We start from the raw sequence: 57,671 nt of genomic DNA, 5'->3' as shown, positions 1-57,671 counted from the left end.
CCTCTATTGTTTTGATGCAAATGACTAAAACATTGCACCCTCCAGGCGGAGCAACCGCTTTGATTGCAATAGCTGGTTCTGAAAAAATTAAAAATCTTGGCTATTGGTATGTACTTTCTCCTGTTTTGAGCGGTGTACTTATTTTGCTTGTCGTCGCTTTGGTTTTTAACAACATGGCCCACAGCAGACTATATCCAAATCATAAAAAATACCATCAATTCAGAAAAAGAGTCGTTACCATCTTCAAAAATAAAACTGACGAGTAAAAAACAATGAAAATGGTATTCTTCGAATGAAAATTCTAATTTGCGAATACCATTTTAATTTAACTTCCCGACTTGGGTGAACTTCCAATTACCACCATTCTTAAATGAATGCATACACAAAAATCTTATCAACAAATCGAAAATCTGAAATCTAAATCTAAAAATTAAATTTTACCTTTGAGCTTTCAATAAAAACAAAGATTATGGTTTATAAATTTAGAGTGATTCTAGACGCGGAAGAAGATGTTTTTAGAGACATTGCAATACTTGAAGACGATACTTTAGAAGATTTGCACAATGCTATTTTCAATTCCTTCGGATTTGACGGAATGGAAGTGGCTTCATTTTATACTTGCGATGAAACTTGGAATCAGGAAGATGAAATCTCTCTTTTTGATACCGGTGATGTTCCAGGTGAGCAAAAAATCATGAGCGATTACCAATTATCAGATATTTTAGATAAGGAAAACACTAAAATCCTCTATGTTTATGATTTCATCAACATGTGGACTTTCCTTGTAGAGTTGGCTGCTGTAGAAGATCAACTTGCTGGAAATACGTATCCAGAAACCATTTTTTCTCACGGTGAAATGCCTGATGAAGCCATGGAAAAAAACTTTGAATCAGATAATGCCGATGACTACAATAATGAATTTGAAGATGGACTAGACGAAGATGATTTAGACATGTTTGAAGGCGATGATAGTTTTGAAGACTACGGGTTTGAGGAGAACTGGAATTAAAGCATTATACAATTAAGAATCAAGAGCCAAGATAAAAGACCTTTTTGCTGTCTTTCATCTTGGTTCTTTTATCTAAAAAAATAAAAAACATGATCAATTTATATAATACACACATCGAAAATTTATCAATTCACAGAGTTGGTAATAAAAGTAGAAACGAGGCTATTTTTTTATCGGAGCAACCTTTTAATCTGAATGATGAGATTGTGCCTTTGATGAAAGAATTTTTCTTTAAACCATTTAGAGAAAAAGAAGAAAACTATTTTCAGTTTGCACATGAAATCGATTTGGATTACAACGATATGTTCAAATACGCGACAGAGATTTTTGAGAATCCAAGTAATATTCACGAAACTTCTAAAAAAATAACACAGCATTTATTTGAGCAATCCAATCATCCACACATCAAGAATGGTGAAGTATACGTTACCTATTTAACAAACGTAAGTATTGATAATAATGTCGTGGATGCGATAGGAATTTTCAAAAGTGAAATACAAGCAGACTTTTTGCAATTTGAAGAAAAAGAAACGCATTTAGAAATGATTTTACAACAAGGTGTAAGTCTAAATAAATTAGACAAAGGTTGTTTGATCTTCAACTATAAAAAAGAAGAAGGTTACAAAATCCTGACTGTAGACAGCAACCGTTATGATGCCAGATATTGGTTAGAACATTTCTTATCTGTTGATGCTTTTGAGGATGAAAACTTTATCACTAAAAAGTATTTAAAATTCTGTCAGAACTTCGCTAAAGACGTTGTTTTTCCTGCGGAAGACAAAAAAGAAGAAGTGATGTTCATGAACCGTTCTGTGAACTATTTTGCAAAAAACGATCAGTTCGAAGAAACTAATTTCCTAAATGAAGTATTGGATAATCCAGACTTAATTCCGGAATTCAAGAACTATAAAATTGATAAAGGAGAAAAATACAGTATTGAAGATGTAACATCCTTCCCTATTGCTAATGCTGCGGTTTCTGATGCGAGAAAATCAATCAAAAACGTAATCAATTTGGATACACACATCCAAATAAAAATGGATTTCATCAATCCTGAAAGTGCGGAGAAATTTGTTGAGAAAGGTTGGGACGAAGAAAAACAAATGTATTACTACTTAGTTTATTTCAATAAAGAAGAGAAAAGCTAGTTACAGTTCTTATACTTCTAAATATTCAATCCTCAATTACTTAAGTAGTTGGGGATTTTTTTTATGCCCTTTTCACACCTTCTTATATGAGGTTATAAAAAATTATTTTGTTATTTTTATAAGAATTTAATTATTTTAATTAATTTAAAATGCATTTAATCGACTTTATTTGATATTTAAACGGTTATTAATTAAGTTTAGTCCCCCAAATCTAAATAACCAGTATATATGAACACAATCGAAATCAAAGAAAAATTTATAAGTAAAAAAATCCTGTGTTCACTATTTGGCCATAAAATAATAACAACCCGAAATGTAACAAATCATTTCAAGGAATTTAAGTGCACTGTTTGCCATCTCGAATTAACTAACGATGAAAAAGGCAGAAAAACATTTCTTACCCCAGAGTTAAAAGAAATAAATGAAACACTGATTGGTTTCTATAATAAAAGGATTCATTCGGTTTAAAATTATTCTCTGGTTTATTACATCTATTTGATTTCAAAGCAACAGCTTATTCCCTTTTTATTCTTGAACAAAGCATGCGTTTTATAAAATTTAAAATTTAAATTCAGTTTATCACTAACGCTCTAAAAACCTTGAAAAGATGCTAATCCTTATATTAATCCAGTCTATACTATTATTGAGACAAAAAAATAAATTAAAAAAAAGTCTCTTGAACTCCAATATTACCTTTATCAGCAAATCATAACTTGATTTAAAAGATACTCTCTTGCTAAAAAGCTGTAATACTTGCAAATAAGTAGTGCATTTTACTGTCTAAAAAACATTTTTAAGCAATTTACACAAATATTCAATACAAACAATATATGACCTATCCGTTACTTGTACCAAGCTACATCTTATGAATAAAATTTAGCTGTCTTGTCATTTCGACGAAGGAGAAATCACATAACGAGAGCAACTAATGAGATTTCTCCTTCGTCGAAATGACAAAATTAAATACATTGGTATTAGTAACGGACAGTCATAAAACAATATATGATTATCCTTAACTAGTACCAATACTATTTTTTGCCACAGATTTAAAGGATTTTCACGGATTTCTCCAATAAATCTAATTCACTTTTTTCTTTAATCTGTGTGAATCTGTGAAATCTGTGGCAAAAAAATAAAGTTAGTCCTCAAAGCGGACAGTCACAAAACAATAAAAGTAATTAATCCGTTTCTTTACAATTCTTATAAAATAAGAGCTTCTTAAAAATGAAACTAAAAGACAACTTGTAGACTTTTGGTTTCGAATTATTTGTAAATTTGTTTTTCCGTAAAACAAAAGAGGATGACTCCTAATTTTTTTAAAGACAGCCCGTTCAAAACCTTGATTTCATTCCATAAGCTTATCAAAGCTCTGGAAGAAATTGCTGTCACCAATGTGGATTATCGTTCCAATTACGCCAAAGCATTATTAAAACAAATAGAACCTTTTCCTGAATTTAGAACAGGAATTGAAGATTTAAATTTAATTCATGAAAATGAAACGGTAATCAAATACCTATTAGCCGACCTATTTCCTACTGCCTTAACTAATAATGAAATTAAAGCAGTGACGATTCCTTTCCAGAATTTTACTTTTAATTATACCGAAAGATTCAAAAAAACACTTCATAATGCCGGGACAACATTTGACATGACAATCCGAGATTTTGATGAACATCAATTCTACATCATGAATTGCATTTTGATTCTGAACACATTTTACAACCAGCATTTCGATTTTAACAAACCTTTATTTTACGATATCCCAGATGCAAATGGTATTATGAAGCATTATAGAATTCTATATAATGCCGATTTTATGGAAATTATCCCTACTGATAAAGCGATAACATTAACTCCAGAAGACATCGATTTATTGATGGATAATTATGATAACATCGATTTGTGGAAAGAAAAATTCCCATCGGAAAGTTGGATTTTAAAAGGCTTTGGTATCGTATCTCTATTTGATGCTTCCATTGAAAGTGCCATTTCAAACTTGAAAAGTAATCTTCTAAAATCAGAAACGGAACAAGTCGATAATACCCCGAATTTTGAAACCATTTTTCGTTCCATTTTCAAGGTATCCGATTTACAAGTTGGTTTCATCATTTATAATGAAGAAGATGAAAAATTTACAAGGCCAATTTATGATGATAAAAAAATAGGCAGTTTTATTCTTCACGATATCGAAGAAGTCGATTGTAAAAACGCCCTTTTTGGTTGCTCTTTAAAAAACATTTTAGAGCAAAATAAACCTTTTATAATTTCAAATGTTGAAAAATTCACCCTAACATCCGGAAATGAAAAACTGGGAGAACATTTGTTGAAACAAAATATCAAAAGCTGCATTCTTGCTCCTGTAATAAAAAATGATAAACTTTTAGGCATTATAGAATTGGTTTCGGCAAAACCAAGAGAGCTAAACAGTATCAATGTAAACAATCTAGACTTGATTTTGCCTTATTTGGTAGATACATTGGAACGTTACAACAATGATATGCAACACCAAATAGAAGCCATTATTCAAAGAGAATATACTACGATTCATCCGAGTGTGTATTGGAAATTCAGAAAAGAAGCTCAAAAATATTTCCAAACCAGCAATCAAAGTAAAGGTTATATTTTTAAAGAAATTGTTTTCAAAGAAGTATATCCTTTATATGGTCAAATTGACATTAAAGGCTCTTCCGAACATAGAAACGAGACCGTAAAAGGAGATCTGAAGAATCAACTGAAAACACTCTTGCAAATCTTTGAAAATCTAAAATCCAACACCAATCTTGTATTGTTGGAACAGCGAAAATTTGAATTACAATCGTTTTTCAACGAATTGGATTCCCCCCTGAAAGCAGATACCGAACAACAGATTCAACGTTATATTGAAACTGAAATTCATCCCATTTTAAAAAATTCTAAAATGGATCATGAGTGCCAAATTTTGGTTGAAGACTATTTTGAAAAACTAGATGAAAAAACGGGACTGTTTTACCAATCCAGAAAGAAATTCGATAATGCAATGTCTATTGTCAATAAAAAACTGGCTGGAATTCTTGATAAAAAACAAACGGAAGCACAAAATATTTTTCCGCATTATTACGAACGGTTTAAAACTGACGGGGTAGAACATAACTTGTATATTGGTGCTTCAATTGCTCCCAATCAATATTTTGACAATCTATACCTTCACAATTTAAGATTATGGCAATTGCAAACCTTGTGTGAAATGGAGTTAGAACATCATCGACTCAAGTCATCTTTACCCTATAAATTAGAGGTCACTTCGTTGATTTTAGTATTCAGTTCCCCTATTTCCATCCGATTTAGAATGGATGAAAAGCGTTTTGATGTTGATGGAACGTACAATGCAAGATATGAAGTGGTGAAAAAACGAATCGACAAAGCCAACATCAAAGGGACTAAAGACCGTATTACCGAAAAAGAAAAAATCACCATCGTATATTCACACAATCAAGAGGAGACAGAATATTTGAAATACATCAAATTCCTGCAATTCAAAAATATTCTCGAACCAACCATCGAACAATTCGAGGTGGAAGAATTACAAGGTGTTTCCGGGCTGAGAGCCATAAGAGTAAAAGTGGTCAATGTCGAGAATGGAGCAATGACTAAAAAATATTCTTATCAGGATTTATTGGACGAATTAAACTAAACGCCAACCGCTTTGAAAGCAATTACAAAAGCAATAACCGACAAAATTATTCCTATCATAAAAAGATTATAGGCAATTCGCAATAATCTATATTTTTTCTCCAGAACCAATCCCAGAAAATATAAATCTTTAATCAACGAATTATACAGATATTCTCTGTCTTTCATCATCTCATTCATAGCCCACTCATAATCCTGCAGAGGCATTTTATAAAAGTTTCCAAAGAAAAGCAGGTTCACTTTTTTATCTTCAATGTCTTGCTTCGTAAAAACACCCTTAGTCACTTTGGGACGTGTAGAAAGTATGGCAAAAATGATGGTAATCACACTGGACATCAACATAAAGAAAACAGGAATAACCAAATGAGCATTTTTTGGACTGTCTAATTTTGGAATAATCGTAGAAAGTGCAATCGAGATAATAATCGCATTTACGGAAAGTAAAATATTGGCTTTGCTGTCGGCAATGCCACTCAAACGAGTGTGATTACTCAATGTGATTCGGAACAAAGTATCAATCCCTCGGTCTGGTTTTTCTTCTTTCTCTCTCTTTTTGATTTCTTTTTCTAGCTTTTCTTTCGCTTCTTCTTCAACTTTTTTTATTTTTTTCTGTACTTTTTTAATATTTTTTTCCTTTAAAGGTTGCCAATTTTTTAAAGCATAATCAGTATAAAAATGATGCTTATTTACTAAAAAATCCCTGTTTTCTATTGCCCAATCTTTATCCGTAAATGATTTCTGTTCTGTATTTTCCCATTCTGTTCTCAAAAAATCACAAGCCAAAGCATAATCTTCACTAAAAAGATGGTAATAATCTGCGTCTTTTATTATTTTTTCAAAAAGGTTTTGAGGTACACTATCCTTTCTAGTTGCTTTGATTAAGCTAGAAACTTTCTTTATATAATCATCCGATTTTCCTTTTTCTTTTAAAAAATCGGCAGCAATAACACTACTTAAATCTTCGTGGTTTGCACAACCTTTTATATATCCGGTATCGTGAAACCAAGCTGCAAATAGTAGCATTTCTTTGTCAGAAGGATTTAAATTTTCACTGTCGGACAATGTATTAACTGCATCAACTACGCCAAGTGTATGATTAAAATTATGATAGGTATATAAAACAGAAAGTTTATCTTTGAGTAAATTAAACACAAAATCTTGGGCTTGATCGATAAGAGTCATAAAATAATTTTTTATACTACTAAATTATGAAATTGTTTTTGGATAATTGTTTTATTACCTCGAATAAAGTAGCTTTTATGTTATTTGTTTTGGCATTGATTTTTCAATCATGTGCAACACATCGCGCACAATTTGGTAAAGAAATCAAGAATCCAATAGTACAAAACGAAACAGACAGCTCAAAAATTGCACATACTTTTTATTTAATTGGCGATGCCGGAAACGCCAATGTAGAAAAAGCGCAACAAACAATTGGTTTACTGGAAGATCGATTAAAAAAAGCAAACAACAATACGACTCTGTTATTTCTTGGCGATAATATTTATCCAAAAGGATTACCCAATACTGACCATCCAAATGAGCGAATTATTGCCGAAACTAAGCTCACAAATCAACTAAAACTATCTAAAGACTTCAAAGGTAAAACCATTTTTATTCCCGGAAACCACGATTGGTACAGTGGAATTAATGGTTTAGAACGCCAAGCAAAGTTTGTAACGGAATATTTAAATGATAAAAAATCATTCTTACCCAGAAAAAGCTGTGGAATTGATGATTTAGAAATCAATAAAAATCTAATACTGATAACTATAGACAGCCAATGGTTTCTGGAAGATTGGGATAAAAGCCCAACCATAAACGATGATTGCACGATAAAATCAAGAGAAGCTTTTTTTTATGAGTTAGAAGACATTTTGAATAAAAATCAGGAGAAAACAATAATTCTGGCGCTCCATCATCCGTTAATGAGCAATGGAACACACGGCGGTCAATTTTCATTGAAAAAACAACTATTCCCATTAGAACAAAAGATTCCACTTCCTGTCATAGGTTCCGTTATCAACCTCATCCGAAAAACATCTGGAATAAGCCCACAAGATATTCAAAACAAACACTATACTTTTTTTATAAAACGCATAAAAACACTATTGCAAAGCCAGGATAATGTCATTGTAGTTTCGGGCCATGACCATAATTTACAATACATTGAAAAAGACAACATCAAGCAAATTGTAAGTGGAGCCGGATCAAAATCAGAGGCCGCAAAAGCCGTTTACCCGAATGATTTTTCTTATGGTGGAAATGGGTATGCTGCATTAACTGTTTATGAAAATGGAGCCGTAAAAGTTTCTTTTTACGGGAAGGAAAACAACGAAGAAAAACTGATTTTCGAACAATTTATAGTAGCTAAAAAAGACGATTTCAGCACCAAAAATTTTCCAACTTCATTTGCCAAAACTACCACTGCAACTATCTATTCAGAAAAACAAACCGATAAAAATGCATTTTATAAATTCCTTTTCGGGAAGCATTATCGAAAGTATTACAGCTTGCCGATAGAAGTAAAAACCACTACGATTGATACTCTTTTTGGAGGTTTAAAACCAAAACGTGCCGGTGGCGGACATCAGTCCAAATCATTGCAAATTGTAGATAAAAACGGAAAAGAATATGTAATGCGCGCCTTGAAAAAAAGTGCTTCTCGTTTTCTGCAAGCTGTGGCATTTAAAGACCAATTTATCGAAAACGAATTTGAAGATACGTATGCTGAGAACTTTTTATTTGATTTCTATACCACTTCACATCCTTACACTCCTTTTGCTATTGGGAATTTGGCCGAAAAAATTGGTGTTTCACATACAAATCCTGTATTGTATTATATTCCTAAACATAAAGCTCTAAAGGATTACAATGCCAATTTTGGGGATGAATTGTATATGGTGGAAGAACGTCCTACTGACAGCCAAATTGACGTAAAAAGCTTTGGAAATCCTAGCGCGATAATCAGTACGGAAGATCTATTTAAGAATCTTCACAAAGATGAAAAGTATACTATTGATGAAAATGAATACATCAAAGCACGTTTATTTGACATGCTCATTGGCGATTGGGACAGACATCAAGATCAATGGCGCTGGGGAGAATATAAAGTGGGTAAAAAGATAATTTACAAACCGATTCCAAGAGATCGTGACCAGGCATTTACAAAATATGATGGAGCATTCCTTTCTCTTTTGATGAATATGCCTGCATTGCGTCACATGCAAACCTTTAAAGAGAAAATTAAAAATGTAAAATGGCTGAATAGAGAACCTTATCCTTTGGATCTTGCATTTCTTAAAACTGCCAATGAAAAAGATTGGTTACTACAAGCCAAATACATTCAGGAAAACCTTTCGGATAGTGCTATAGACAGCGCCTTTGATAATCTGCCAAAAGAAGTTCAGGATGAAACGATAGAAGCTATAAAACGCAAATTAAAAGCACGAAAAATGCAATTGCAGCGCTATGCTTCTGACTATTATAATGTGTTACAAAAAACGGTTTTGATTGTTGGTACCGATAAAAAAGACAAATTTATAATTCATCAGACAACAAAAAATAAGATTGGCATCGAAGTATATCGTTCAAAAAACGAAGGAGATGAATTGCTGTACACAAAAGATTTTGTTGCCGGAAAAACAAAAAACATCTGGATTTACGGATTGGACGATGACGATATTTTTGAAGTAAAAGGAAAATCAAAATCAGATATAAACATTCGATTAATTGGAGGACAAGACGAAGATTCTTATACTGTAGAAAATGGAAAAAAGGTGAAAATTCATGATTTTAAATCAAAAACTAATACCTACGCTTTAGATTCAAAAACCAGAGTTCTTTTGTCTGATGACTATGAAACCAGTTATTATGATTATGAAAAGCCCAAATACAATGCTTTCACAGGAATACCAAATATTGGTTATAATCCTGATGATGGTATCAAAATAGGTTTTATGGCAAACTATACCATCAATAAATTCAATCAAAATCCATATACGCAAAAACACATTTTGAAAGCGAATTACTTTTTTGCCACTGATGGATATGAACTGGTTTACAATGCACATTTCCCGAAGTCCATCGGCAAATGGGATCTAGATTTAGAAAGCCAATTCACAAGTCCGAATTTTACAATTAATTATTTTGGTGCCGGAAATGAAACCGCAAATAATGACGAAACTTTCGGAATGGATTACAATCGTGTTCGCATCCGAATGTTGAAGGTTTTACCATCAATCAAAAAAGTGGGCAAATACGGAAGTACACTACATTTCCAAACTTCATTTGAGAAAATCAGCGTAGAAGAAACCAATAATCGATTTATAAACATTCCCGGAATTGTAAATCCTGGTGTTTTTGACAGCCAACAATTTGCGGGAGCAACACTTAAATATAGTTTTGAAAATTATGATATTCCATCTTTTCCTTCCATGGGAATGGGTTTTTCAATAGCTGGAACATGGAAAATGAATTTGAATGATACCAAAATAAATTTTCCTTCAGTAGAAAGTAAACTTAATTTCAACCATAAAATTGATGCTAATGGTAAAGTAGTTTTAGCGACTATTTTGAAAGCAAAAGTACTATTGAATAACAATTTCGAATTTTATCAAGGAGCAACTTTGGGAGGTGATTATGATTTAAGAGGCTTCAGAAACGAGCGTTTTTTAGGCAATCAATCCTTCTATCAAAGTAGTGACATCCGTTGGAATTTAGGAAAAATCAGAAGAAGTGTTTTACCTATGACTTACGGAATTCTAGGCGGTTTTGATTATGGAAGAGTTTGGCAAAAAGGCGAGAATTCAGATAAATGGCATCAATCTTTTGGTGGCGGATTGTGGCTCAACGGCCTGAATGTGGTCACAGCCAGAATCACCTATTTTAAAACGCTCAATGAAGAAGCCCGAATCGCTTTTGGCTTAGGATTTGGATTTTAGTTTTTTGACGCTTACATCATAAACATTCCCGCCTACGCTTTTAGTTTTTTCATCAGCAATAAAAAGTTTGTCATTGTCAATAAAAGAAGCAGCTTCTTTTTGTGAAAAATGATTTAACTCAAAGCTGGTTTTTATTCCATTCAGAAAATTATCACCTTGGAAACTTTCGAATAAAAAAACCGTATCATGTGTTAAAACAGCAACTTTGGACCCATCAGGACTTATTGTTGCAGCCGTAATTGCACAATGATTGTAATTGTCACAAGTTTTAAATTCTCCCATTAAAACCGCTTGATGAAAACCTGCAGTATTTGGAATTTTATATAAAAAAGCGGTACCGTCAAAACCTTTGCTTCGGTTTTTGGTGAAGAGATAGAAATTATTTTTAAACTCAAAAAAACCTTCAACATCATAGAACATTTTTGTTTTTTTAGGAGGAAAATCTTTTTGTTCCGGGTACGCAAATGAAATTTTATACGCTGGAATTGCACTTTCTGTAGCTAAGGAATTTTTATCGATTTTATAAATACTCAAATCCTTTCTTTCATTATCATTGTTTCCAAAATCACCAATATACAGATTTCCATCTTTGTCTTTTGTAATATCTTCCCAATCGATATTCTCCGTATTTTCGATGGTTATCGTTTTTTCAATTTTACCGTTTTCAAAATTCAGTCCGTAAATTTCATTCGCATTACCGCTGTCTTCGAGTGTCCAAAGCAAATTGCTTTTAGACAAATAGGTAATTCCCGAAACTTCTTTTAGCTTTTTAGGCAACGAATAAACCGTTGTTAAAGTACCCGAATCTTGTTGACAAGACAGAAAAGTAAAAACAGATAAGATGAAAATGTAGTTTCTCATAATTGAATTAATGTAAATAATAAATTTATAAAAAGACTAAAATCCCGTTTTAAATAAATTTGTGTTTTTAAAGTTTCTCGTAATAAATTCAAAAGCAGCACTCATAATATTCCCCATGGATTTTGCTTTTTTAAAATTCAAATCATTCGTGTAACGGTATAATTCTAATTGCAATTGATTCAAATGTTCCTCTGGTGCGATAACATCATCCCCCATAATTTGCAATAATCTTTTAATACGATTTTCGGCAGAATGGATTCTTTTGGCAAGAACCGCTCTTTCCTCATCTTTGTATTGCTCGATTGAACTGTTTTGAAGTTTGTCTTTAACCAATTTTACCATTGGATAGTTTTCTTTGAAAAATTGAGGTCTATAGACTTTAAAATTTCCTTCATAACATTGTTGGTCAAAATCGATGGCGCGTATTTTATAAACAACATGGTCAAAATCATGTGTAGGAACAATTACATAATTATAAGAACGCATATCGCCCAACAATCGTATCATGCAACGCTCGTTGAATTTCACAAATTCTTTTGCAATTTGTGATTTTTCAGTTTCGGTACAATCCGCCAAAAGTGTTTTTATAAAAACATCACCCGGAATTCCCATGATGTGTTCCTCTATCAAAGTGTCATTGTACACTAAAAAATTGATTTTATCCGGTGACAGAATATGCTCGAGTTCTAGGCCGTAAATACGGGAAGCATCTGCTTTCTTGATATAAAAATGAGTGTAATTATCATTCAGAATATTTCTGACTTTTATTCGAAAAGGTTTCGAGTTTCCAAAAGTACAGTAATCAATGGAATCCACATTCAAAAATTTAAGAATCCCCAGATTACCATCAGAATGCAATAGCGAATAGATTTTTTTTAGATTTAAATCAATTTCTTCCCTTTCAAATTCATTATAATACACTCTAATCCATAAAGTGTCCTCATCGTTTTTATCATAAACGGTCACAGATCCTGAAAAGCGCAATAAATCATCGTAAAAAATAGAAACTTTTGACAAACGGTCAAAACGTTCCAAGTATTCCAAAAGTGATTTGTTTATTGGATACGATGGTTTTTTAAAAAGCATTACTGGCTCACTACTCATTTGAAAAATAATTTAATACAAAATTACAATAAATTAAGCCGTTGGAGGGTACTCCTTTTTAAATATATGTTTTCAAAGTACTGCTTAATTAGAAGCATAAAAGTATTTCAGATACCGTTTTTAATTTTCATATTTTAAGTCAAAATTATTTTTATCCGATAAGAACCTAAAAGGAGTAAAAATTAGACAAAAAACGTAACTATTTAATTATTAGGTAAAAACCGATTTTTTAAAACCGATTTAAGTTTAAAACAAATACAGGCAAAAACATAATAAACTAATTAACAATGAATTAACCAATATTCAATAAAAATAAAATCATAAACATCAGTTTTTTTATGTTAAAAAGCACTAACACCAAGATATTAACTTTATATTTGGTTGTCCCCAAGATTATTAAAACATTTAAAACTCACTAATGACAGATAAGCTTGAACTCTATTTCAAAGCTGCGCAGTCAGCTAAAATTGGAATCTGGAAAATGAACCTCCAAACCAATGATGTGTATTGGGATGCTGTTACGAAATGTATTCTTGAAGTCCCGGAAGATTTTGAACCTATTAATGGAAATGGTATTAATTTCTATACAATAGGTGAAAATAGAGATCGAATTAAAGTACTTATTGAAAGAGCAATCAATGAAGGGATTCCATTTGATGATAAATTTCAGATCACCACAGCTAAAAACAACATCAAGTATATTGAATGTATTTGTCAGATAGAAGCTATTGACGGAAAACCCGCGAATTTACTGGGCATTTTTCAGGACATCACAAATGAGCAGAATTTAATAAATGAATTACAGTTAAGCGTAGAAAAATTTTCTTCGATTTTTTCCAGTGCCAATGACGCCATTTTTATTATTGACACCTCAAATGGAATAATTACGGACTGTAACCCCAGATCGTCAGAACTTACAGGATACAACAATTCTGAATTGAAGGGTTTGCATAATTCGAAACTATTCCCGGTTGAATTTAGAACAGAGCTTCGGTTTTTTTTAAAATATAATTTAACCCGGAATGAATATACGGTCAATGAAACGCATATCAAATCAAAATCTGGAGAAACTATACCTGTAGAAATAGCTTCAGGGAAAAAATTTCAAGTCGCTAACATAACGTATTTGGTTTGTTTCATTAGAGATATAAGTGAAAGAAAGAATGTTGAAGCTAAATTAAATTTGTTATCACTTGCAGCTTCCGAAACTACGGACACCATTGTAATTGCCAATGAAAATGGAAAAGCGGTATGGGCAAATCAAGCCTATTTAGATCTTACCGGTTTAAATATGGAGGAAATAATAGGGCAAAAACCCGGCTATTTATCCAAAGGACCTGAAACTGATTTAAGCGCTTCCTCATTAATGAGAAACGCAATTAAAAATAAAGAAAGTATAAAAATCACAATATTAAATTATAATAAAAACAAAGAGAAATATTGGTTTGAACTAAATATAACTACTGTGTTTGACAGCAATAACAATTTCATTAATTTTGTTGGAGTGGGTCGAAACGTAACCCAAAGAATTGAAAAAGAGTTTGAACTTAAACGATTGTTAGATGTTACCAGCAGTCAAAACAATAAACTGTATAATTTCACTCACATAGTCTCCCATAACATACGTTCTCACACTAGTAATTTATCAATGGTTGTGGATGTGATTGAAAATACAGATGATATTGCTGAGAAGCTTTCCTATTTTGATTTATTTAAAGAAGGAACAGAAAAACTGTCAGAATCAATTGAATATTTGAATGAAATTATAACCATTCAGCAAAAAACAAATATTGAAAAGACCAAGATTCGGTTAAAGAGTGAAATCGAAAAAACAAAAATGGCTTTGAGTTTGGTAATTAAAGATAGTCAAATAACAATTACGCATACTATCCCAGATGATCTGGTTGTAATTGCAATTCCCGCCTACTTAGATAGTATTTTGCTGAATTTAATCACAAATGCCATTAAATATAAATCTCCAGAACGCAAAGCTGTTTTAGAAATTGGCTATGAGACCAGAGATGATTGCACCATAATAAACTTTAGAGATAATGGTTTAGGGCTGAATTTAAAAAAAAATGGGCATAAACTTTTTGGAATGTATAAAACCTTTCACGGCAACGAAGATGCAAAAGGAATTGGATTATTTATAACCAAGAACCAACTCGAAGCTATGGATGGAAAAATTGAAGTAGAAAGCGAAGTGGGTTATGGTTCAAATTTTAAAATTTATTTAAATGAAAAATAAATTAACGTACATTATTGATGATGACAAATTAACGGTGAAATTGATGAGCATTCTCATCTCTAAAAATAAGTTTTGTGAAGAAATCCAATCCTTTAATAATGCCCAATCAGCAATCGCTAAATTAAAAGAAAATTGGAATGATAATGAAAATCTGCCCGATGCCATTTTACTTGATTTAAATATGCCTGTGATGGATGGATGGCAGTTTCTGGATGAATTTATTCTTTTACCGATAAAAAAAGAAATTTCAATTTTCATCATGACCTCTTCAATCGACCCTGCAGATATAGAAATGGCAAAAAAATATGATGTGATAAAAGATTATATAATGAAACCTATTACAGCCCAAAAATTAAATGAGCTATGCGCACTAATTGCTAAAATAAACTAATTCAAGTTTAAGAGTAACAATTTCCTGTCTTGTTCGTCCTATATTAAATTAATAAAGATGAACCCATTGGAAACTATACTTTCTATCAAAAATCTCAACAAGCGTTATGGCTCACTACAAGCCCTGAAAAACGTTTCTTTCGACATACACAAAGGCAATGTATACGGAATTCTAGGTCCTAACGGGAGCGGAAAATCAACAACTTTAGGAATCGCTTTGAATGTGGTCAATAAAACCTCCGGAGAATACAGCTGGTTTAGTGGTTCAATGGAAACGCACGAAGCCCTAAAAAAAGTAGGTGCCATTATAGAAAGACCTAATTTCTATCCTTACATGACTGCTAAGGAAAACTTAGAACTGGTTTGTAAAATTAAAGGAATCAACTATGCAAAAGTCAATGAAAAACTTGAATTAGTAGGTTTAGTTGATCGACAAAACAGTAAATTCAGTACTTTTTCTTTGGGGATGAAACAGCGATTAGCGATAGCTTCTGCCCTATTGAATGATCCTGAAATTTTAATTCTTGATGAACCTACTAATGGTTTAGATCCTCAAGGGATTCATCAAATTAGAGATATTATCAAACAAATTGCATCAAAAGGGACTACCATTTTACTCGCCTCTCATTTACTGGACGAAGTAGAAAAGGTATGTACCCATGTTTTGGTTTTAAGGAAAGGAGAAATTTTATACACTGGTTTAGTGGATGGTATGTCAGCAAATGAAGGCTTTTTTGAATTACAAGCTGACGATACTGAAAATTTAATCCTAGCTGTTAAAACTCATCCAGCTGTTAAAAATGTTGTAAACGAGGATGGGAAAGTTTTAGTTTATTTAAAAAATGATTTAGATGCTAAGGGATTGAATCGATTTCTTTTTGAAAAAAACATCATACTAAATCATTTGGTAAAACGTAAAAACAGCTTAGAGGAACAATTTTTAGAACTGACTAAAAATCAATAACAATTTCAATGGCAATGACAATTTCAATGGCAATTTCAATAACAATTTCAATGGCAATGACAATGGCAATGGCAATTTCAATTTCAATGGCAATAAAAAAATCTAAAAATCTAATAGTCCAACAATCCAATAGTCTAACAATCTAATAATCCAAAATGAAAAGATTACTCTCAATAGAATTACAAAAAATTTGGAAAAACAAAGCCAGTCGTGTTTTAACATTGTCCTATTTTATTCTCTTAACTTTTATAGCATTAATAGCCTCCATAAAATTTGATCTCGGTATTTTTAAATTTCATCTTGCTGAGATGGGAATTTTTAATTTCCCTTTTATATGGCATTTCAACACGTATATCGCAGCCATATTAAAATTATTTTTAGCGATCGTAATCGTCTCCATGATGGCAAATGAGTACAGCTATGGAACACTAAAACAAAATTTAATTGATGGAATGAGTAAAAAGGAATTTATTCAGTCTAAATTTCTGACTGTTGTTTTATTTGCAACAGTATCAACTATTTTTATTTTCATAATGTCACTCATTTTAGGACTAAGCTATTCTTCCTACACTGAGTTTAGTATCGTTTTCGCTGATTTAGAATACCTTTTTGCCTATTTCATCAAACTGGTTGGTTTTTTCTCGTTCTGTTTATTTTTAGGAATATTGGTGAAACGTTCCGCATTTGCACTGGGATTTCTTTTAGTTTGGAATATCATCGAAGGAGTTATCAATGGCGTTTTAACTTTTAAAGTATTCCCGAATAGCAATACGGCAGCATCTATTACTCAGTTTTTACCTTTACAATCCATGTCGAATTTAATCGTAGAACCTTTTTCCAGATTATCAGTGGTAAAAAACTTGGGAACGCAAATTGGTTTGGATAATATTAAAGAATATGGTGTTAACCTACCGACTATTCTTATCGTATTATTTTGGACTGTAATTTTTATTTTCCTTTCCTATCGATTATTAAAAAATAGAGATTTGTAGTATCTTTACACACGATGAAATGTGTAAAAATAATATTGTTTTATATTTTTATTTGTTGCGTTATATTTGATGCAACCGCTCAATCTATTTCAGTAACAGACTCTTACACAGCGCAACAACTTGTTCAAGATATTTTAGTAAATAGTTCTTGCGCTAATGTTTCTGGTATTGCCGTAAAAGGAGATATATATTCCGGCAGTAAAAACAGTTACGGGTATTTTAATAATCAAGGTGGTAGTTTTCCTTTTACAGAAGGCATTGTTTTGAGTACCTGGAGCAGCAAGAATTCTGAAGGCCCTTTTTTAAGAAACCCGGGAGGAGGAAATTCTTCTTGGTTAGGGGATTCCGATTTACAGCAAGCATTAGGAATAACGAACACAATAAATGCCACTTTTTTAGAATTTGATTTTATACCGTTGACCAATTTTATCAGCTTCAACTATATTTTTGCTTCCAATGAATATCAAGACTATTTTCCTTGTGAATATTCTGATGGATTTGCCTTTTTAATCAAAGAAAAAGGCAGCACGGCTAATTATCAAAATTTAGCGGTGTTACCTAATACTTCACCTGTTTCATCCGTAAATGTTCACCCTTTAATAAATCCGTATAATAGTCAAGGACTATTTAAACCTGGCTGTCCAGCAATAAACGAAACTTACTTTAACGGATACAACACTGCTAACAGTCCTATAAATTATGCCGGACAAACTAAAGTGTTGACAGCGCAAACAAATGTTATAGCAGGAAAAACATATCATATAAAACTAGTAATTGCGGATCAAGGTAATGAAGCGTACGACTCGGCAGTATTTCTTGAAGCGGGCAGTTTTTTACCAAAAATAGATTTGGGATCACACCGATTAATAGCTACCAATAATCCCGTTTGCTTTGGCGAAAGTCTTATCATTGACACTAAATTACCAACGAGTTTAGGCTATTCTTATAAATGGTTTAAAGATAACGTAGCATTGACAGATACTTCTCCCACTTATACTGTTAGCGGACCCGGAATTTATAGAGTTGAAGTGCAATTGACCCCCAGCTGTATCGCTACCGAAGAAATAATAATCGAATACACTCCAGAAATCGATTTGAATGACACCACACTTTCACAATGTGACATCGATACTGATGGAATATCCATTTTCAACCTAACCAAAGTCGATGCCATTGTAAAAAACAATGTGAGTAATTTAAGTGCGGTTGTTTATTATGAAACTTTGGTCGATGCTCAAGCAAAAATAAATCCAATTACCAATCCTGCAACGTATAGCAACAAATTCATAAACCAGTCCGTATTTGCAAGTGTTAGCAATTCATTTAACTGTGTAAATTATGCTGAAGTAAATCTGATTATTTCAAATAATGCTATTGCAGCTCAAACCCCAATTGCAACATGTGATACCGATGGTACGAATGATGGTTTAGCCCAATTTGATTTAAACTCACAAGTAACACCTCAAGTAGTAACGGGTTTACCTGCTGGTTTAATCGTAGAATATTATTTAAGCCCTACAGAAGCAATTGCCCAACAGAATCAGTTACCAAATATTTTTAAAAATACCGTTGCAACCCAACAAATTATTTACGCCCGAATCGTAAATGGTCCCGATTGTTATGCAATTACTCCCATTACACTTGTAGTGAACACCTTTGACCCGCCTAATTTCCAAGAAGAGAACACTTTTTTATGCAATGGTACTTCAATCAATTTAACCGTTGATGCTGGTTTTTCGAGCTATTTATGGAGTACGGGAGCCAGTTCAAACACCATAACTGTTACTACTCCCGGAGATTATTCGGTAACCGTTACAAATTTTGATGGTTGTGAAAAAATAAAAAAATATCATGTTACAGCCTCTGGAGTAGCAACGATAACTGGTGCTACAATAAATGATTTTTCAGGAAATGAAAATTCAGTTTTAATAGAATATACCGGATCTGGCGATTATGAATTTTCTATAGATGAATCTTTTTTTCAGGATAATCCAATGTTTAACGGAATTGCGCCCGGAGAATATTCCGTTTATGCAAGAGATAAAAATGGCTGTGGTTTATCAATTCCGTTTGTGGTATATGTTTTGGATTATCCTCGTTATTTCACTCCAAATGGAGATGGTTATAATGATGTTTGGCAAATTAAAAATCTAGATAATTTACCCAAATCAACTTTATATATTTTTGACCGTTACGGAAAGTTATTAAAACAATTAATAACTTCAGACATTGGATGGAATGGAACTTTCAATGGATTTGCATTACCCACTGATGATTATTGGTTTCATTTGAATTTAGAAAACGGCAGAATAATAAAAGGTCATTTTTCATTAAAAAGATAATCTAAATTTTGCTATTTTTAGCAAATGAAAAAAACATTACTCTTACTCATTACCCTTTTTTCCATAAGTTGTTTCTCGCAGTTTAGCAAAACACACTATATTCCGCCTTTAACCTGCGCTACAAATTTAGCAGGGGATCATTATTTATATATTTCTACACCAAGCAACACCGATGTTAATTTCAAAATTATAGCAAATGGAGGCAGTATAATAACTGGTGTGGTCAAAAATACTTCCCCATATATTTATTCTATAGGACAAGGGCAAAATACGCAGTTGTTCACTCCAAAAACTAGTATTGGAATTATAACGAATAAAGGATATATAGTTGAAGCCGACGATTTAATTTATGTAAGTGTTAGGGTTAATGCCGGGTTTTCTACTCAAAACAATTCATATAATCATGCGGGCGGTCTTGTCTCAAAAGGAAATAGCGCCCTGGGGAGAGAATTTAGATTAGGAGCGATGCTAAATCCAGTTTACGATCAAAGTGTATTAAATTTTGCTTCCATACTATCAACAGAGAACAATACCAAAGTCACTATTTCGAATATCCCAATAGGATCAATATTATCAGATGGAACCATCATAGCTGGACCTATAACTGTTACTTTAGGTAAAAATGAAAGTTATGTTTTGGCATTGGAGAATTATAACAATACTGTTTCCAATAGCTCTAAAATGATTGGTGCGTTAGTAGAATCTGACAAACCTGTAGTTGTCAATTCGGGATCTTTTGGAGGTAGTAACAGTACAATTGTAAATGCTCAAGGAAATCCACTTGGTAGAGATGTAGGTTTTGACCAAATTGTTCCAACAGAAAAAACCGGCAAGGAATATATCTTTGTAAAAGGACTTGGAACGGATGAATTGGAACGGGTTTTATTGATTGCAAATGTTGACATGACGCAAGTTTTCGTTAATGGCTCTACGACTCCAATTGCCATTCTGAGCAAAGGACAATATACCGTTATTGATGGAAGCCAATTTATAGATGGAAATTTATATGTTAGAACCTCCGAAAACGTATCTGCTTATCAAAGCATTGGAGGAAACGATTTCGCTGCCAATCAAAATTTATTTTTTGTACCACCCTTAAATATTGTGACTGAAGCAGGTGCTACTGTAACCATAAATAACAATCCGATTAATAGCACCGCTATTCCTGTAACAGGAAATACAGATTATGTGAGATACACCGTATTTAATCAGACGGGAAATATTGCTGTAAAATCTACGAGACAAGTTTATGTTTCTTATTTTGGTACCAATGGAGCTGCGACCTATGGCGGTTATTATTCCGGTTTTGATACGAAACCAGAAATTGTTACCGATAAATTATCACTCACCAGTTCTTCCTGTATACCAAATGTTGTTCTAAAAATCAGCACTTTATCTTCTTATGACACTTTTCAATGGTATTTCAATGACAATCCAATTATTGGTGCAAATTCAAATTCATATACACCTACACAACCTGGTTATTATCAAGTAAAAGGAAGTATTGTGGGTTGCCCAAGTACAGTTCCTATTTTCTCAGACAAAATCCCAGTGAGCGATTGCCCATTAGATTCCGATAATGACGGAACAAATAACAACATTGATATTGACCTAGATAATGATGGCATCATAAATAATTTTGAAGCCAATATTTCGCTGTTAAATCAGTCAAATACAATCTCAAGTTCCGATTATACAGCTATAATTACGGGAAGCGGAACAATTACGGGGAAACCATTTTATGGATTTGTTACAGAAGTTCCTGCTGGTATAACAAATAGTGTTGTATACACTCTGAATCTCACAAAAAATGAAACTATCAGCATTAGCTATATATCGCAAGACAGTCCAACCCAAACTACCGCTATTACAGAATATATAAACGCAGACGGCGGTTTTATTTTACAAGTACCGGCAGATAAAACTATTACTTTGACTAATCCACAAAATCAATTGCTTGTGGATACTAATTATGATGGGATTTTTGAAAGTGGCGTAACTGAGTTTTCTTCATTCGAAATCCGATTTCGATTAAATAGTATTACACCATTAACTCCGGGTTTGGGTAGCTTCCAGTTTTCATCCTATCTCACTAATTCCGTCACATTAACGCATAACAATCTATCCGAAACAGCTGTTAATAAAACTATTTTCATGATTAACCGTATAGAAACTTTTGATTCTGATTCTGATACAATTCCAGATTTATTAGACATCGACAGTGACAATGACGGTATTCCTGATACCATTGAAGCACAAGGAAAAGGTTTTAAAGTTTTTTCTGGAACGGATTCCAATAAAGATGGCCTTGATAATGCTTTTGAACCTGGATTAATTCGAATTAATACTGACAATGATGTTTTCAATACTTTTCCTATTGTATATGATTTATTGGATTTAGACAGTGATAACGATGGGATTTTTGACTTGATCGAATCTGGCAGTACTGTTATTGATGCCAATAAAGATGGAATTATAGATGGCACTGCTACTGCTTTTGGTGCAAATGGTTTATTTGACGGACTTGAAACGAGTCCGGATAGTGGTAAACTAAATTATACCATTACTGATACCGATTCAGATGGAACTTTTAATTATATCGATTTGGATAGTGATAATGATGTTTGTTTTGATGTCACTGAAGCTGGTTTTAATGACCCTAACAATGATGGAATATTAGGAAACAATCCCGTTACTGTTAATGTTAAAGGAAAAGTTACGAGTGATATGGGTTATTTAACTCCACATGACAATTACATAATTGCTGCGCCAATAGAAATCATTTCTCAACCTCAGGCAAACCCAACTTGCGAATTAGAAAACACAACAATTACAGTCCTTGATAATGGTGGAAATACCTATCAGTGGCAAATGTCAACTGACGGAATAAATTGGAATAATATTTTAAACAATGCTACTACTTATCAAGATGCCACAACAAAAACCTTAATGCTCATAAAAGTCAGCAATGCAATGAATGGTTATAAATACAGAGTGAAACTGGATAAAATTGGAAATTCATGTGGATTGATTTCTTCTGAAACAACATTGACTGTTTATCGTTTACCTGTGGTAACTACTGCTACCATTGTTCAATGTGATGACGATACAAATGGTTTCTCCGATTTTAATTTAACGGTGAAAAACAATGAGATATCTTCAAATTACACATCCGAAACTTTTACCTATTACACTTCACTTTCGGGGGCTGAAACAGCAGATGTTGGGAAATTAATTTCTAATCCTTTAGCATTTACAAATACAACCTCGGGTGGTATGCTGGTTTGGGCAAGAGTAAAAAATGCTAATCAATGTAGTAGTGTAGTTCAAATTACCTTGGTGGTTTCTACTACCCAAATTCCAGCTTCATTCACTCGTACCTTTTCTGCCTGTGATGATTTAGGAGCAACTAATGACGATACGGATGGCATTGCTACTTTTGATTTTAGTAGTGTAGCCACTGATATTTCAGCTATACTTCCTTCATTGAGTTCTTCTTATTCGATAAAATTTTATAAAAATGAAGCAGATGCTTTATCAGAAAATGATGAAATAGCAAACCCATCAAATTATACAAATACTGGATATCCAAATGAACAAAAAATTTGGGTCCGTGTGGAAAGCACATCAGACAATGCCTGTTATGGCTTGAGCCCAAGAATTACTTTAAAAGTAAATCCAAAACCTAATATTGATACAAACGATGATTTTGATGAGAATGAATTAGTTTGTTCTAACCTTCCCACTTTCTTTGTAAAATTAGATGCTGGAATTCAAGACGGCACTCCCAGTACTGACTATACGTATGTCTGGACAAAGGACAATGTTGTTTTAACAGCTGAAACTGGTCCAACATTAGATGTAAATACAGAAGGTGATTATATGGTAGAAGTTAGCTCACTAACCGGTTGTAGCAGAATCCGAACCATAAAAGTAACCGCTTCGGATATAGCAGAAATAGGAACTATTTCAATTATTGATTTATCAGATGTTAACTCAGTAACGGTTAACGTAACAGGACAAGGACAATATGAATATAGTCTGGACGCACCTTCAGGACCTTTTCAGGATTCAAATTTCTTTGATAATGTAGCTGCCGGAATTCATGAAGTATACGTTAATGACAAAAATGGTTGTGGAACCGTGAGTCAAACAATAGCCGTAATTGGCGTTCCAAAATTTTTCACTCCAAATGGAGATGATTACAATGACTATTGGAATGTAAAAGGAGTAAATGCAAATTTCAATGAAAATTCAATCATCTATATTTTTGATCGTTACGGTAAGCTTTTAAAACAAATTATTGCATCCGGTCAAGGCTGGGATGGTACCTTTTTGGGTCTACCCTTATCTGGAGATGATTATTGGTATACCATAAAATTGGATGACGGCAGGGAAGCTAAAGGACATTTTAGCTTAAAGAGGTAATAAAAATAATATGACTATCGGAACTAATACCAATGTATTTAGTTTTGTCATTTCGACGAAGGAGAAATCTCATTAGTTGCTCTCGTTATGTGATTTCTCCTTCGTCGAAATGACAAAACAACTAATTTTATTCATAAGATGTAGTTTAGTACAAGTAACGGACGGTCATAAAAAATAATGTTTGTTTCATTTCGTCGAAATTGACAAAATCACAACAACTTAATCCAGTAAATTTTATGCTAAAATGATATGATTTTTTTTTACAACAATTTGTTTTCAAGAAAAAAGTAAAACGCATAAAAAAAGCCATTCGAATTAACGAATGGCTTTTATATTTAAAAAAAATAAAAATTAGAATTTAAATCTTTTTCTATCTGTTTCTGTCAAATATATTTTTCTTAAACGAATAGATTTTGGAGTTACCTCAACGTATTCATCTTTTTGAATGTACTCTAAAGCTTCTTCAAGAGAGAAAATAACTGGAGGAATAATTCTAGCTTTATCATCATTTCCAGAAGAACGAACGTTAGATTGTTTTTTCTCTTTAGTCACGTTCACACACATATCATCGCCACGAGAGTTTTCTCCAATTACTTGACCTTCGTAAATTTCATCATTAGGATTAACGAAGAATCTACCACGATCTTGTAATTTATCGATAGAATAAGGAATAGCTTTTCCTTTTTCCATAGAAATCAATGAACCTTTGTTACGCCCAGAAATTTCACCTTTGTAAGGCTCATATCCTATAAAACGATGCGCCATAATAGCCTCACCAGCAGTAGCAGTAAGCAATTGGTTACGCAATCCAATAATTCCACGTGATGGAATATTAAATTTTATAATCATACGTTCCCCTTTAGTTTCCATGCTCAACATTTCTCCTTTACGGAAAGAAACAAACTCTACCGCTCTTCCCGAAAGAGTTTCTGGTAAGTCGATTGTCAATTCCTCAATAGGCTCACATTTTTTTCCATCAATTTCTTTGATGATAACTTGTGGTTGACCGATTTGTAATTCATACCCTTCTCTTCTCATTGTTTCAATAAGAACAGATAAGTGAAGTACTCCACGACCAAAAACCATAAACTTATCAGCAGAATCGGTTTCACCCAATTTCATTGCTAAGTTTTTCTCTAATTCTTTTGTCAAACGGTCTCTAATATGACGAGAAGTTACAAATTTACCCTCTTTACCAAAGAAAGGAGAGTCATTAATTGTAAACAACATACTCATCGTAGGCTCGTCAATATCAATTGTTTTCAACGCTTCCGGGTTTTCAAAATCAGCGATAGTATCTCCAATTTCAAATCCTTCAACTCCAATAATTGCACAAATATCTCCAGCAATTACTTGTTGTACTTTTTTACGACCAAGGCCTTCAAAAGTATGAAGTTCTTTAATTCTTGATTTCATAACGGTACCATCTCTTTTTACTAATGAGATTGGCATACCTTCATTCAAAACACCTCTTTCAAGACGACCAATAGCGATACGACCTGTAAAAGCAGAAAAATCTAAAGAAGTAATCAACATTTGTGGTGTTCCTTCAGATACTTTAGGAGCTGGTACATTTTCAATAACCATATCCAACAATGCTTCAACATTATCAGTTACGTTTTCCCAATGATCCGACATCCAGTTGTTTTTAGCAGAACCGTAAACAGTTGGAAAATCCAATTGCCACTCTTCAGCACCTAATTCAAACATTAAGTCGAAAACTTTTTCATGCACTTCTTCCGGAGTACAGTTTTCTTTATCTACTTTATTGATTACAACGCAAGGTTTTAATCCTAAGTCAATAGCTTTTTGTAATACAAAACGCGTTTGTGGCATTGGCCCTTCAAAAGCATCTACAAGTAGACAAACTCCATCCGCCATATTCAATACACGTTCTACTTCACCACCAAAATCGGCGTGACCAGGAGTATCGATAATGTTGATTTTTGTTCCTTTGTATACTACAGAAACATTCTTTGAAGTAATGGTAATACCTCTTTCACGCTCTAAGTCGTTGTTATCAAGGATTAAGTCACCTGTGTTTTCGTTATCACGAAATAACTGACAGTGATACATAATTTTATCAACCAAAGTTGTTTTACCGTGATCGACGTGGGCAATAATTGCAATGTTTCTAATAGATTCCATCTGTGATTTTTAATGGGTGCAAAGGTACACTTTATTTTGATATAAAAAATATTTATGCAATAGTTTACATATTGTTAACGCATTAGACACAAAAATAGACCTTTAAAAAAATCTCAAAAAATAAGTTCCGGATGTTGTTTAATAATTCAGCAATAATTAATTATATTTGAGTAATGAAAAGCAAAACCAATCAAGTAATCATCATCTACATTCTCACCGCAATGTTTGTAGCTATTGTTAGTCATAGATTATTACAGCAATATATTTCTGATTCAAATCATCCCTTTTACACTTTTGCAAAAGACATTCTATTTATCTTTTTGACTGGAATAATTTTCAAACTTATTTTATCTAAAAACGACACTAGAAACATCACCATTTTTGAAAAACTTAAAAATACAAATGATGAAATTAAAGAGTCGAATGAAAAATACGACATTGTAGCTAAAGCAACCAGCGATACTATTTGGGATTGGAAAATACAAGAAGACAGCTTTTCTTGGAATAAAGGAATCGAAAGCGTTTTTGGCTATAGAGAAAATGAAGTGGGAGACAGTTCCAAATGGTGGTTTGAGAAAATACACCCCGAAGACAGCATTAAAATGTCTATTAAACTATACTCCTTTATAGAACAAAAAACCGAAAACTGGCAAGATCAATACCGCTTCAAATGCGCAAACGACACTTACAAATATGTTCTAGACAGAGGATTTCTCCTGAAAGATGAAAACGGGAAAGCCATTAGAATGATTGGAGCCATACAAGATATTACAAAACAGAAAGAGGAAGAACAACGACTTAAATTACTGGAAACTGTAATTACCCAATCCAAAGATTCTATCATAATCACCGAAACTAATTCTATTGACGGAAAAATCCCTAACATCATCTATGTAAATCCTGCTTTTTCTATTATGTCAGGATATGAATCTGATGATATAATAGGAAAATCTCCGAATATCTTCAACAGTCCAAATTCTGACAGTAATGAACTCGAAAAACTATTAGTCGCAATAAAAAACAAAGAAGAATGTCTTATAGAAACAATCAGCCTGACAAAAAATAAAGAAGAATATTGGGTTCGTTTCTCTATGATACCAATTTATAATTCCGACAACGAACTTTCCCACTGGATTTCCATTCAAAGAGACATAACCGAAGAAAAAAAACAAGAAAAAGAGAAAGAGCAACTTATTCGGGAATTAACTCAAAACAACAAAGACTTAAAACAATTTTCCTATATAACTTCCCACAACCTTAGAGCTCCGCTATCAAACTTAACAGGCTTACTAAACTTATTGGAAGACATTCCTATCGAGAACCAAGAATTAAAGGAAATTTTAAATGGCTTTAATAAATCTACTCATTTATTGAATGACACTATCAATGATTTAGTAAAAGTTATCATTATAAAAGACAACCCTTCCATCCAAAAAGAAGCGGTTTTAATAAAAGAAATTTTTGAAAATGTTTTCAGCCAGCTTAATTTTCAAATCGAACTATACAAACCCATCATAAAGCTCAATTTTGAAAATGTTTCTATCATAAACATCAATAAAGCCTATATAGAAAGCATATTATTGAACCTTTTGACAAATGCCATAAAATATAAATCCGAGAACAGAAAACTCAAAATAACCATTACCGCCAATGAAATTGACGATACTGTCGTATTAACATTTAAAGACAACGGCATTGGTATCGATTTAGCACGAAATAGAGATAAAATTTTTGGACTTTATCAACGTTTTCATAACTACCCTGACAGCAAAGGTCTGGGATTATATCTGGTAAAATCGCAAGTTGAAACTATGGGAGGAACTATTAGTATTGAGAGCGAAGTAAACAAAGGAACCACATTTACATTAACATTTAAAAACAAACAATAATGTTAGATCAAATTTTATGTATTGATGACGACCCCATAACACTTATGTTATGCAAAAAAGTAATCGTCAAAGCGTCTTTTTCGAATGAAATAATCACATCCCAAAATGGAGAAGAAGCGCTTAACTACTTTAATACTTTAAAATCCACTAACATTGAAAGTAAATTAAAAAAACACCCTCAATTAATTTTTTTAGATTTAAACATGCCGGTAATGGGAGGATGGGAATTCTTGGATCATTTTAATAGCGAAGCATTTTCTGAATTTAAAAATACAAAGGTTATCGTCCTTTCCTCAACAATAGACCCCGAGGACTTGGAGAAATCCAAAACCTACCCTATGGTCATTGATTTTCTATCGAAACCTATTACCCTAACGATGCTTGAATACTTAAAAAACAAAATCTAAAAGCCAATGGTTATTGATTTTTTTTTAAACCTAACATACTCTAGTAACACCTGAATACTTTAATAAAAAATAAAAAAACGAATTTCAACAAATGACATAAAAAAAGCTCCCAATATAATTGGGAGCTTTTTTTATAAGTAGATAAATTGTGTTACTTACAATTTAGCAACATGCTTCGTTAATTTAGATTTTAAATTAGAAGCTTTATTATCATGAATGATGTTCTTTTTAGCTAATTTATCAATCATAGATATAACGCTTGATAATTTAGAAGTAGCATCTGTTTTATCAGTAGCTATTCTCAAGGCTTTGATAGCGTTACGAGTAGTTTTATGTTGGTATCTGTTTAATACTCTTCTCTTTTCGTTACTTCTAATTCTCTTTAAAGCTGATTTATGATTTGCCATTTTATTATTTTTTTATCTTTTACAAATTTTTGTAGTCCGTAAGGGAATCGAACCCCTGTTACCAAGACGAAATCTTGGCGTCCTAACCCCTAGACGAACGGACCATTATCCCCTAAGTTTTTATCAATCTAATATTGAAATCGTAGCCCGTAGCGGAATCGAACCGCTCTTACATGGATGAAAACCATGCGTCCTAACCGATAGACGAACGGGCCATTTTTCCCTCTAAGTTCAGGAAAACTTTAACATGCAAAAAAAATAGTAGCCCGTAGCGGAATCGAACCGCTCTTACATGGATGAAAACCATGCGTCCTAACCGATAGACGAACGGGCCCTGCTTCTCTAATGCGGATGCAAAAATACAACTATTTTTGAGACGTACAATAGCAGAGGCAAAAAAAAATTATTTTTTTTAATATGCCTTAGCAAACAACACCCTTCCTACAGAAGGATTCCCAGTAAAGACACAGCTTCCCGCCTCTTCTACTCGGTCTAAAGGAATACATCTGATGGTCGCTTTAGTCAAGTCTTTGATCTTCTCTTCAGTTGCTGCGGTTCCATCCCAATGTGCTGATACAAAACCTCCTTTAGTATCTAAAACCTCTTTAAACTCTTCAAAACTGTTCACTTCAGTACTATGCGTATTTCTATAATTTAATGCTTTTTCGAACAATTCTTTTTGAATTTGTTCCAATAAATCGCTGATGTAAGTCGCAATTCCATCTTTAGAAACTACTTCTTTAGTCAATGTATCTCTTCTTGCTACCTCGAAAGTTCCATTTTCTAAATCTTTTGGACCTACAGCAATTCTAACAGGAACACCTTTTAATTCCCATTCCGCAAATTTAAAACCAGGCTTCTGAGTGGTTCTATCGTCAAATTTCACGGAGATATGTAATTTTCGCAAAGCTGCAACCAAAACAGTTACTTCTGCAGTTATAGCAGCTAATTGCTCGTCTGTTTTATGAATAGGAACAATCACCACTTGAATAGGCGCTAAATTAGGAGGCAATACCAATCCTTGATCATCTGAATGCGTCATCACTAATGCTCCCATCAAACGAGTTGAAACACCCCATGAAGTTCCCCAAACATATTCCTGCTTTCCTTCGGCATTAGCAAATTTAACATCAAACGCTTTAGCAAAATTCTGACCTAAGAAATGCGAAGTCCCGGCTTGCAACGCTTTCCCATCCTGCATTAAAGCTTCGATACAATACGTTTCTTCAGCTCCGGCAAAACGTTCCGTTTCGGTTTTCAATCCTTTTACAACTGGAATTGCCATGAAGTTTTCGGCAAAATCAGCATATACATTCATCATTTTTTCTGATTCTTCAATAGCCTCTGCTTTTGTAGCATGAGCCGTATGCCCTTCTTGCCATAAAAATTCTGCTGTTCGCAAAAACAATCGGGTTCTCATTTCCCAACGCACTACATTGGCCCATTGATTAATCAATAAAGGCAAATCTCTATACGATTGAACCCATCCTTTATAGGTAGACCAAATAATAGCCTCACTTGTAGGACGAACAATTAATTCTTCCTCTAATTTTGCATTAGGATCAACCATAAGTTTCCCTGGCTTATCCGGATCATTTTTTAATCTATAATGAGTGACAATAGCGCATTCTTTTGCAAATCCTTCCGCATTTTTCTCCTCAGCCTCAAACATACTCTTAGGAACAAATAAAGGAAAATAGGCATTTTGATGCCCTGTTTCTTTAAACATTCGATCCAACTCCGCTTGCATTTTCTCCCAAATCGCATAACCGTAAGGCTTGATAACCATACAACCTCTAACTCCTGAATTTTCGGCTAAATCGGCTTTAACAACCAACTCGTTATACCATTTTGAATAATCTTCTGATCTTGTAGTTAAGTTCTTACTCATATTGAATAGTTTGGCACAAATTTTGCATTAATAATTTTAAATAAATAGTTCAGCAAAACTAACTATTTTTGTAATGTGCAACAATAAAAAACTCCATATATATGAAAACTAGTACTCTTTCCTCCCAAAACCCAACAATATATTACATTGTTGGATTTTTGAGCGTCTTATTGACATCTTGTGGCTCCTACCAAAACAGTTCTTACTATGATTCTGACGGAATATATGGTAACACTCCAAGAAAAGCTGTTGAAGTAGAGACGCAAAATGCTCCTAATAATCAATATAAAGACTACTTTGGGTCTTTGCAAAACAACAATCAACCTGTTGAAATTTTTACGGATGTAGATAATTACAACGATTATAGTTTAGAAAACGACAGCTTACAAGACAATAGCACAAACTACCCCGGCTGGGGCAGCAATCCTCAAACCGTAAGTATAAACGTCTACGACAACAGTTGGGGAATGAATAATTGGTATGGAAATAACTGGGGTTGGAATACTGGTTATGGATGGGGATGGAACATTGGTTTCGGATGGAACAGTTGGTACGGTAACAATTGGGGTTGGAATAATTGGCATGGAAACAACTGGTACGGAAACAATTGGGGCTGGAATAACTGGTATGGAAATAATTGGGGATACCCAAATTACTACAACAATAGAACTTATTCCTATAACGCAAGCAGAAGAGGTTCCTCCTACACCAACAACACCAGCAGTAATAGAAATTACAGCACCCGAAATTCAGCAAATTATTCAAGAAACCAAAGCAATACGGTTAGCCGAAGATCTAATAATTCAAATTACAGAGGAAATACCAATACTGATCTCAGAAGAAATACTACAAACGGATTCAATAGAACAAGTCCAACATTTTCAAGAAATCAAGGACAATCACGAAACAATTCTTACAACAATCCAAGCAGAAGATCAAACACGAATAGTACCCGCAGCGAAAACAACTCTCCTGCCAGATCATATACTCCAAGTTCAAGAAACGATAACAATTCCAGATCATACAGTCCTAGTTCAAATAGTTCCGGATCAAACAGCTCCGGGAATTCTGGTGGCGGAAGATCATCCAGTGGCGGCGGAAGAGGTGGAAGAGGATAATAATTCTTTCTATACATTCCTATTTTGATATTAAATTAAAACCTACGAATTAAAAATGAAAAAATATATACTTTTATTAGCTTTAGGCTTCTCTTCAAGCGTTGCTCAATCACAAGAAATCTCAGATGCCATGCGTTACGCGCAGGATAACCTGAACGGAACAGCTCGTTTTAGAGCAATGGGCGGTGCTTTTGGAGCTCTTGGCGGTGATTTATCCTCTCTGAATGTAAATCCTGCGGGTTCTGCAGTATTTACAAACAACCAAATGGCCCTTACCTTAAGTAATTTTGATACAAAAAATAAGTCCAATTATTTTGGCAGCACAACAAGCGAGAAAAACAATTCCTTTGATTTGAATCAGGCGGGTGCCGTTTTTGTTTTTAATAACAGAAACTCAAACAGCAATTGGAAAAAGATTTCATTGGGTGTTAATTACGAAAACACTACTAATTTTGACAACGGAATTTTTTCTGCCGGAACCAACCCAAATAATTCTATAGATCAATATTTTTTGAGTCATGCCAATAACGCTAATAATGGAGCACCCATTCCGCAACAGTTTGTAAATAGAGAGCCAGGAGAATCTATTTCTGACTTATATTCATTTTTAGGAAGCAATCTTCCTAATAACCAGTATCCAAATTTAAATGGATTTGCAGCGCAACAAGCAATGATAGCATTTTATAATCAAGGTTTTATAATCGATGCTACTGATATAAATGACCCAAACAGTTCATATTTCTCGAATGTTCCTGCGGGAGGTAATTATTATCAGAAAAATTCTATTTACAGCACCGGATACAACGGAAAATTATCTTTTAATGCCGCAACATCATATAAAGACAAATTATATATTGGACTGAATTTGAACTCCCATTTCACTGACTTTCACAAATCATCTACTTTTTACGAAGAGAACAACGCTCCATTAACAGCTGATTACACTGTAACCAATTTACGTTTTGAAAATGACTTATACACTTACGGAACAGGATTCTCCTTTCAACTGGGAGCGATTGCAAAGGTTTCTGATGAAATTCGTTTAGGCCTTGCTTACGAATCATCTACATGGTATAAATTAAATGATGAACTATCTCAAAAACTGGTTGCAGTAAGCAGCGCAACAAATCTGGATAACACCAATGACGTAGTAGATCCTCAGGTCGTTAATATTTACGAACCCTATAAACTACAAACTCCAAGTAAACTAACTGGAAGTTTTGCTTATGTTTTTGGAAAATCCGGCTTGTTAAGTGTTGACTATGCTATTAAGGATTATAGCAATACTAAATTCAAACCTGAAAACGATTCTTATTTTAACAGTCTAAATAGTGACATGAGTTCAACATTAGACACTACAGGCGAACTAAGAATTGGTGCTGAGTATAAAATTGAAGCTTTGAGCTTAAGAGCAGGATATCGTTACGAACAAAGTCCTTATAAAAACTCGGTAACAATAGGAGATTTAACGGGTTATTCAGCAGGTTTAGGATATAGTTTTGGTTCTACAAAATTAGATTTAGCCTATTCTTACGCCAAAAGAAACTCACAACAAGGTTTTTTTAATCAAGGATTTACTGATGGCGCCAGTATTGATGCTATAAACAACAATGTTTCAGTAACATTATTATTTGAATTGTAATCAATCCGAAAAATAAAATTTAAAATCCGTTTCGCTATCATGGAACGGATTTTTTTTAGCCCTGATAGCAGCGGCATCCTTTTTCTGGCTCCTTTAGCCAGGAAAAGATAGAGCGGATAGCAGGAATAGCTCCATAAAAAATATTGAAATGAAACTGAAATAAGTTCAGTTTGGATAAAAAATTGTAATTTTGCAAAATTCCCAAATTATCGGGATTCTAATGTTATGAGAACTAAGTCTTTAAAAAAGAATAAAATCAACGTAATCACTCTTGGGTGTTCGAAAAATGTGTATGACAGTGAAGTGCTAATGGGACAGCTTCGCGCAAGCGGAAAAGACGTTACACATGAAGCTCCGGAAGCTGAAGAGGGGAACATTATTGTGATAAATACTTGTGGATTTATTGATAATGCTAAAGCAGAGTCAGTAAATATGATTCTGGAATATGCTGACAAGAAAGAAAGAGGATTGGTCGATAAAGTATTCGTTACCGGATGTTTATCGGAGCGTTACAGACCTGATTTAGAAAAAGAAATTCCAAATGTAGATCAGTTTTTTGGAACTACAGAGTTACCACAATTATTGAAAGCTTTGGGCGCTGATTATAAGCATGAATTATTGGGAGAAAGATTGACTACGACCCCAAAAAATTATGCCTATTTAAAAATTTCAGAAGGGTGTGACAGACCGTGCAGCTTTTGCGCGATTCCATTAATGCGAGGAAAAAACGTTTCACAAACTATTGAAAAACTAGTTAAAGAAGCAGAAGGATTAGCCAAAAACGGTGTAAAAGAATTGATCTTGATCGCTCAGGATTTGACCTATTACGGTTTAGATCTTTATAAAAAAAGAGCTCTTGGTGAATTATTGGAAGCGTTAGTAAAAGTTGAAGGAATCGAATGGATTCGTTTACATTACGCATTCCCTACCGGTTTCCCAATGGAAGTATTGGAAATCATGAAACGCGAGCCTAAGATTTGTAATTATATTGATATTCCGCTGCAACACATTTCAGATTCTATTTTGAAATCAATGCGTCGCGGAACAACTCAAGCAAAAACAACAAAATTATTGAAAGAGTTCCGTGAAGCAGTTCCCGGAATGGCTATTCGTACGACTTTGATTGTAGGATATCCTGGAGAAACGCAAGAGGATTTCAACATATTGAAAGATTTTGTTCAAGAAATGAAATTTGACAGAATGGGTTGTTTTGCTTATTCTCACGAAGAAAATACGCATGCTTACTTATTGGAAGATGATGTTCCAGATACCGTAAAACAAGAGCGCGCAAACGAAATCATGGAATTACAGTCGCAAATTTCTTGGGATTTAAACCAAGAGAAAGTGGGACAAACATTCAAATGCATCATCGACAGAAAAGAAGGTGGTCATTTTGTGGGAAGAACTGAATTTGACAGCCCAGATGTAGATAATGAAGTCTTGATTGACGCATCAAAACATTATGTAAAAACGGGTGAGTTTGTAATGATAAAAATTATTGAAGCAACTGAATTTGATTTGTACGGAGAACCGGCATAATTTTCTTAAGACGATTTTAATCCATTTTAAAAACTAGATATGAAACCATTTCAATCACTATTAATCATCGCATTTGTATTATTATCTACAAATATAATTTCTGCACAATATGGAAATGGCGGATATAATAATGGTTATGGGAACGGTTACGGAAGTAATCGCAGAATGAATAGTGGAATGGATCAATCCAGAACTCAGGAAAAACCAAAAGAAATTCCTGTTGAAGTAACGGTTGGAAAAATAATGGAGCGACTAAAACCAGAACTCATTCTTGATGAACTTCAGGTAATTGCAATCTCTAATATCTTGAACGAAAGCATAAGAACACAAGGTATGCTTATAAAAGCTGAAGTTAGCCAGGAAGACAAAATAAAAAATATCCAAGCACTTTCAGAAACTACTGATAGAAAAGTAATGGAATTATTAAACAAAGACCAGAAGGAAAAATATATCGCTCTAAATGAAGAAGCTAAAAATCCAAAAAAATCGAAATCCAAAAAAAAATCTAATTAATCGATTTTTAGTCTGTTGCTAAATGTAAACCTACATGAAAAAAACTTTTTATTGCCTTATTTTAGTCATTATCGCTGCTTCTTGCTCAACAAATCCTTATAAAAAGAGTGAAAAAATTTATGACAGCAAGCTCAAAACATTAAAAGAAACCATTTCTAATAAAGAGTCACAACCATTACCTGTCATTCCTCATGTAGAACTAAACATTGATACATTATACACGAAACAGTTGCACACCTATAAAGATACTATTTTCAAAATGGGATCCACACCTTTGCAAAACGGTGTTAATACAGAATGGATAGGAACCGTAAATTTTAATTTAAGAAAGCCGAATTTTATTATCATCCATCATACTGCACAGGATTCCTTACAACAAACACTAAAAACGTTCACAAAAACAGAATCCCAAGTGAGTTCCCATTATTTAATTTCGGATGATGGTAAAGTGGTCCAAATGTTGAATGATTACTTAAGAGCCTGGCACGCAGGCACTGGCACTTGGGGGAAAAATACGGATATTAATTCCACATCAATAGGTATTGAATTGGACAACAATGGATCAGAAGTTTTTTCTGAATTACAAATCAATAGCTTACTGGCGCTTTTAACGAAGCTAAAAAAAGATTACAATATTCCTGCTCAAAACATTATTGGCCATGCAGATATTGCACCAACCAGAAAAAAAGATCCCAGCCAATTATTTCCTTGGAAAATATTAGCTGACAAAGGTTTTGGTATTTGGTCTGATGAATTTTTAGAGACTGCTCCAACTGATTTTAATGCAGAACAAGGATTGCGAATTATAGGATATGACACTAAAAATCTACCCGCTGCAATAACTGCTTTTAAATTGCATTATATTCAAACAGAAGTCAATGCCCTTTTAGATGATAAAACAATAAATACCATTTATTCTATTTATAAAAAGCAATAAGTAGTTTTCACAAATACATATAAAAACGGTTTTTTGAATCTTTCAAAGAACCGTTTTTTGTTTAAATAACTATTTTAGTTTATCACAAATACACTTTTGTAGTAATACTAAAATCTAAGCAAAAAAAAGCTGCCAAAATACTCGAAAGCATCTTGGCAGCAAAAAAAAATATAGGAATTAGAACGAATAAGTTGTGGCAAGTAATGCATATGCTGTTAAACCTTTTGGAGCTGCATCACTATTCGTGAAGATATCTTCTGATGCCGTGTCAACACGAAATTCAGGAATAATAGTCAAGTTCCCTACCTTATAATTTAGTGACAAAGTATTACCAACAACACTGGTTCCCGCAAGTGAACCAAGCCCAACAGTAGCCTCTTTAGCATCTAAATACTCAAGTCTATACGCTAAACTTAATGTCTCTTTCAATGCGAAATTTGCGTATCCAACTAAAGCAAACCACTCACCATCCAATGAACTGTCAAAGTCATTGTTAGTCATTGCATACGTACCGTTGAATCCTAAAGAGAATGTATCACTCACTTTTTTCGAACCTACAAAATCAAACTGTGTTTTATTCTCATCAGAAGCAGGGTTACTACTTCCAGAAGTAACATTAAAATAGGCATTTCCAGTATCCCCAACATAACCTAATTGACCTATGAACGTTTTTTGGCTTGAACCCGCTTCAATTGTCGTCTTGAAATCTGTTGGATTTGAAACTCCTGCCATGAAACTGAATTTTCCAGAAGTATATTGTGCTTTTACTCCAGTATTAAAAAACGGACCGTATGTAAATGCATAAGACATACTGTAGTTTTTATTATCTACTGCATCCAATAATTCATACCCTATATGAGTTCCAAAACTGCCCGCAGTAACTTTGAACTTATCTGAAAACTCGTAAGTAAAATTCAATTGTTTAATCATAAAAGTCGATTTCTCATCATTATAAGTAAATTGAGCTGCTCTGTTTCCAAATCCTAAATCAACAAAAACAGATGCTTTCCCCATTTTGTGAGATGCTTCAATAGAAGCCATCCCTAATTCGAATGAGTTATGGGAATTTGTAAAACTGGTCAAACTGTTGTCAACACCAGAAAAATCATATTTATAATAGGCATCTGCAGATCCTGCAAAAGTAGTTGAAGGGGCAACTGGAGCGTCTTGCGCGAAAGTCAAACTTGTTGTTAGCATTAATGCTATAATAGCTAGGTTTTTTTTCATCTTTAATTGGTTTTAATTAGTAATCTAGTTTGGTTATTATTTTGGTCTTAGTTTATACATTTTAAAAAATTCTATTACTTCTAATCCAGAAAACCACATTTATATGCGTTTTTTTTAATGCCAAATTTTCTTGTTTCTGAAGCGAATTTATTAACTTTTATTTCACTTGAATTACTATTTATAACTTTTTTACCTCGTTTTAAGAAGAATTATCAATAACGAAAAATCGTTAAAAAATAATAGACATTCCGTATTTTAAAGCACCAATTTTAAAAATTCAATAATACACTTTTAAACCAAACCCCATAAATATTCAACACAAATTCAAAAAATAAATAATAAAAAGTAACTTTTTAAACAATTTTACAATACAATTAAAACATACCCCCTTTAAATTTATATGTATTTTTAAATTAAAATATTTTTCAAAAACATAAAAATATTTCAAAAAAAACTTTCATATCGAGCGTTTTTAACTTTTGAAACACAATTTACATGACATTACAGAAGCTACTGGATTAACAATTACAGAAACCCAATCGCACTATCAGTAATGCTTATTTTATGAAAATTTTAATTGCATATACATTCCTTTTTTAGTAAATTTAAAATATGTTTCGTTTAGCACTTAAAATCTCCGTTTTGCTTCTATTCCTCACTTTTTCCTTTATCTGGGTAAGTGATACACTTTCAATACTTATTCATGAGAAGCAATATGATTTTTATGAACTAACCGGAAATAATACCGAAGAAAACAATACAGAGAGTAAGCTGAAACTACTTTTTATAGATGCAATTGAAATTTTTAATTGTTTCGAATATTATTCTTTTAATAAAAACAGCATTAATTCTTTTGATTTATTTGTAGTCAAAGAGTTTGTTTTAAAAAATCTGACTCCTCCACCAGAAGTCTTTTAATTCTTATTTCTTTACTAAAAAAGCACCAACATATTTCCCAAATCAAGAATGGGGCATCCTTATTATCTTAACACATGAAAAATTTATTTACAGCATTCACTATTTTATTTACAGCGTCATTAATTGCGCAAACCCATCAAATGATTAAACATGATGGTGGCACAATGGATATAAACTTTATTAAAACAGAAAATAATTTAGTGTACTACACTTTACCCAAAAGCGCTAAAGAAAAAACAATCAGTCAATATGCAGTGGCTCAATTGAATGAAAAATCAAACAGTGATTCTCAAATCATATCTGAAAAAATTCAACTAGATGGAAAATCCGATTATAGAAAAGTGGTTGTGTTAAAAAAACATCAAACTATCGGATTGAAAGAATCCGGTATAATAACTAGTTTTTATGGAGGTACAAAAGGAGAATCCCCCTTATCGTTTTCAGATAATGGCGAAAAACGATTAAAACAAAATGCCGCGCTTAAAGGATCTCCATTTATTGTGATTCTTTCCAATAAGCCAAAAGATTTAAAAGCGGTTATCTATACCTATTAGTGTAACGAAAATCTAGCTCTCAATTCATAGCTTGACTCTTTTATAAATAGGAGTAGATTGAATAAAAAATCGAGAACAGGTTTGTTTTAAACACAATTCCTGTTCTCGATTCTTTACTTATATAGTATTAACTAAATGATATTATTCGATAATCAATGATTTCATATTCATAAATTCCTTGATTCCTATTGTTCCCAATTCTCTTCCGTAACCTGATTTTTTTATTCCTCCAAAAGGAACTCTGGAATCAGACCGTACTAATGAATTCACAAACACATTCCCGGCTTCAATTCTCCTTGCCAATCTATACGCATTTTCGCGATCTTCAGTCCAAATTGCAGCAGCCAATCCATATCTATGATTGTTGGCAATAGTTATAGCATCATTTTCATCTTTTGCTCTTATAATTGTAGCCAATGGACCAAAAATTTCTTCCTGAAACGCGATATTATTTGAATCTACAAAATCAATTAGTGTTGGTTGAAAATTACAATCTTCCCGCTCCCCGCCTAGTATTAATTTAGCACCTTGCTGCAATGATTTTTCCAATTGATTCGCTAATTTATCAGCTAAATCCAACCGAGCCAGAGGTCCCATATTAATTCCTTCCTGTAATGGATTTCCTTGTTGCAAAGATTTTACTTTTTGGGTAAAAAGCGCAGCAAATTCATCCGCTACTTTCTCAGTGACAATAAATCGTTTGGCACAAATGCAAGCCTGACCGGCATTTAACATTCTGGTTTGTGTTGCAACCGTTGCTGCTTTTTCAAGATTTGCGTCATTCAAAACTATAAAAGCATCTGAACCACCCAATTCCATCACTGATTTTTTGATGTGCTTTCCTGCCAATGCAGCTACAGATGAACCCGCCATTTCGCTTCCGGTCAAAGTAATTCCATGCACAACATCCGAAGCAATCACACTTTCGACTTGAGGAATATCAATAGTAATTTGTTGAAAAACACCTTCAGGGAAACCGGCTTCCAAAAACGCATTTTCAATTGCTTTTGCACAACCGATAACGTTTGGCGCATGTTTTAAAAGGGTTACATTGCCCGCCATAATTGCCGGAGCTGCATAACGCAACACTTGCCAAAAAGGATAATTCCAAGGCATTATTGCAAAAACCGCTCCCATTGGATCATAAACTGACATGCTTTTGAAAGGAGTATCATAATACTCCTCTTTCAGCATTTTTTCGGCATTCTCGGCATAAAAATCACAGTTTCCAGCTGATTTTTCCACTTCAGAAATACTTTCGGATAGTACCTTACCCATCTCATTGGTTATCAACAAACCCAGCTCCTCTTTCTTTTCTCTAAGAATATTGGCTAACTTTTTCATCAGATCCGCTCTTTGCCCAAATGTGGTTTGTTTCCAATTTTTGAATGCACGCTCTGACAATTGCAGTTTTTGATTCAATTGCGCATTTGTCAATACTTCGTGTTCAGCTATAATTACTTGGGTAAACGGATTTATCGATTTAAAAACCATGTGTTTGTAATTTAAATTCTTTGAAATATAAGTTTTGGAAAATTAATCAACAGTTTGAAATTATTTTCAATATCGATTAACGATTCACTTGTCCTCACTAATGTTTTAAATCTAGTAAAATTATACCATTTAGTCTTTGAAATTACTGTATTATTTTTTTATCAATTGCCGCTGGTTTTAACCAGCGGATTGAAATGAATAAGTTGATTGGCTTTAGCCAAAATGAGCACTATATTTTGGCTAAAGCCAATGCTAGCCTAAAATTTTAAATTCCGTTGGTTAAAACCAACGGCAATTCATCTGAGTCGTTTGATTCTAATTTTTAGCAAACGGGTTACAGTAATTTCTAACCAAAAATGGCATTACATCTATTAATCTGATGAAAAGTTTAAAAATTATTTTGAAGAATACTAAAAAACGAAGACAAGTCTGTTTCTAAAAATTTTGAGAAACTTTAGAAATAAGTAAAGACACACAATCAAAAGTATTCCTTCAAGCTTAAGCGTCCTGAGTTTTATTTAGTTCCATAAAAACAGCATCCAGCAGTTCGAATACTTTTTCCTTATCCAGTGGTTTTGTAATACAGTCCATAAAACCGGATTGCATCATTTTCTCTTTATCTTCAAATGAGGAATAGGCAGTTTGGGCTATTACAGGAAGCTCAGGTCTAATTACTTTTATTTTTTCGAAGGCTTGATAACCATCTAAAATAGGCATTTTTATATCCATGAATACCAAACTAATGTTTGGGTTTTCAGTACAAATGGTTACTGCTTCTTGTCCGTTTTTAGCTCTTAGGACAATATGATTTTTTGATTCTATAATTTTTTTCAGCAGCAAGAAATTAATTGCATCATCTTCTGCTACTAAAATCATTTTATTTTCATGATTTTGGGAAAAAGATTTTACTTTTTTCGGTTTTATAGCTTTTACCGTTTGATCCCATTTTAATGGTATTGTAAATGAAAAAATGGAACCCAATCCAATTGTTGACTTTACCTTTATTTCACCACCTAACAATTCAACATACGCTTTTGTAATAGACAAACCAAGCCCTAATCCTGATAATTCGATAGATCCTTCGCCTTCAATTCTTCTAAATCTATCAAAAATTACTTTTAAATAATTTTCGCTGATTCCCATACCTGAGTCTTCAATCTTAAATTCTAAAATTTCTTTTTCTTTGTTTATTGAATATCCAAAAGCGACAAAACCTCTGTCAGTAAATTTTACTGCATTTGTAATTAAATTAACAATAATCTGTTTCAGTTTCGTTTCATCAGTAAGAATATTTCCCTGGATTTTATCCGGATTTTCAAGTATATAAAATTGAATTTCTTTGTCTTTAGGAATGGTAATTTTGATGGAATCATACAATTCTGTGATGCATTTTTCTAAATCAAATCCTTTATAATTAGGCACAATTTGCTTTGCATCAATTTTAGACATTTCGATAAGGTCTTCGATGATTGACACTAAACTGCTACCGCTATTTTTTATAATTTTCAAATACTCTAATCTCTTGTCTTCCTTCAAATTTGTATCAGAAAGTAAATCACTAAATCCCATTATGGCATTCATGGGAGTTCTGATTTCATGCGATAAATTAGCCAAAAAAGAAGATTTTAACGTATCACTTTCTTCTGCTTTTTGCTTGGAAATTTCTAATTGTTTCCGTTGATTGCTATTTTCTTCAAAAAGGTTTCCAATGTATCCAAACTCTCCTTGGGATCTTTTTAAACTATTAATGGAACTCATATTACCCGTTTCAAGAATACTTTTAATTAACTTTAACGGATTATAAATCCATCTTTTCGTGTAATAAACGTAAACAAAAATGTTAATTAAAGAAACCAGAACAACAATAAAAAGAATCTCTTTTGTGTTCGTGTAATTTAAATTGAATGGTCTTTTAAAAAGTAATTTGGCTACAGCTTCATTTTTCCAATCTTTTAAATCTAAGCCTACAATAACAAAATCATTTTCATTTGCAATCGCATAATCACTTGAAACTAAATTAATTTCTGAACTGCTTATATTTCCCAATGCATTAAAAAAGGGTTCGTCTAAAAGTCTGGCCATAAAAAAATAACCGGAAGGTTTCGTTTTATTCTTTTTAGGATCATTTGAAGGATGAATTGTTGCCCCAAAAACCTCGACAACACCCTCTGGAATTTTAATGTAAAATCTTTTCAGTTTAGATGTATAAAGCACTGACATCATCTCTTTTGGAATAAAATCAAGACTTTTAATCTTAGGTGAAGCTGTTTTATTTATTATTTTTTGATCTAAACCATAAACACCAATATAATCCGATTCATACGATTCAAATACACTTAAAATATATTTATCATACCACTTTTTATCTTTTGTTTTTGTAAAATGGACCAACTCGTCCCAATAGGTAACATCAATAATAGTGGCTGTAGCCGTTTTGGAATTGAGCCTAAAAAGAGACTTTACTTCTTTGTCGTATTGATTGTATGTAGTTTTGTAAAAATGATGTTCTTCTTGAACGGTATAAAGGTAGAGTGAGATGTAAATTAGAAAAAAGAAAATACTTGTCGAAATTATCAACAACAGTAGTTTAGAATATGTATTTAAATGAATCAATCTCTTCATGGAATAAAGTCAAATCTAAAAAGTAAAACTAAAATACATTACACATTTTTGTAAGATATATCACTTTTTTTATTTAGCGCAAGTTAACCTTTTTTTATTATAAAAAGAATCTCCAATCAATTAAAACTGACGGAGATTATTATAATAAAGGTTTATTTATCAACGGTATACTTTCGTAAAAGCTCCCTAACCTTGCCCTTTGAACCATTTAAATCCCTGCTTTTCCATTTTTTTTCAGACTTTACCTATTTTTTCAAAATGGAACATCTTTATTCTTTATCAGAAACGGACTAAGTAATCTAATTTATCTTTTTTGCATGCATCCAATCAATAGATCATTTCTACACTGTAATTATCCCAGAATCTTCTCAATCTCCAACAATTCGGCTGCGGAAAAATCCAGATTTTGCAAACTGTCAATATTATTATTTAATTGACCAACTGAACTGGCACCAATCAAAACAGAAGTAATTCGGTTGTCTTTTAACAACCAAGCCAATGCCATTTGAGCCAAAGACTGGCTTCGTCCTTTCGCTATTTCATTCAACGCTACAATCTTTTCAACTTTTGTCTCAGAAACTTCTTCTGATTGCAAATGCCCGTTTGGATTAGAAGCTCTGGAATTTTCAGGTATCCCCTTCAGGTATTTATCCGTTAAAAGTCCTTGTGCCAAAGGTGAAAAAGCAACACAACCCACTCCTTTTTCTTCCAGAACATCTAATAATCCAGTTTCTGGTTGCCGAACAAACATCGAATATTTCACTTGATGAATCAAGCAAGGTGTTCCTAATCGTTTCAAAATCTCGGTAGCTTCTCTGGTTTGCTCTGCATTGTAGTTGGAAATTCCCGCATATAACGCTTTTCCGCTTCGCACAGCATAGTCCAAGGCCATCATGGTTTCCTCCAAAGGCGTTTCCGGATCAAAACGATGTGAATAAAAAACATCAACATACTCCAGATTCATACGCTTCAAACTCTGGTCTAAACTTGATAACAAATATTTACGAGAACCCCAGTCGCCATAAGGGCCTTTCCACATGGTGTAACCGGCTTTGGTTGTAATTACGATTTCATCACGCAGATTTCCCTGAAAATTATTTTTCAGTATTTTACCAAAATTAGTCTCTGCCGAACCCGGAACCGGACCATAATTATTAGCCAAATCAAAATGGGTAATTCCTTTATCAAAAGCGGCTATGACAATGTTCTCCCCATTTTCAAAATTATCCACCGAACCGAAGTTATGCCATAATCCTAAAGATATTTGTGGCAGTAATAAACCGCTTTTCCCACATCTGTTATATTTCATTTTTTAAATTTAAAAAAGGAAAGATAAACATTTTATTTAAAATCATGGATCTAAAAACATCAAATTACAAGCAAAAATAAGCTCAGATTTAACCATAAAAAAACTCGATTTATCTTAGATAAATCGAGTTTTTAACATTACAAACAACCTTTAAAACCTAAATAACAATTCCTTTAAGGGTCAATGTTTTTGGGGTGGTTTCGGCATTTGTTGTAACTGTAACCGTTTTTGTAAAAGCACCTTTATTGGCCGCATTGTACGTTGCAGTAACTTTTCCAGATTTCCCAGGAAGAATTGGCGTTTTGGTATAATCGGTTGCTGTACAACCGCATGACCCTTGTACGTTAGTGATTATTACCGTTGTTTTTCCTGTGTTTTTAAATTCATAATTAATGGCTTTTGGTGTGTTATGAGGAATTTGCCCCACATCTATACTCTCACTTTTCCATAAAATGGACGAAGCAACAGACGAAACTTTTGACACCAAAGCATTTGCTGGAGCGATGGCTGAAAATGACATTAATCCTAGAGTTAATGCCAACATTGAAATTTTGATGATTTTCATAATTTGATTTTTATAATAGTTATACAATAGATTATTTCATTTGAACATACCAAAAGTAGATTAGAAAATCTTTGGCTCCTGTTAAGCAGTTTCAAATGTTTGTTAACGACTTGTTAATGGTTATATTTGAAAGTAATTTTGATTAATATTACACTTTAAAATCTATTTTTACTTGAAACTAAACAAACTCAACAGTATTATTATTCTTGGAATCATTGCCATCGTTGGTATTCTGGTGGCACAACTCCTTTGGACCAAAGAAGCTTTTACTATTGAGGAAAAAAAGTTCAGCCAAAAAACACATATCGCCTTACTTGAGGTTGCCAAAAAATTATATCAAGGTACCAACCACGATTTGCCCACAGAAAATCCGATAAAAAAAATATCAAATGATTATTATGTAGTGAATATTGATAATGATTTTGAACCCGAAATTTTAGAATTTTATCTAAAATCCGAATTCAAAAAAATGAATCTCACGACCGATTTTGAATATGCTATGTACAATTGCCAAAGCGATGAAATGGTGTATGGAAACTATATTTCTTTATCAGACAAATCAAAAGGAAAACAGTCTATTTATTTCCCAAAACATAAAAATTTAGTATATTATTTTGCCATTCGTTTCCCCAATGAAACCACTTATTTGTTTAGTTCGTTGCGGTTTTGGTTTGTACTTTCAATGGTGTTAATTCTTATTTTACTGATTTATGTCTATTCTATTTTTACGCTTTTACAGCAAAAAAAATACTCCGAATTACAACGGGATTTCATTAATAATATGACGCATGAATTCAAAACGCCATTATCATCCATTTTGATTGCTTCCAACTATTTAATCAAGCAAGAACCCATCAAAAAGGATAAAAAACTCTACACCTACGCCGAAATTATTATCAATCAAAGCAATAAACTAAACCAGCATATCGAGAAAATTTTGACAATAGCCAAATCCGATTATTCTCCTTTGGAATTGAATACAGAAAACATTGCGATAGTTCCGATAATTGAAAATGCCATCGAAAACATCAAACTAAAATATCCTGAAATCACAACAACAATCAAAACGGATTCATCTGATTATACAATAATTGCAGACTCCTTTCATTTCAATAATTTAGTTTACAATCTCCTTGATAATGCCGCAAAATATTGCGATACGAAACCCGAAATTGTTATCCGATTATCGAAAGAAAATCAAGTGTTAAAACTCGAATTTATTGATAACGGAATCGGAATTTCAAACAAAAACCTCTCTTTCATATTCGACAAGTTTTACCGAATTCCGAGTGAGAAAAGTAATGAGGTCAATGGGTTTGGATTGGGTTTGTATTATGTAAAAAAGATTTGCAATTTGCATCATTGGAAAATTAACGCCACCAATAATCCCGAAAAAGGCATTACCCTAACCATTTTAATTCCTAACAAATAATGAGTACTTCCAGAATTCTTTATGCCGAAGACGATGCTACATTAGCATTCCTTACCAAAGATAATTTGGAGCAAAACCACTATGAAGTGACACATTGTTGCGATGGAAAAACAGGTATGGAAAACTTCAAAAAAGGCAATTTTGATATTTGCATTCTGGATATTATGATGCCAAAAATGGACGGATTCGAATTGGCTACTGAAATTAGAAAGGTCAATATTGATATTCCTATTATATTCCTTTCGGCAAAAACCTTGAAGGAAGATCGAATTAAAGGATTGCGTTTGGGAGCCGATGATTATCTCGTAAAGCCTTTCAGCATTGAAGAATTAATCCTAAAAATAGAAGTTTTCCTGAAACGTTCCCATAAAAATAATTCTGTTGAGAAATCAATTTATGAAATTGGGAAATACCAATTTGATACCAAAAATTTTATTCTATACAACGAAAACGAAAAAATACCCCTCACGCAACGCGAATCCGAACTCTTGAAATTATTTCTAGACAATAAAAATACAGTTCTAAAACGAGAACAAATCCTTACTTCACTTTGGGGCGACGACGATTATTTTATGGGACGCAGTCTGGATGTTTTTATTTCCCGCTTGCGCAAAATTTTGACCAACGAAAAAGGAATTGCAATAGAAAATTTACACGGGATTGGGTTTAGGTTCGTATTAGAAAAATAATTTAGAAAGCATAAAACCAAAAAAAAACCACCTTCATCAGGTGGTTTCTTCAATTCTATCCAACAATTACAAAGGAATATTCCCGTGTTTTCTATTAGGAGTAACACTCACTTTATTTTCGAGCATACTAAAAGCTTTTATCAATTTGCGTCGGGTGTCTTGCGGTAGGATTACCTCATCTACAAAACCACGTTGCGCTGCTGTATACGGATTCGCAAACAAATCGGCATATTCCGCTTCTTTTTCCAAAAGTTTTGCTTCATGGTCTTCGGCTTCGTTAATTTCTTTTTTAAAGATAATTTCACTGGCACCTTTGGCTCCCATCACGGCAATTTCAGCAGTTGGCCAGGCAAAATTCATGTCGGCACCAATGTGTTTGGAGTTCATTACATCATACGCACCGCCATAGGCTTTACGTGTAATCACGGTTACTCTTGGCACGGTTGCTTCGCTAAGGGCGTACAACAGTTTCGCACCGTGAACAATAATCCCGTTCCACTCTTGGTCGGTTCCCGGTAAAAAGCCGGGTACATCCACCAAAACCAATAACGGAATATTAAAACAATCGCAAAAACGGGTAAATCGAGCCGCTTTTTTCGAACTGTTCACATCGAGACAACCGGCTAAAATCATCGGTTGGTTCGCTATAATCCCAATGCTTTTTCCTCCCAATCGGGCAAAACCTACCAAAATATTTTCGGCATAATTTTTATGAATTTCAAAAAACGAATCTTCATCAATAATACCACCAATCACCTCGTGCATATCGTACGGTTTGTTGGGATTATCCGGAATAATAGTCGCTAATTTGGTACGCACCTCATCATTCAGTTCGTAAGGTAAATTATGTGCTTTTTCTTTATTGCTTTGTGGCAAATAACTCAACAAGCGTTTCAAATCTTCCAGACATTCCACATCATTGGTCGAGGTGCAATGCGCCACACCAGATTTAGTGGAATGCGTACTCGCACCACCCAATTCCTCTGAAGTCACGGTTTCATTGGTTACGGTTTTTACCACATTCGGCCCTGTTACAAACATATAACTGGTATCTTCAACCATCATCGTAAAATCAGTCATCGCAGGAGAATACACGGCTCCACCGGCGCAAGGCCCCATAATTGCAGAAATTTGCGGAATCACGCCGCTGGCTTGTACGTTTCTAAAGAAAATATCGGCATACCCGCCCAAAGAACGTACGCCTTCCTGAATACGGGCTCCACCTGAATCATTCAGTCCAATCATAGGTGCTCCCATTTTGACTGCCATATCCATGACTTTACAGATTTTCTCGGCATGGGTTTCAGATAATGAACCACCAAAAACCGTAAAATCCTGTGCAAAAATATAGACCAATCGTCCGTTTATGGTTCCGTATCCTGTAATGACACCATCACCGTAATACAGTTCTTTTTCCATTCCAAAATCAGACGTTCGGTGCGTCACCAACATCCCGATTTCTTCAAAAGAACCTTCGTCCATCAAATAATTGACGCGTTCTCTCGCCGTTAGTTTTTTATTGGAATGCTGTTTTGCAATTCTGTTTTTACCGCCACCCAAATGTGCTTCGGCAATTTTATCGTTTAGTGTTTTTATTTTAGATTCCATACTTTATTGAATTGGTAAGCGTACGATTTTTTGATCTTCAAAATACTGTTTCAACGCTACCAAAGCAGCGATTTCGGCTTCTTGCGCCATTTGTTTTTTCAACACATCGGCATTATAATAGTTCTTCACGAAATGCGTGTCAAATTTTCCGGAACGAAACGCCTCATGTTCAAAAACAAATTTTCCGAAAGGCAACGTCGTCTGCACGCCTTCCACATGATAGTCTTCAATGGCCTTTATCATAATTTGAATGGCCTCTTCACGGGTTTCTCCATAGGTGATTAATTTGGCCAACATCGGATCGTAATAAATGGGAATATCCATCCCTTGCTCAAAACCATTATCCACACGAATTCCTTCTCCAACAGGCAATTGATAGACGTCCAAATGCCCCACACTCGGTAGAAAATCATTCAATGGATCTTCGGCATACACACGTAACTCCATCGCATGTCCTTTTATTTTCAAGTCTTCTTGTTTGATTGCCAATGCTTCTCCCCTGGCGACTCTGATTTGCAGTTCCACCAAGTCGGTTCCGGTAATCCATTCCGTAACGGGATGTTCCACCTGCAAACGGGTATTCATTTCTAGGAAGTAGAAATTATTGTTTTCGTCCAATAAAAACTCAACAGTTCCCGCTCCTAAATAATCACATGATTTGGCTACCAAAACAGCGGCTTCCCCCATTTTTTTACGCAATTCAGGTGTTAAAACCGAAGAAGGCGCTTCTTCTATCACTTTTTGATGACGACGCTGGATGCTGCATTCTCTTTCGAATAAATACAATACATTCCCATGACTGTCCGCCATTATTTGAATTTCGATATGTCTTGGCGAGCCCACATATTTTTCGATAAAAACCGAACCATCTCCAAACGCAGCAATTGCTTCACTGATGGCGCGATCCATTTGGGATTCAAAATCAGCTTCACTTTCTACCACACGCATTCCTTTTCCACCACCTCCTGCAGATGCTTTAATCAGTATAGGGAAACCAATTTTTTTGGCAACGCCTTTTGCTTTTTCGACATCAGTAATGGCTTCGTCAAAACCGGGAACCATTGGAATATTGTATTGCTTAACGGCATCCTTAGCCGCTAATTTACTTCCCATAATTTTTATCGCTTTCGACTTTGGACCAATAAAAATGATGTTATTTTTCTCCGCTTCTTCAGCAAAATCAGCATTTTCACTCAGAAATCCATAACCCGGATGAATGGCATCTACGTTTAAAGATTTCGCAACCTCTATAATTTTACTTCCTAATAAATACGATTGACTCGAAGGTGCTTCCCCAATCCAAACGGCCTCATCAGCAAATTTTACGTGTGGTGCATTTCTGTCGGCAGTTGAATAAACTGCTACGGTTTTAATGCCCATTTTTTGTGCGGTTTTCATCACCCTGATGGCGATTTCCCCTCTGTTGGCAACTAATAATTTTTTCATTTTTTATTTTTTAACCGCAGATTCGCTAATTTTAATTCTCTTACAATCACTTGCTTTGAATAATTCAATATTCTATTTTTAATTAGCGAATTAGCGGTATTTTATTATTCAAACTCAATTAACAACTGTCCTTTATCTACTGCATCTCCCATCAGTACCGAAATGGTTTTGATAACGCCATCTCGTGGGGAAAGAAAACTGTTTTCCATTTTCATGGCACCCAAAATAATTAGGTTGTCGTTCTCTTTTACAGTTTGCCCTACCACAACACTGATTTCTAGAATCAATCCGGGCATAGGTGCTTTGATAAAATTGACTTGTTTGGTAAGTCCCGTTTCGAATCCCATTTCCTTAATCAAAATATCCAAAGGGTTTGAAATGGCAACGGTATACGTGTTGTTGTTTACCTTGACGGTGTAGTTTTTTTGAAGAAAATCAGAAGTGATGATTTCCGCTTGATAAGGAGTGTTTTCGTGTAAAATATGGAACTTATTCGTTTCCACACGCACTGCATCCAGTTGTGAAACACTTTCCTTTTCCAAATCAAAATGAAAAGTGTCGTTTACATTAACTTTATAACCAATACTCATTTGTTTCTATTTTAGAATCGTAAAAATAAGTAAAAGAAAACGTTTTCGTAAACCAAAAATTAAGTTTTATGCTAAATAGATATAGTTAGGTGGAAAAACTTATAAGACTAATAACCCAAACTCTCTAAGGGTTTTAATAGGTTTTGAGTACCAAAATAATTCAAAGTCTTCCAGATGTGATTCAAAATCAGCTTTAACTTCTTGGTAATTATAAATTTTAGCATTCGAAACGGAGATTTTTTGTAGCATTTCTACCAGCCATTCTCCTTCATTTTTATTCGTTTGAATGCTGAAACTTTCCTTTTTATCATGAAAAGTCAAAGTCATCATTTCCCAAGAATTCCCTTTTTTGGATTTGGTAAAATGTTCCACAAATGGCTTCCCGCCTAACCAAACGATTTTGGCTGTGGGTTTACTATTGAAATCCTCTTCTTCCTGTAAGGCATCAAAAATAAAATCAGGTGAAATTTTAGTCTTTGGAATTTTAAATTCAAACCAATCCTGCAATTCGTAATCAAAACAGATTCCGTGCATAAAATTGAATAAGGATTTTTTCAATCCAAAACTGAATTTATCGTGGTCAATTCCTGTTGCATCCGTATAATTAATATCGTTATTGGCAAAAGTTCCAATGGCTTCCGTTTCTTTCAAAACACCAAATTTCTCTGGATACATTCCCACAGGACTGTGCGCTGTCATGGCAAACTGATGCCAAAATCCCGATTGCAATATGCCCACTTCAAATAATTGACGTACCATTTCGAGACTGTCTACGGTTTCCTGAATGGTTTGTGTAGGATAACCGTACATCAAATACGCATGAACCATGACACCTGCTTCGGTGAAGTTTCGGGTCACTTTCGCTACTTGTTCTACCGTTACACCTTTGTCTATTAATTTTAACAATCTATCGGAAGCGACTTCGAGACCGCCAGAAACGGCAATACAACCGGAAGCTTTTAAAAGCAAACATAAATCTTTGGTAAAGCTTTTTTCGAATCGAATGTTGGTCCACCACGTCACGGCTAATTTTCTGCGAAGAATTTCGAGAGCCAAAGCGCGCATCAAAGCCGGAGGCGCGGCTTCATCAACAAAATGAAATCCGTTCTCGCCTGTTTGAGCAATCATTTCTTCCATTCGGTCGCACAATAAATTGGCTGCAACGGGTTCATAAACTTTGATATAGTCCAAAGAAATATCGCAAAACGTACATTTCCCCCAATAGCAACCGTGCGCCATGGTAAGTTTATTCCAGCGACCGTCGCTCCACATACGGTGCATGGGATTCACAATTTCGATAACCGAAATGTATTTATCCAAAAGCAAATCCGAGTAATCTGGCGTTCCTACTTGCGATTGTTTGTAATCGGGTTTTAGGGAATTATTTTTATAAACTACTTTTCCGTTTTCCAATAGAAAGGTTCGTTTATAGGAGTTGTAATCCGGATTTTCAATGTTAGCAATTAATTCTTCGATTGGCATTTCGCCATCATCCAATGTGATAAAATCGAAAAACTCAAAAACACGAGTATCTGAAAGCGAACGCAATTCAGTATTAGGGAAACCGCCACCCATAGAAATCTTGATGTTTGGATAATGCTTTTTTACCCATTGTGCGGAACGAAAAGCCGAATATAAATTCCCTGGAAACGGAACTGAAATCAAGAATAATATAGGTTGAATGGTTTCTATTCTCTCTTTTAAAATAGAAAGAAGAACGGTATCAATATAGGTTGGTTCCTGTTGCAAGGCTTCATACAATTCGTCAAAAGAATTCGCACTTCGTCCCAAACGTTCTGCATAGCGGCTGAAACCAAAATTTGCATCGACACATTCCACAATAAAATCCGAAATATCTTCGAGATACAAAGTCGCTAAATGTTTCGCTTTATCCTGTGTTCCCATCGTTCCAAAAGCCCAATCGAGTTCTTCCAATTGTGCAAATCGGGACGCTTCCGGCAAGAAATCTTCTTGACAAATTTGTAACGCCAACGTTGGGTTTTTCCCTTGCAAGAAAGCAATTACGGGATCAATCGTTTTTAAATATTCATCTTGTAAAGCAAAAATTCTTTTAGAATTGTCTGAGATTTTTCCAACTTTAAACGTTGAACTTGCAACGGTAAACAAACTTGAAAGTCCTTCTTTTGAAAATAATTTCAAAATCACTTCGATACCCAAATCCGCCTGAACAGACTCAATATTTTTGGTATTCAGAAAACCTTTGATATATGCGGTTGCCGGATACGGTGTATTCAGTTGGGTAAAAGGCGGCGTAATGAGGAAAAGTTTGGTTTTCAAAAGGAATACGTTTTGTGCAAAAATAAGGGATATTTATCGGTTTTTGCGTAAAAATTTATGCTAGTCATTTACAAGTGGGATAAAAACTATCAAAACTTAAAGACGGTTTTAAATAATACCTTTTCTTGTTTTAATTTGTAAATATTTAGCTATATTTGGGTCCTTTTAATACTTTTACTGTGAGAAATATCTTTGTCGTTTTATTCTATTTTACTTGTTTTACAATCTTTGCACAAAATACATTACACCCTTTACATGATAAAAAGGTTTCTGGTTTTTCCTCTATCAGAAATATAAAAATCGAAGATCAGAATGGTCGTTTAATAACTGATTCCATAGAGCGCAAGACCTATTTTGAAAAAAAACAACAAAACATTGACTTTGACACCAAAATAAGTAATCGTTTATCATTAGCACAAACTGCTGTTCAGATGTGTTCCAATAGTGGATTTGAAGAATATGAAACCGTATCAGGAGTCAATGTTTTAAAAGACTTCATGTTCACCGAAGGATTTGTTCAAAATCCTATACAATGTAAATCAGTTACAGAAACTGCAAATCAAAATATCAGGCAATTCGACCCGAATAATAATAATTTGATGGTTTCTACAATACCTTCAAATTTTTTGGATGAATACATTGGCAACATAAATGCTTTTGATCAATATTCTTTAAAAGTGAACTATAAATCCTCTAATTATAATATGGGATTGGTTCAGGCAAAGCGTTTTAAAACCAATAACGAAACTACTTTAAAATTTAACTACAAAGCCATTTTACAAAGTATTACAGAAAGTGGTCATAATAATGAGCAACCTTATTTTAAAGCCCGGGTTTTGAATAAAAATGGTGTTGTTGTCAGTGAATTTTGTCTAATTGGTGATCCAACGAATTGTATTTTCACACAAGCACCTAATTTAGAAGGAGGAAGTATCGTATTGTATACCAAAAATTGGCAATCTGGTATTTTAGATATTTCTTCTATTCCTAACAATGAAGAATTTACGGTTGAGTTTATGGCTACAAGATGTGGTTTGATGGGACATTTTGGTTATGCTTACATAGATGATATTTGTTTGTTACATTCTACTGAAAATTCACAAGGAAGTATTGAACTGGATCCATTATATAAAATCTGCCCAAGCATGCCCATTTCTGTTTGTGGAAATTATACTTTACCTAATTCCGGCGGTATTTCTGCTACAGTTACATCAATTACAATGAAAGTTTATGATAACACAAACACAGTAATTTATACAACCTCTACTCCTTTATCATTGGATTTAGTGAACCATAAATTTTGTTTTAATTTGGAAGCTGCCAATTTAGTTAATGTAACCACTGGCAATTATAATGTTGGGGTAACTATCAATTACGGCATTACACAAACCAATTGTAATGGGACAAGTTTTGCTTCTGCAACAGATGACGACGCTAATCCAGGTTGGGATATTTCATTTATGAATTGTAGTAGCACTTGTAATTTCACACTTCAAACAGGAAATCTAGAACTTTGCGACACCAACCACAATGGAAAAGAATTTTTCAACTTGACCAATGCCAATACACTTATTGCAGGTATTCAACCCGGATTGACCTTTAGTTATTTTACTACTCTTAATCATGCTACCAATGACACAAATGCTATTGCTAATTTTTTAAATTATGAGAGTACGAGTACCACTATTTTTGTGAGGGCTTCTAAAGATGCGACATGTTTTAAAATAATAGCGATTCAACTGATAGTAAAAAACCCTACTGCTACCATATCAGGTATTTTGAATGTTTGTAGCGGAAGCACTACCCTAACCGCCTCTCCCGGATCCAGTTATTTATGGTCTAATGGAGCCACGACCCAAAATACTGTAGTAAACGCTATAGGAACTTATACCGTTACCGTTACAGATGCGACGGGTTGTGTTGCGAATGGATCTGTTACAATTATAGCCAATCAAGTTGCTGTACAGCCAACAATTCAGGTTACTCAACCTACTTGTTTTGTGAGCACCGGAACAATAGCCATCACATCTCCAGCATCTGAATATAGTTATGATGGTGGTTCCACTTGGACAACAAATGCTACAATGAGCAATTTGGCTATTGGCAGTTACAGCATAAAAATAAAAACAGCATCAGGTTGTATTTCTTACAATACAAGCATTAATATAATTCCTTATTTATCCTCATTCCCTTCTTATAGTTCAGTTAACCCAACCAGTTGTGGCGGTTTTGGAAGCATTACAATAACTACTTCTGCCGCAGCCTACAGTTTTGACGATGGTGTTACCTGGACATCAAACAATACGGCAACCAACCTGCCATTGGGAACCTATCTGATTCGTACAAAAGATCAATTTGGCTGTATCTCAAATTTTAATAGTGTGACTTTCTATAGCGAGTTTTTGCCAGCCCCTATATACATTGCCAATCAACCTTATTGCTCTAATTTAGGAAGCATCGCCATTACCAGCTCTGCCGATCAATACAGTTTCGACGGTGGTACCACTTGGCAAACATCCAATACTTTAAGTAATCTAACTGCTGGAAGTTATATCATAAAAATTAAAAACGCACAAGGTTGTACGTCGCCAAACGTATATGTCTATTTGAATAATTTAGAAAATAGCTACCCGCAATATACACTAACTCCAGCAGGTTGTGGCACTTATGCCAGCATCGCTATTACAACACTTGGTGATTTATATAGTTTTGATGGAGGAATCAATTGGACTACTAATCCTTTCATTACTAATTTAATAAGCAATACTTCTTATTCACTTGTTGTAAAAAAAGGTATAAGTTGCAAGTCTCTAACAAATACTGCTTATGTCTATAGTGCCTATTTAACTATTCCTCCTGCCAATGATTATCAAACAACGGAGTGTGATAACTTAAATGATGGCTCGGAAAATATTGATTTAACTATTTACAATACTAATCTTATTCCCAATTCTACAAATTATCGTTTTACTTATTACAATAGTCTTTTGGGTGCGGAAAACAATACCGTTTCAAGTCAAATCACCAACATCTCCTCTTGTAATTTAAACAATAGCAACAACACGGTTTACGTTAGAGTTACCAACCCCGCCACCTCTTGCTACAAAGTAGCGGAATTGAAATTCAACTTTATTGCCTCTCCTATAATAAATATGCTGGACGCTTATCCTCTTTGCGTAAACAAAAATGTTATTATCGATGCAGGTACGGGCTTCTATACTTATTCATGGTCAACTACTGAAACATCTCAAACCATTTCAATCAATCAGCCAGGAAATTATTGGGTTGATGTTACAGAAAATAATAATCCATTAATTTGTACATCAAGAAAAAACTTCAATGTCTTTTTATCAAATCCGGCCACCATTAACAAAATAACAACCCAAGATTGGACCAATGACGAAAACGTGATTACGGTTTATGCTACTGGTTTGGGCAATTATGAATACTCTATAGATGGAATTAACTATCAGGACAGCAATGTTTTCAATGATTTAAATAATGGAAGTTATACCGTATATGTTCACGATAAAAATGAATGTGGAACTGTAAATGACGAAGTGTATTTATTAATGTATCCAAAATTCTTCACACCAAACGGAGATGGATTCAACGATACTTGGAAGATTAAACTCTCCTATTTTGAACCTGGCCTGAAAATTAAAATCATCGATCGTTATGAAAAATTCATCAAAGAGTTACAATATAACGATTCGGGTTGGAACGGAACTATGAATGGATTAGAACTTCCGTCTGATGATTATTGGTTTGTAGTGACCAGAGCCGATGGAAAAGAACATAGAGGTCATTTTACTTTGAAGCGATAATTACTCTTTTCCTAAACATATCTTAAACCAAAAAAACATAACTTTACTTTTTCTTACTTTAGCGACAAATTTAGAAACTCAAAACTATGCCAACCGACTGTATCAGCTATCAGAATTCAGGATATTTCTCTTCATTAATGAATGATTATTTAGATCAAAAGCCAAATCTACAGTCTTTATACCATCGGTTTCCAACTCTAGAAAACTTTGAAGCACAAATCATTGAAAAACAAAAAAATTTCAATGACAATAGCAATGGCAATTTCAAAAGACAAATATTAGTTTCTACATTAGAAAAACAATATTCAAATTTGGAAGCTTCAACTTTGACCAAACAAAATATTGCCGCTTTAGCCAATACCAATACATTTACCGTTACCACTGGTCACCAACTGAATTTATTCAGCGGACCATTGTATTTTTTATACAAAATTATTTCGACTATTAATTTAACCAATGAATTAAAAGCAAAATATCCTGCTTATAGTTTTGTTCCCATTTAC

At 33.7% G+C, this 57,671-nt stretch carries 40 protein-coding genes and 3 tRNA genes (2 of these 43 cut by a window edge); 24 read left to right on the top strand and 19 right to left on the bottom strand.

Translation table 11 applies throughout. The features are described from left to right. From E0I26_RS09840 to E0I26_RS09820, 4 genes are all read left to right on the top strand, one after another. Positions 1-266, top strand: the final stretch of a protein-coding gene (locus E0I26_RS09840; RefSeq protein ID WP_131916305.1) for an HPP family protein. It extends 343 nt beyond the left edge of the window; 266 of the gene's 609 nt are visible here — the last part of the coding sequence; its start codon lies off the left edge, out of view; its stop codon occupies positions 264-266. A 203-nt stretch (positions 267-469) separates the two neighbouring features. Beyond that, positions 470-1,009: an IS1096 element passenger TnpR family protein gene (locus E0I26_RS09835; RefSeq protein ID WP_131916304.1), complete on the top strand. Its 540-nt coding sequence runs from the start codon at positions 470-472 to the stop codon at positions 1,007-1,009. Between the two features lie 89 nt (positions 1,010-1,098). Then, the gene (locus tag E0I26_RS09830; protein WP_131916303.1) at positions 1,099-2,157 is read left to right on the top strand and encodes a nucleoid-associated protein; all 1,059 of its coding nucleotides are present in this window, start codon (positions 1,099-1,101) and stop codon (positions 2,155-2,157) included. A 1,300-nt stretch (positions 2,158-3,457) separates the two neighbouring features. Continuing rightward, positions 3,458-5,827 carry a GAF domain-containing protein gene (locus E0I26_RS09820; RefSeq protein WP_131916301.1) on the top strand — a complete coding sequence of 790 codons (2,370 nt, stop codon included), beginning with the start codon at positions 3,458-3,460 and terminating at the stop codon, positions 5,825-5,827. Here the strand turns inward: E0I26_RS09820 and E0I26_RS09815 are convergent. Then, the gene (locus E0I26_RS09815) at positions 5,824-7,008 is read right to left on the bottom strand and encodes a Pycsar system effector family protein (RefSeq protein ID WP_131916300.1); all 1,185 of its coding nucleotides are present in this window, start codon (positions 7,006-7,008) and stop codon (positions 5,824-5,826) included. The genes E0I26_RS09820 and E0I26_RS09815 overlap by 4 nt on opposite strands. A gap of 26 nt (positions 7,009-7,034) precedes the next feature. Here E0I26_RS09815 and E0I26_RS09810 point away from each other — a divergent pair, with 26 nt between their 5' ends. Beyond that, positions 7,035-10,769, top strand: a complete 3,735-nt coding sequence (locus E0I26_RS09810) for a metallophosphoesterase (RefSeq protein ID WP_131916299.1) — start codon at positions 7,035-7,037, stop codon at positions 10,767-10,769. Here the strand turns inward: E0I26_RS09810 and E0I26_RS09805 are convergent. Beyond that, complete coding sequence (locus E0I26_RS09805) at positions 10,752-11,630, bottom strand: SdiA-regulated/phytase-like domain-containing protein (RefSeq protein ID WP_131916298.1); 879 nt, start codon at positions 11,628-11,630, stop codon at positions 10,752-10,754. The genes E0I26_RS09810 and E0I26_RS09805 overlap by 18 nt on opposite strands. Before the next feature lie 36 nt (positions 11,631-11,666). Continuing rightward, positions 11,667-12,734: a hypothetical protein gene (locus tag E0I26_RS09800; RefSeq protein ID WP_131916297.1), complete on the bottom strand. Its 1,068-nt coding sequence runs from the start codon at positions 12,732-12,734 to the stop codon at positions 11,667-11,669. Positions 12,735-13,152: 418 nt separating this feature from the next. Between E0I26_RS09800 and E0I26_RS09795 the strand changes: the two genes are divergently transcribed. The 3 genes from E0I26_RS09795 (at position 13,153) to E0I26_RS09785 (ending at position 16,336) form a co-directional block, all read left to right on the top strand. After that, the gene (locus E0I26_RS09795; RefSeq protein ID WP_131916296.1) at positions 13,153-14,982 is read left to right on the top strand and encodes a PAS domain-containing sensor histidine kinase; all 1,830 of its coding nucleotides are present in this window, start codon (positions 13,153-13,155) and stop codon (positions 14,980-14,982) included. Then, positions 14,972-15,373: a response regulator gene (locus E0I26_RS09790; RefSeq protein ID WP_131916295.1), complete on the top strand. Its 402-nt coding sequence runs from the start codon at positions 14,972-14,974 to the stop codon at positions 15,371-15,373. Before E0I26_RS09795 ends, E0I26_RS09790 begins: the two co-directional genes overlap by 11 nt. A 66-nt stretch (positions 15,374-15,439) precedes the next feature. Beyond that, entirely contained in the window at positions 15,440-16,336 is an 897-nt protein-coding gene (locus E0I26_RS09785) for an ABC transporter ATP-binding protein (RefSeq protein ID WP_131916391.1), read from the top strand. Here the strand turns inward: E0I26_RS09785 and E0I26_RS16495 are convergent. Continuing rightward, the gene (locus E0I26_RS16495) at positions 16,323-16,466 is read right to left on the bottom strand and encodes a hypothetical protein (protein ID WP_165929434.1); all 144 of its coding nucleotides are present in this window, start codon (positions 16,464-16,466) and stop codon (positions 16,323-16,325) included. The genes E0I26_RS09785 and E0I26_RS16495 overlap by 14 nt on opposite strands. 25 nt (positions 16,467-16,491) lie before the next feature. Here E0I26_RS16495 and E0I26_RS09780 point away from each other — a divergent pair, with 25 nt between their 5' ends. From E0I26_RS09780 to E0I26_RS09770, 3 genes are read left to right on the top strand one after another with little or no spacing between them, the layout of a single operon-like run. Further along, positions 16,492-17,328 carry an ABC transporter permease gene (locus E0I26_RS09780; protein WP_131916294.1) on the top strand — a complete coding sequence of 279 codons (837 nt, stop codon included), beginning with the start codon at positions 16,492-16,494 and terminating at the stop codon, positions 17,326-17,328. A 14-nt stretch (positions 17,329-17,342) separates the two neighbouring features. Then, positions 17,343-19,670 carry a T9SS type B sorting domain-containing protein gene (locus E0I26_RS09775; RefSeq protein ID WP_131916293.1) on the top strand — a complete coding sequence of 776 codons (2,328 nt, stop codon included), beginning with the start codon at positions 17,343-17,345 and terminating at the stop codon, positions 19,668-19,670. A gap of 24 nt (positions 19,671-19,694) precedes the next feature. Next, on the top strand, positions 19,695-24,098 hold the full coding sequence (locus E0I26_RS09770) for a T9SS type B sorting domain-containing protein (protein WP_131916292.1): 4,404 nt from the start codon (positions 19,695-19,697) through the stop codon (positions 24,096-24,098). 351 nt (positions 24,099-24,449) lie between these two features. Here E0I26_RS09770 and typA read toward each other — a convergent pair whose 3' ends face one another. Next, on the bottom strand, positions 24,450-26,246 hold the full coding sequence (gene typA, locus E0I26_RS09765) for a translational GTPase TypA (protein ID WP_131916291.1): 1,797 nt from the start codon (positions 26,244-26,246) through the stop codon (positions 24,450-24,452). Between the two features lie 173 nt (positions 26,247-26,419). Here typA and E0I26_RS09760 point away from each other — a divergent pair, with 173 nt between their 5' ends. Then, positions 26,420-28,135 carry a PAS domain-containing sensor histidine kinase gene (locus tag E0I26_RS09760; RefSeq protein ID WP_131916290.1) on the top strand — a complete coding sequence of 572 codons (1,716 nt, stop codon included), beginning with the start codon at positions 26,420-26,422 and terminating at the stop codon, positions 28,133-28,135. After that, entirely contained in the window at positions 28,135-28,542 is a 408-nt protein-coding gene (locus E0I26_RS09755; RefSeq protein WP_131916289.1) for a response regulator, read from the top strand. Before E0I26_RS09760 ends, E0I26_RS09755 begins: the two co-directional genes overlap by 1 nt. A gap of 155 nt (positions 28,543-28,697) precedes the next feature. Here the strand turns inward: E0I26_RS09755 and rpsT are convergent, their stop codons facing one another. The 5 genes from rpsT to proS all read right to left on the bottom strand — a co-directional run bounded on the left by rpsT (position 28,698) and on the right by proS (position 30,840). Next, complete coding sequence (rpsT, locus tag E0I26_RS09750; RefSeq protein WP_035673520.1) at positions 28,698-28,949, bottom strand: 30S ribosomal protein S20; 252 nt, start codon at positions 28,947-28,949, stop codon at positions 28,698-28,700. Positions 28,950-28,981: 32 nt separating this feature from the next. Further along, positions 28,982-29,053 (bottom strand) — tRNA-Glu (locus E0I26_RS09745). 39 nt (positions 29,054-29,092) lie between these two features. Continuing rightward, a tRNA-Glu gene (locus E0I26_RS09740) sits at positions 29,093-29,164 on the bottom strand. Positions 29,165-29,211: 47 nt separating this feature from the next. Continuing rightward, a tRNA-Glu gene (locus tag E0I26_RS09735) sits at positions 29,212-29,283 on the bottom strand. Between the two features lie 78 nt (positions 29,284-29,361). Beyond that, the gene (proS, locus tag E0I26_RS09730; RefSeq protein WP_131916288.1) at positions 29,362-30,840 is read right to left on the bottom strand and encodes a proline--tRNA ligase; all 1,479 of its coding nucleotides are present in this window, start codon (positions 30,838-30,840) and stop codon (positions 29,362-29,364) included. 101 nt (positions 30,841-30,941) lie between these two features. Between proS and E0I26_RS09725 the strand changes: the two genes are divergently transcribed. From E0I26_RS09725 to E0I26_RS09705, 5 genes are all read left to right on the top strand, one after another. Continuing rightward, positions 30,942-31,958: a hypothetical protein gene (locus E0I26_RS09725; RefSeq protein ID WP_131916287.1), complete on the top strand. Its 1,017-nt coding sequence runs from the start codon at positions 30,942-30,944 to the stop codon at positions 31,956-31,958. A gap of 55 nt (positions 31,959-32,013) precedes the next feature. Then, a complete protein-coding gene (locus tag E0I26_RS09720; protein WP_131916286.1) occupies positions 32,014-33,600 on the top strand; it encodes an OmpP1/FadL family transporter in 1,587 nt (528 codons plus the stop codon). Positions 33,601-33,825: 225 nt separating this feature from the next. Further along, positions 33,826-35,139 (top strand): 30S ribosomal protein S12 methylthiotransferase RimO, encoded by a 1,314-nt coding sequence (gene rimO, locus E0I26_RS09715; RefSeq protein WP_131916285.1) that lies wholly within the window; start codon positions 33,826-33,828, stop codon positions 35,137-35,139. 39 nt (positions 35,140-35,178) lie between these two features. Continuing rightward, entirely contained in the window at positions 35,179-35,652 is a 474-nt protein-coding gene (locus tag E0I26_RS09710) for a hypothetical protein (protein ID WP_131916284.1), read from the top strand. 34 nt (positions 35,653-35,686) lie between these two features. Next, positions 35,687-36,589 carry an N-acetylmuramoyl-L-alanine amidase gene (locus E0I26_RS09705; protein WP_131916283.1) on the top strand — a complete coding sequence of 301 codons (903 nt, stop codon included), beginning with the start codon at positions 35,687-35,689 and terminating at the stop codon, positions 36,587-36,589. A gap of 177 nt (positions 36,590-36,766) precedes the next feature. Here the strand turns inward: E0I26_RS09705 and E0I26_RS09700 are convergent, their stop codons facing one another. After that, positions 36,767-37,816: an outer membrane beta-barrel protein gene (locus tag E0I26_RS09700; RefSeq protein WP_131916282.1), complete on the bottom strand. Its 1,050-nt coding sequence runs from the start codon at positions 37,814-37,816 to the stop codon at positions 36,767-36,769. A 642-nt stretch (positions 37,817-38,458) separates the two neighbouring features. Here E0I26_RS09700 and E0I26_RS09695 point away from each other — a divergent pair. Both E0I26_RS09695 and E0I26_RS09690 read left to right on the top strand, forming a co-directional pair. Next, positions 38,459-38,734: a hypothetical protein gene (locus E0I26_RS09695; protein ID WP_131916281.1), complete on the top strand. Its 276-nt coding sequence runs from the start codon at positions 38,459-38,461 to the stop codon at positions 38,732-38,734. 74 nt (positions 38,735-38,808) lie between these two features. Further along, the gene (locus tag E0I26_RS09690; protein WP_131916280.1) at positions 38,809-39,288 is read left to right on the top strand and encodes a hypothetical protein; all 480 of its coding nucleotides are present in this window, start codon (positions 38,809-38,811) and stop codon (positions 39,286-39,288) included. 141 nt (positions 39,289-39,429) lie between these two features. Here E0I26_RS09690 and E0I26_RS09685 read toward each other — a convergent pair whose 3' ends face one another. From E0I26_RS09685 to E0I26_RS09670, 4 genes are all read right to left on the bottom strand, one after another. Further along, the gene (locus E0I26_RS09685; RefSeq protein WP_131916279.1) at positions 39,430-40,782 is read right to left on the bottom strand and encodes an NAD-dependent succinate-semialdehyde dehydrogenase; all 1,353 of its coding nucleotides are present in this window, start codon (positions 40,780-40,782) and stop codon (positions 39,430-39,432) included. 498 nt (positions 40,783-41,280) lie between these two features. Next, the gene (locus tag E0I26_RS09680) at positions 41,281-43,359 is read right to left on the bottom strand and encodes a response regulator (RefSeq protein WP_165929433.1); all 2,079 of its coding nucleotides are present in this window, start codon (positions 43,357-43,359) and stop codon (positions 41,281-41,283) included. Between the two features lie 397 nt (positions 43,360-43,756). After that, positions 43,757-44,713 (bottom strand): aldo/keto reductase, encoded by a 957-nt coding sequence (locus E0I26_RS09675; RefSeq protein ID WP_131916277.1) that lies wholly within the window; start codon positions 44,711-44,713, stop codon positions 43,757-43,759. A 157-nt stretch (positions 44,714-44,870) separates the two neighbouring features. Then, entirely contained in the window at positions 44,871-45,278 is a 408-nt protein-coding gene (locus E0I26_RS09670; protein ID WP_131916276.1) for a DUF1573 domain-containing protein, read from the bottom strand. A gap of 172 nt (positions 45,279-45,450) precedes the next feature. On the opposite strand from E0I26_RS09670, the gene E0I26_RS09665 reads away from it, so the two are divergent. Together E0I26_RS09665 and E0I26_RS09660 are read left to right on the top strand one after the other, a co-directional pair. Further along, a complete protein-coding gene (locus tag E0I26_RS09665) occupies positions 45,451-46,710 on the top strand; it encodes a sensor histidine kinase (RefSeq protein WP_131916275.1) in 1,260 nt (419 codons plus the stop codon). Continuing rightward, positions 46,710-47,399 carry a response regulator transcription factor gene (locus tag E0I26_RS09660; RefSeq protein WP_131916274.1) on the top strand — a complete coding sequence of 230 codons (690 nt, stop codon included), beginning with the start codon at positions 46,710-46,712 and terminating at the stop codon, positions 47,397-47,399. Before E0I26_RS09665 ends, E0I26_RS09660 begins: the two co-directional genes overlap by 1 nt. 66 nt (positions 47,400-47,465) lie before the next feature. On the opposite strand, the gene E0I26_RS09655 is transcribed toward E0I26_RS09660, so the two are convergent. From E0I26_RS09655 to E0I26_RS09640, 4 genes are all read right to left on the bottom strand, one after another. Further along, the gene (locus E0I26_RS09655) at positions 47,466-49,007 is read right to left on the bottom strand and encodes an acyl-CoA carboxylase subunit beta (RefSeq protein WP_131916273.1); all 1,542 of its coding nucleotides are present in this window, start codon (positions 49,005-49,007) and stop codon (positions 47,466-47,468) included. Positions 49,008-49,010: 3 nt separating this feature from the next. Then, complete coding sequence (accC, locus tag E0I26_RS09650) at positions 49,011-50,453, bottom strand: acetyl-CoA carboxylase biotin carboxylase subunit (protein ID WP_131916272.1); 1,443 nt, start codon at positions 50,451-50,453, stop codon at positions 49,011-49,013. A 104-nt stretch (positions 50,454-50,557) separates the two neighbouring features. Further along, a complete protein-coding gene (locus tag E0I26_RS09645) occupies positions 50,558-51,043 on the bottom strand; it encodes an acetyl-CoA carboxylase biotin carboxyl carrier protein subunit (RefSeq protein ID WP_131916271.1) in 486 nt (161 codons plus the stop codon). A gap of 99 nt (positions 51,044-51,142) precedes the next feature. Continuing rightward, the gene (locus tag E0I26_RS09640; protein WP_131916270.1) at positions 51,143-53,341 is read right to left on the bottom strand and encodes a B12-binding domain-containing radical SAM protein; all 2,199 of its coding nucleotides are present in this window, start codon (positions 53,339-53,341) and stop codon (positions 51,143-51,145) included. A gap of 179 nt (positions 53,342-53,520) precedes the next feature. Between E0I26_RS09640 and E0I26_RS09635 the strand changes: the two genes are divergently transcribed. Next, a complete protein-coding gene (locus tag E0I26_RS09635; protein ID WP_131916269.1) occupies positions 53,521-57,168 on the top strand; it encodes a T9SS type B sorting domain-containing protein in 3,648 nt (1,215 codons plus the stop codon). Positions 57,169-57,254: 86 nt separating this feature from the next. Beyond that, positions 57,255-57,671: the beginning of a bacillithiol biosynthesis cysteine-adding enzyme BshC gene (gene bshC / locus E0I26_RS09630; protein WP_131916268.1), read on the top strand. The gene runs 1,191 nt beyond the window's last position; the window shows 417 of its 1,608 coding nt (coding positions 1-417); its start codon is at positions 57,255-57,257; the stop codon falls past the right edge of the window.

Source organism: Flavobacterium rhamnosiphilum, from assembly GCF_004349195.1.
Lineage (GTDB): Bacteria > Bacteroidota > Bacteroidia > Flavobacteriales > Flavobacteriaceae > Flavobacterium > Flavobacterium rhamnosiphilum.
This window is presented reverse-complemented; position numbering and strand designations above follow the sequence as displayed.

Excerpts from the sequence above, each read along its gene's own strand:
- E0I26_RS09645 (WP_131916271.1), bottom strand. The coding sequence starts at position 51,043 with ATGAGTATTGGTTATAAAGTTAATGTAAACGACACTTTTCATTTTGAT.
- E0I26_RS09655 (WP_131916273.1), bottom strand. The coding sequence starts at position 49,007 with ATGGAATCTAAAATAAAAACACTAAACGATAAAATTGCCGAAGCACAT.
- E0I26_RS09670 (WP_131916276.1), bottom strand. The coding sequence starts at position 45,278 with ATGAAAATCATCAAAATTTCAATGTTGGCATTAACTCTAGGATTAATG.
- typA (WP_131916291.1), bottom strand. The coding sequence starts at position 26,246 with ATGGAATCTATTAGAAACATTGCAATTATTGCCCACGTCGATCACGGT.
- E0I26_RS09820 (WP_131916301.1), top strand. The coding sequence starts at position 3,458 with ATGACTCCTAATTTTTTTAAAGACAGCCCGTTCAAAACCTTGATTTCA.
- E0I26_RS09755 (WP_131916289.1), top strand. The coding sequence starts at position 28,135 with ATGTTAGATCAAATTTTATGTATTGATGACGACCCCATAACACTTATG.
- E0I26_RS09660 (WP_131916274.1), top strand. The coding sequence starts at position 46,710 with ATGAGTACTTCCAGAATTCTTTATGCCGAAGACGATGCTACATTAGCA.
- E0I26_RS09720 (WP_131916286.1), top strand. The coding sequence starts at position 32,014 with ATGAAAAAATATATACTTTTATTAGCTTTAGGCTTCTCTTCAAGCGTT.
- E0I26_RS09725 (WP_131916287.1), top strand. The coding sequence starts at position 30,942 with ATGAAAACTAGTACTCTTTCCTCCCAAAACCCAACAATATATTACATT.
- E0I26_RS09790 (WP_131916295.1), top strand. The coding sequence starts at position 14,972 with ATGAAAAATAAATTAACGTACATTATTGATGATGACAAATTAACGGTG.
- E0I26_RS09690 (WP_131916280.1), top strand. The coding sequence starts at position 38,809 with ATGAAAAATTTATTTACAGCATTCACTATTTTATTTACAGCGTCATTA.
- E0I26_RS09810 (WP_131916299.1), top strand. The coding sequence starts at position 7,035 with ATGAAATTGTTTTTGGATAATTGTTTTATTACCTCGAATAAAGTAGCT.
- E0I26_RS09705 (WP_131916283.1), top strand. The coding sequence starts at position 35,687 with ATGAAAAAAACTTTTTATTGCCTTATTTTAGTCATTATCGCTGCTTCT.
- E0I26_RS09675 (WP_131916277.1), bottom strand. The coding sequence starts at position 44,713 with ATGAAATATAACAGATGTGGGAAAAGCGGTTTATTACTGCCACAAATA.
- proS (WP_131916288.1), bottom strand. The coding sequence starts at position 30,840 with ATGAGTAAGAACTTAACTACAAGATCAGAAGATTATTCAAAATGGTAT.
- E0I26_RS09770 (WP_131916292.1), top strand. The coding sequence starts at position 19,695 with ATGAAAAAAACATTACTCTTACTCATTACCCTTTTTTCCATAAGTTGT.
- E0I26_RS09710 (WP_131916284.1), top strand. The coding sequence starts at position 35,179 with ATGAAACCATTTCAATCACTATTAATCATCGCATTTGTATTATTATCT.
- E0I26_RS09800 (WP_131916297.1), bottom strand. The coding sequence starts at position 12,734 with ATGAGTAGTGAGCCAGTAATGCTTTTTAAAAAACCATCGTATCCAATA.
- E0I26_RS09760 (WP_131916290.1), top strand. The coding sequence starts at position 26,420 with ATGAAAAGCAAAACCAATCAAGTAATCATCATCTACATTCTCACCGCA.
- E0I26_RS09700 (WP_131916282.1), bottom strand. The coding sequence starts at position 37,816 with ATGAAAAAAAACCTAGCTATTATAGCATTAATGCTAACAACAAGTTTG.
- rimO (WP_131916285.1), top strand. The coding sequence starts at position 33,826 with ATGAGAACTAAGTCTTTAAAAAAGAATAAAATCAACGTAATCACTCTT.
- E0I26_RS09780 (WP_131916294.1), top strand. The coding sequence starts at position 16,492 with ATGAAAAGATTACTCTCAATAGAATTACAAAAAATTTGGAAAAACAAA.
- E0I26_RS09815 (WP_131916300.1), bottom strand. The coding sequence starts at position 7,008 with ATGACTCTTATCGATCAAGCCCAAGATTTTGTGTTTAATTTACTCAAA.
- E0I26_RS09685 (WP_131916279.1), bottom strand. The coding sequence starts at position 40,782 with ATGGTTTTTAAATCGATAAATCCGTTTACCCAAGTAATTATAGCTGAA.
- accC (WP_131916272.1), bottom strand. The coding sequence starts at position 50,453 with ATGAAAAAATTATTAGTTGCCAACAGAGGGGAAATCGCCATCAGGGTG.
- E0I26_RS09835 (WP_131916304.1), top strand. The coding sequence starts at position 470 with ATGGTTTATAAATTTAGAGTGATTCTAGACGCGGAAGAAGATGTTTTT.
- rpsT (WP_035673520.1), bottom strand. The coding sequence starts at position 28,949 with ATGGCAAATCATAAATCAGCTTTAAAGAGAATTAGAAGTAACGAAAAG.
- E0I26_RS09805 (WP_131916298.1), bottom strand. The coding sequence starts at position 11,630 with ATGAGAAACTACATTTTCATCTTATCTGTTTTTACTTTTCTGTCTTGT.
- E0I26_RS09830 (WP_131916303.1), top strand. The coding sequence starts at position 1,099 with ATGATCAATTTATATAATACACACATCGAAAATTTATCAATTCACAGA.
- E0I26_RS09775 (WP_131916293.1), top strand. The coding sequence starts at position 17,343 with ATGAAATGTGTAAAAATAATATTGTTTTATATTTTTATTTGTTGCGTT.
- E0I26_RS09795 (WP_131916296.1), top strand. The coding sequence starts at position 13,153 with ATGACAGATAAGCTTGAACTCTATTTCAAAGCTGCGCAGTCAGCTAAA.